At 68.6% G+C, this 57,318-nt stretch carries 50 protein-coding genes (2 of these 50 only partly in view); 34 read left to right on the top strand and 16 right to left on the bottom strand.

Translation table 11 applies throughout. The annotated features are described in order from the left end of the window. A protein-coding gene (locus AB0J62_RS15005; protein ID WP_363869705.1) for a hypothetical protein crosses the window boundary here: on the top strand, window positions 1-197 show its end. The gene continues 208 nt to the left of window position 1, outside the view; the window shows 197 of its 405 coding nt (coding positions 209-405); the start codon falls outside the window, past its left edge; its stop codon occupies window positions 195-197. Here the strand turns inward: AB0J62_RS15005 and AB0J62_RS15000 are convergent. Next, the gene (locus AB0J62_RS15000; protein ID WP_363869701.1) at window positions 174-683 is read right to left on the bottom strand and encodes a helix-turn-helix domain-containing protein; all 510 of its coding nucleotides are present in this window, start codon (window positions 681-683) and stop codon (window positions 174-176) included. The two genes, AB0J62_RS15005 and AB0J62_RS15000, sit on opposite strands and share 24 nt — an antisense overlap. Before the next feature lie 53 nt (window positions 684-736). Between AB0J62_RS15000 and AB0J62_RS14995 the strand changes: the two genes are divergently transcribed. The 4 genes from AB0J62_RS14995 to AB0J62_RS14980 all read left to right on the top strand — a co-directional run bounded on the left by AB0J62_RS14995 (window position 737) and on the right by AB0J62_RS14980 (window position 5,988). Then, complete coding sequence (locus AB0J62_RS14995; RefSeq protein ID WP_363869698.1) at window positions 737-1,195, top strand: nuclear transport factor 2 family protein; 459 nt, start codon at window positions 737-739, stop codon at window positions 1,193-1,195. A gap of 85 nt (window positions 1,196-1,280) precedes the next feature. Then, a complete protein-coding gene (locus AB0J62_RS14990) occupies window positions 1,281-2,333 on the top strand; it encodes a M4 family metallopeptidase (protein ID WP_363869695.1) in 1,053 nt (350 codons plus the stop codon). A 126-nt stretch (window positions 2,334-2,459) separates the two neighbouring features. Then, window positions 2,460-4,211, top strand: a complete 1,752-nt coding sequence (locus AB0J62_RS14985; RefSeq protein ID WP_363869692.1) for an ABC transporter ATP-binding protein — start codon at window positions 2,460-2,462, stop codon at window positions 4,209-4,211. After that, window positions 4,204-5,988 carry an ABC transporter ATP-binding protein gene (locus AB0J62_RS14980; protein WP_363869689.1) on the top strand — a complete coding sequence of 595 codons (1,785 nt, stop codon included), beginning with the start codon at window positions 4,204-4,206 and terminating at the stop codon, window positions 5,986-5,988. The genes AB0J62_RS14985 and AB0J62_RS14980 overlap by 8 nt, the downstream gene beginning before the upstream one ends. On the opposite strand, the gene AB0J62_RS14975 is transcribed toward AB0J62_RS14980, so the two are convergent. Further along, window positions 5,985-6,398, bottom strand: coding sequence for a cupin domain-containing protein (locus tag AB0J62_RS14975; RefSeq protein WP_363869686.1), 414 nt, complete (start codon window positions 6,396-6,398; stop codon window positions 5,985-5,987). The two genes, AB0J62_RS14980 and AB0J62_RS14975, sit on opposite strands and share 4 nt — an antisense overlap. A gap of 104 nt (window positions 6,399-6,502) precedes the next feature. On the opposite strand from AB0J62_RS14975, the gene AB0J62_RS14970 reads away from it, so the two are divergent. From AB0J62_RS14970 to AB0J62_RS14925, 10 genes are all read left to right on the top strand, one after another. Next, complete coding sequence (locus AB0J62_RS14970; protein ID WP_363869683.1) at window positions 6,503-7,519, top strand: ferritin-like protein; 1,017 nt, start codon at window positions 6,503-6,505, stop codon at window positions 7,517-7,519. A gap of 124 nt (window positions 7,520-7,643) precedes the next feature. Further along, complete coding sequence (locus AB0J62_RS14965; RefSeq protein ID WP_363869680.1) at window positions 7,644-8,594, top strand: ABC transporter ATP-binding protein; 951 nt, start codon at window positions 7,644-7,646, stop codon at window positions 8,592-8,594. Beyond that, on the top strand, window positions 8,594-9,949 hold the full coding sequence (locus AB0J62_RS14960) for an ABC transporter permease (protein WP_363869676.1): 1,356 nt from the start codon (window positions 8,594-8,596) through the stop codon (window positions 9,947-9,949). The genes AB0J62_RS14965 and AB0J62_RS14960 overlap by 1 nt, the downstream gene beginning before the upstream one ends. A 270-nt stretch (window positions 9,950-10,219) precedes the next feature. After that, entirely contained in the window at window positions 10,220-12,712 is a 2,493-nt protein-coding gene (locus tag AB0J62_RS14955) for an alkaline phosphatase family protein (RefSeq protein ID WP_363869672.1), read from the top strand. Between the two features lie 148 nt (window positions 12,713-12,860). Continuing rightward, window positions 12,861-14,882 (top strand): AAA family ATPase, encoded by a 2,022-nt coding sequence (locus AB0J62_RS14950; protein WP_363869669.1) that lies wholly within the window; start codon window positions 12,861-12,863, stop codon window positions 14,880-14,882. Between the two features lie 26 nt (window positions 14,883-14,908). Continuing rightward, entirely contained in the window at window positions 14,909-16,183 is a 1,275-nt protein-coding gene (locus tag AB0J62_RS14945) for a hypothetical protein (protein ID WP_363869666.1), read from the top strand. A gap of 66 nt (window positions 16,184-16,249) precedes the next feature. Further along, complete coding sequence (locus AB0J62_RS14940; protein WP_363869663.1) at window positions 16,250-17,683, top strand: glucose-6-phosphate dehydrogenase; 1,434 nt, start codon at window positions 16,250-16,252, stop codon at window positions 17,681-17,683. A gap of 90 nt (window positions 17,684-17,773) precedes the next feature. Continuing rightward, window positions 17,774-20,269, top strand: a complete 2,496-nt coding sequence (locus AB0J62_RS14935) for a X2-like carbohydrate binding domain-containing protein (protein ID WP_363869660.1) — start codon at window positions 17,774-17,776, stop codon at window positions 20,267-20,269. A 196-nt stretch (window positions 20,270-20,465) separates the two neighbouring features. Beyond that, entirely contained in the window at window positions 20,466-21,401 is a 936-nt protein-coding gene (locus AB0J62_RS14930) for a GTP-binding protein LepA (RefSeq protein WP_363869657.1), read from the top strand. Between the two features lie 10 nt (window positions 21,402-21,411). Then, window positions 21,412-22,005 (top strand): helix-turn-helix domain-containing protein, encoded by a 594-nt coding sequence (locus AB0J62_RS14925; protein ID WP_363869654.1) that lies wholly within the window; start codon window positions 21,412-21,414, stop codon window positions 22,003-22,005. Window positions 22,006-22,021: 16 nt separating this feature from the next. Here AB0J62_RS14925 and AB0J62_RS14920 read toward each other — a convergent pair whose 3' ends face one another. After that, entirely contained in the window at window positions 22,022-22,798 is a 777-nt protein-coding gene (locus tag AB0J62_RS14920; protein WP_363869651.1) for an NPP1 family protein, read from the bottom strand. Window positions 22,799-23,021: 223 nt separating this feature from the next. Here AB0J62_RS14920 and AB0J62_RS14915 point away from each other — a divergent pair, with 223 nt between their 5' ends. The 3 genes from AB0J62_RS14915 (at window position 23,022) to AB0J62_RS14905 (ending at window position 25,414) form a co-directional block, all read left to right on the top strand. After that, complete coding sequence (locus tag AB0J62_RS14915) at window positions 23,022-23,285, top strand: hypothetical protein (protein WP_363869648.1); 264 nt, start codon at window positions 23,022-23,024, stop codon at window positions 23,283-23,285. A 93-nt stretch (window positions 23,286-23,378) separates the two neighbouring features. Then, window positions 23,379-24,149, top strand: coding sequence for an SDR family NAD(P)-dependent oxidoreductase (locus AB0J62_RS14910; protein ID WP_363869645.1), 771 nt, complete (start codon window positions 23,379-23,381; stop codon window positions 24,147-24,149). Next, window positions 24,146-25,414 carry a wax ester/triacylglycerol synthase domain-containing protein gene (locus tag AB0J62_RS14905; RefSeq protein WP_363869641.1) on the top strand — a complete coding sequence of 423 codons (1,269 nt, stop codon included), beginning with the start codon at window positions 24,146-24,148 and terminating at the stop codon, window positions 25,412-25,414. Before AB0J62_RS14910 ends, AB0J62_RS14905 begins: the two co-directional genes overlap by 4 nt. Here AB0J62_RS14905 and AB0J62_RS14900 read toward each other — a convergent pair. Continuing rightward, window positions 25,370-26,560 (bottom strand): helix-turn-helix domain-containing protein, encoded by a 1,191-nt coding sequence (locus tag AB0J62_RS14900; RefSeq protein ID WP_363869638.1) that lies wholly within the window; start codon window positions 26,558-26,560, stop codon window positions 25,370-25,372. The two genes, AB0J62_RS14905 and AB0J62_RS14900, sit on opposite strands and share 45 nt — an antisense overlap. Window positions 26,561-26,678: 118 nt before the next feature. Between AB0J62_RS14900 and hpnC the strand changes: the two genes are divergently transcribed. Genes hpnC through hpnH form a run of 7 tightly spaced genes read left to right on the top strand, consistent with a single transcriptional unit; the run spans window position 26,679 to window position 35,192 of the window. After that, window positions 26,679-27,524: a squalene synthase HpnC gene (gene hpnC / locus AB0J62_RS14895; RefSeq protein ID WP_363869635.1), complete on the top strand. Its 846-nt coding sequence runs from the start codon at window positions 26,679-26,681 to the stop codon at window positions 27,522-27,524. Continuing rightward, window positions 27,521-28,399 (top strand): squalene/phytoene synthase family protein, encoded by an 879-nt coding sequence (locus AB0J62_RS14890; RefSeq protein ID WP_363869632.1) that lies wholly within the window; start codon window positions 27,521-27,523, stop codon window positions 28,397-28,399. Before hpnC ends, AB0J62_RS14890 begins: the two co-directional genes overlap by 4 nt. Continuing rightward, complete coding sequence (gene hpnE / locus AB0J62_RS14885; RefSeq protein WP_363869629.1) at window positions 28,396-29,757, top strand: hydroxysqualene dehydroxylase HpnE; 1,362 nt, start codon at window positions 28,396-28,398, stop codon at window positions 29,755-29,757. Before AB0J62_RS14890 ends, hpnE begins: the two co-directional genes overlap by 4 nt. Further along, window positions 29,754-30,794 carry a polyprenyl synthetase family protein gene (locus AB0J62_RS14880; protein ID WP_363869626.1) on the top strand — a complete coding sequence of 347 codons (1,041 nt, stop codon included), beginning with the start codon at window positions 29,754-29,756 and terminating at the stop codon, window positions 30,792-30,794. The genes hpnE and AB0J62_RS14880 overlap by 4 nt, the downstream gene beginning before the upstream one ends. Then, on the top strand, window positions 30,791-32,695 hold the full coding sequence (shc, locus tag AB0J62_RS14875; protein ID WP_363869622.1) for a squalene--hopene cyclase: 1,905 nt from the start codon (window positions 30,791-30,793) through the stop codon (window positions 32,693-32,695). Before AB0J62_RS14880 ends, shc begins: the two co-directional genes overlap by 4 nt. Continuing rightward, entirely contained in the window at window positions 32,692-34,194 is a 1,503-nt protein-coding gene (gene ispH / locus AB0J62_RS14870; protein WP_363869619.1) for a 4-hydroxy-3-methylbut-2-enyl diphosphate reductase, read from the top strand. The genes shc and ispH overlap by 4 nt, the downstream gene beginning before the upstream one ends. Before the next feature lie 2 nt (window positions 34,195-34,196). After that, window positions 34,197-35,192: an adenosyl-hopene transferase HpnH gene (hpnH, locus tag AB0J62_RS14865; RefSeq protein ID WP_363870457.1), complete on the top strand. Its 996-nt coding sequence runs from the start codon at window positions 34,197-34,199 to the stop codon at window positions 35,190-35,192. On the opposite strand, the gene AB0J62_RS14860 is transcribed toward hpnH, so the two are convergent. Further along, a complete protein-coding gene (locus AB0J62_RS14860) occupies window positions 35,189-36,409 on the bottom strand; it encodes an MFS transporter (protein WP_363869616.1) in 1,221 nt (406 codons plus the stop codon). The genes hpnH and AB0J62_RS14860 overlap by 4 nt on opposite strands. A 94-nt stretch (window positions 36,410-36,503) precedes the next feature. Beyond that, window positions 36,504-37,832, bottom strand: coding sequence for an ADP-ribosylglycohydrolase family protein (locus AB0J62_RS14855; RefSeq protein WP_363869613.1), 1,329 nt, complete (start codon window positions 37,830-37,832; stop codon window positions 36,504-36,506). A gap of 49 nt (window positions 37,833-37,881) precedes the next feature. On the opposite strand from AB0J62_RS14855, the gene AB0J62_RS14850 reads away from it, so the two are divergent. Continuing rightward, on the top strand, window positions 37,882-38,448 hold the full coding sequence (locus AB0J62_RS14850) for a putative glycolipid-binding domain-containing protein (RefSeq protein ID WP_363869610.1): 567 nt from the start codon (window positions 37,882-37,884) through the stop codon (window positions 38,446-38,448). A 65-nt stretch (window positions 38,449-38,513) separates the two neighbouring features. On the opposite strand, the gene AB0J62_RS14845 is transcribed toward AB0J62_RS14850, so the two are convergent. Continuing rightward, on the bottom strand, window positions 38,514-39,440 hold the full coding sequence (locus AB0J62_RS14845; RefSeq protein WP_363869607.1) for a hypothetical protein: 927 nt from the start codon (window positions 39,438-39,440) through the stop codon (window positions 38,514-38,516). Window positions 39,441-39,605: 165 nt separating this feature from the next. On the opposite strand from AB0J62_RS14845, the gene AB0J62_RS14840 reads away from it, so the two are divergent. The 3 genes from AB0J62_RS14840 to AB0J62_RS14830 all read left to right on the top strand — a co-directional run bounded on the left by AB0J62_RS14840 (window position 39,606) and on the right by AB0J62_RS14830 (window position 41,183). Then, window positions 39,606-40,028: a MarR family transcriptional regulator gene (locus AB0J62_RS14840; RefSeq protein WP_363869604.1), complete on the top strand. Its 423-nt coding sequence runs from the start codon at window positions 39,606-39,608 to the stop codon at window positions 40,026-40,028. A gap of 101 nt (window positions 40,029-40,129) precedes the next feature. Continuing rightward, window positions 40,130-40,558 carry a DUF6069 family protein gene (locus AB0J62_RS14835; RefSeq protein WP_363869601.1) on the top strand — a complete coding sequence of 143 codons (429 nt, stop codon included), beginning with the start codon at window positions 40,130-40,132 and terminating at the stop codon, window positions 40,556-40,558. A 160-nt stretch (window positions 40,559-40,718) separates the two neighbouring features. Beyond that, on the top strand, window positions 40,719-41,183 hold the full coding sequence (locus tag AB0J62_RS14830; RefSeq protein ID WP_363869598.1) for a hypothetical protein: 465 nt from the start codon (window positions 40,719-40,721) through the stop codon (window positions 41,181-41,183). Here AB0J62_RS14830 and AB0J62_RS14825 read toward each other — a convergent pair. Then, window positions 41,180-42,151: a zinc-binding dehydrogenase gene (locus tag AB0J62_RS14825; RefSeq protein ID WP_363869595.1), complete on the bottom strand. Its 972-nt coding sequence runs from the start codon at window positions 42,149-42,151 to the stop codon at window positions 41,180-41,182. The two genes, AB0J62_RS14830 and AB0J62_RS14825, sit on opposite strands and share 4 nt — an antisense overlap. Before the next feature lie 73 nt (window positions 42,152-42,224). On the opposite strand from AB0J62_RS14825, the gene AB0J62_RS14820 reads away from it, so the two are divergent. Further along, window positions 42,225-42,803 carry a helix-turn-helix domain-containing protein gene (locus tag AB0J62_RS14820; protein ID WP_363869592.1) on the top strand — a complete coding sequence of 193 codons (579 nt, stop codon included), beginning with the start codon at window positions 42,225-42,227 and terminating at the stop codon, window positions 42,801-42,803. A gap of 21 nt (window positions 42,804-42,824) precedes the next feature. Here AB0J62_RS14820 and AB0J62_RS14815 read toward each other — a convergent pair whose 3' ends face one another. The 5 genes from AB0J62_RS14815 to AB0J62_RS14795 all read right to left on the bottom strand — a co-directional run bounded on the left by AB0J62_RS14815 (window position 42,825) and on the right by AB0J62_RS14795 (window position 48,724). Next, window positions 42,825-43,427, bottom strand: coding sequence for a sigma-70 family RNA polymerase sigma factor (locus AB0J62_RS14815; RefSeq protein WP_363869589.1), 603 nt, complete (start codon window positions 43,425-43,427; stop codon window positions 42,825-42,827). A 156-nt stretch (window positions 43,428-43,583) separates the two neighbouring features. After that, the gene (locus tag AB0J62_RS14810; protein ID WP_363869586.1) at window positions 43,584-44,756 is read right to left on the bottom strand and encodes an acyl-CoA dehydrogenase family protein; all 1,173 of its coding nucleotides are present in this window, start codon (window positions 44,754-44,756) and stop codon (window positions 43,584-43,586) included. Then, window positions 44,753-45,538 (bottom strand): poly(3-hydroxyalkanoate) depolymerase, encoded by a 786-nt coding sequence (gene phaZ, locus AB0J62_RS14805; protein ID WP_363870454.1) that lies wholly within the window; start codon window positions 45,536-45,538, stop codon window positions 44,753-44,755. The genes AB0J62_RS14810 and phaZ overlap by 4 nt, the downstream gene beginning before the upstream one ends. A 7-nt stretch (window positions 45,539-45,545) precedes the next feature. Next, window positions 45,546-47,225: an alpha/beta fold hydrolase gene (locus tag AB0J62_RS14800; RefSeq protein WP_363869583.1), complete on the bottom strand. Its 1,680-nt coding sequence runs from the start codon at window positions 47,223-47,225 to the stop codon at window positions 45,546-45,548. After that, a complete protein-coding gene (locus AB0J62_RS14795; protein WP_363869580.1) occupies window positions 47,222-48,724 on the bottom strand; it encodes a long-chain fatty acid--CoA ligase in 1,503 nt (500 codons plus the stop codon). The genes AB0J62_RS14800 and AB0J62_RS14795 overlap by 4 nt, the downstream gene beginning before the upstream one ends. A gap of 127 nt (window positions 48,725-48,851) precedes the next feature. Between AB0J62_RS14795 and AB0J62_RS14790 the strand changes: the two genes are divergently transcribed. Beyond that, window positions 48,852-50,027: a helix-turn-helix domain-containing protein gene (locus AB0J62_RS14790; protein ID WP_363869577.1), complete on the top strand. Its 1,176-nt coding sequence runs from the start codon at window positions 48,852-48,854 to the stop codon at window positions 50,025-50,027. 4 nt (window positions 50,028-50,031) lie between these two features. Here the strand turns inward: AB0J62_RS14790 and AB0J62_RS14785 are convergent, their stop codons facing one another. From AB0J62_RS14785 to AB0J62_RS14775, 3 genes are read right to left on the bottom strand one after another with little or no spacing between them, the layout of a single operon-like run. Next, complete coding sequence (locus AB0J62_RS14785; protein ID WP_363869574.1) at window positions 50,032-51,609, bottom strand: DUF4139 domain-containing protein; 1,578 nt, start codon at window positions 51,607-51,609, stop codon at window positions 50,032-50,034. Between the two features lie 27 nt (window positions 51,610-51,636). Continuing rightward, window positions 51,637-52,470: a helix-turn-helix domain-containing protein gene (locus AB0J62_RS14780; protein ID WP_363869571.1), complete on the bottom strand. Its 834-nt coding sequence runs from the start codon at window positions 52,468-52,470 to the stop codon at window positions 51,637-51,639. A gap of 9 nt (window positions 52,471-52,479) precedes the next feature. Continuing rightward, window positions 52,480-53,280, bottom strand: coding sequence for an alpha/beta hydrolase (locus tag AB0J62_RS14775; protein ID WP_363869568.1), 801 nt, complete (start codon window positions 53,278-53,280; stop codon window positions 52,480-52,482). Between the two features lie 81 nt (window positions 53,281-53,361). Between AB0J62_RS14775 and AB0J62_RS14770 the strand changes: the two genes are divergently transcribed. The 3 genes from AB0J62_RS14770 to AB0J62_RS14760 form a co-directional block, all read left to right on the top strand. Further along, entirely contained in the window at window positions 53,362-53,862 is a 501-nt protein-coding gene (locus AB0J62_RS14770; RefSeq protein ID WP_363869565.1) for a hypothetical protein, read from the top strand. A 25-nt stretch (window positions 53,863-53,887) separates the two neighbouring features. Then, on the top strand, window positions 53,888-54,730 hold the full coding sequence (locus AB0J62_RS14765) for a c-type cytochrome (RefSeq protein WP_363869562.1): 843 nt from the start codon (window positions 53,888-53,890) through the stop codon (window positions 54,728-54,730). Between the two features lie 162 nt (window positions 54,731-54,892). Further along, window positions 54,893-57,318, top strand: partial view of a LuxR C-terminal-related transcriptional regulator gene (locus AB0J62_RS14760; protein WP_363869559.1) — the 5' portion only. The gene runs 196 nt beyond the window's last position; the window shows 2,426 of its 2,622 coding nt (coding positions 1-2,426); the start codon lies at window positions 54,893-54,895; its stop codon lies off the right edge, out of view.

Raw genomic sequence — 57,318 nt, 5'->3', positions numbered from 1 at the left:
ACCTGCGCCGCAACCGCTCGCTCGCCGTGGATGTCGAGGGCAACTTCTACATCCTCGGCGTGCCCGCGAGCCTCAAGGCTCGCGTTGCCGGCGTACGAGTCGTGCCGTCCGACCCGCCGCTGATCGTCGGCCAGGGCGCCCGCGACGGCGAGTCGCTGCCCCTCGCCGAGCTGCTACGGCTTCGGCTCGAGTCCTGACAGCACGCTCTCGATCAACGCCGTGCCGGGCGCTGTCCGGCCGCCCGGTCCAGGCGATGGCATGACGTCGTCCATCTCCAATGCCTCGCCACACTCCGAGCAGCACACCGTTGCCGTCGTCACCTTGCCGCACGTCGTGTGCGTGAACCGGAGCGGCTGGCCGGCCGGGGGAGTCGCCCACCGATCGCCCCAGGCGGTCAGCGCGATCAGGATCGGCACGAGCTCCTGTCCCGCCTCGGTCAGCTCGTAGCTGTACCGGACCGGGTTCTGCTGGTACGGCGTACGTCGTACCAGGCCGCCGTCGACGAGGGTCGTGAGCCGGTCGGTGAGGAGATTGCGCGAGATTCCGAGGTCCGTGACGAACTGGTCGAACCGGTTCAGACCGAGGTAGAGATCGCGCAGCACCAGCGGCGTCCACCAGTCCCCGATCAGCTCCAGGGACTGGGCGAGCGAGCAGTGCATCGAGGCGAAGCTGGTGTTCCGCATGCCCCGAGTCTAGTCAGTTGCGTCATTGAACTCACTCGCCCTAGGGTGATCGCATGGGCCTTTACCACCGGATCGTGGCGCGGCAGGTGCGGAACGCGTTCGCGCAGATCAGCGCGGGCAACTGGGAGGCGATGGTGGCGGGGATGGCGCCGTCGTTCACGTACCGGTTCTACGGGGACCATGCGCTCGGCGGCGAACGCCGTACCCATCAAGCGCTGCGCAGTTGGTGGGAGCGATGCTTCCGGCTGCTGCCGAACACCCGGTTCGAGGTGCGGGACGTGCTCGTCAACGGCTGGCCGTGGAACACCCGGGTCGCGACAGCAGTCACCGTCCACGTGGGCGTAGTGGACGGTTCGACGTACGAGAATGTCGTTCATCAGTTCCTGCGGATCCGATGGGGCAAGATCACCGAGGTACGAACGCTCGAGGACACCGCCGTGCTGGAGAAGACCCTCGACCGCCTGGCAGCAGCGGGGTACCCCGAGGCGCACGCCGCGCAGATCACCGGTTGAGGCCCGCCGGCGACATCTTCCGCCGGCGGGGAGCGCGATCTACCGTGTGGGAGCAACTTTCCTGCGAGTCGATCCGGAGCGGGCCATGTCGTCGAAGACCTGGAGTTCATGCGTTGCCTTGACCTCGGCAGCCGTGCTGACGCTGGTTGCCGGGGTGGCCGCGCCGGCCGCCGACGCGAAGCCGCCGACCGGCGGCACCACCGCGAAGGCACTGGTGTTCATCCCGAACCCGGTGCAGTCCAGCGGCGACGAATCGCTCACGGACCAGAAGGACTCCGCGACCGCGGTCCCACGCGGGGACTACTACGAGGTGACGCTGACTGACCTGGACGGGTCGGGCTACCTGCGCGGCACGTGGGCGAACGTCCGCAGTGCCACCGGCACTCCGGCGTACACGACCACTGGCACGTACTTCTACAACCGGCACGACGATCAGTTCGAGCAGGTGATGGCCTACTTCTGGGGAACCCAGGCGCAGAAGTACCTGCAGTCGCTCGGCTTCGGGCGGGACCTGCCGCCGGTGAACGCCGAAAGCCAGGACTACAAGGTGGACCAGTTCGGGCAGGACAACTCGTTCTCCCGCGACGATCACGACACCATCACCCTGGGCAAGGGCGGTGTGGACGACGCCGAGGACGGCGAGGTGATCGTGCACGAGACCGGTCACGCCGTGCACGACGCACAGGTCCCGGGCTTCGGGACGACCCTGGAGGCCGGCTCGATCGGTGAGGCGTTCGGCGACTACTTCGCGGTCACCGTCGGCGACTGGGTCGCCAAGCAGTACGGCGTACCGGTCAAGGAGCCGCTGGCGTGCGTCGCCGACTGGGACTCGGTGTCGTACACGTCGACCGTCCCGCACTGCCTGCGCCGCCTCGATGCCGGCAAGCACTACCCGCAGGATGTGGTCGGCGAGGTGCACGCCGACGGCGAGATCTGGTCCCAGGCGCTGTTCCAGATCCGGACGGCTCTCGGCCCGGCGGTGGGCGACCGGATCATCATCGACGCGCAGTTCGGGTTCGCGCCGGATACCAGCTTCGCGGCGGCGGCCCGCCAGACGGTCGCGACCGCACGCTCACTGTACGGCGCATCGCAGTCGGCCGTCGTCCAGAAGGCGTTCGCGGACCGCGGCATCCTCTGACCCCTTCGATTGCGGGCCCGGCCGGAAACCCGGATGCTTTTGTCGGTCGGGGCGGTTACGGTCGGTCGGGTGCTGACTCTGTTTCGCTACGGCGTTCGTGTTGCACCTGGAAGCACCCTTCTGACGATGGGTCTGGCTGTCCTCGGTTCGCTGCTGGGGATGGCGGTCACGTTGCTGACCGGGCGGGTCGTCGGGGCGGTTCCGGGTGTGATCGACGGACGCCCCGGTGCGATGTCGCTCGAAGAGTTCAGCTGGCTGCTCGGCGGGCTGCTGGCGGTCTTCGTCATCGACAGCCTGACGCCGGCGCTGCAACAGGTCGCCTCGCTGACGATGGATGCCGGGATGGTCCGCGCGATCGGCACCGGCATCACCGAGCCGCTGCTCCGCCCGCGTCGCGTGCAGCATCTCGAGGACGCCGAGGTCCTGGACGTGCAGGAGCGTGCAAAGGGTAAAGGCGGATTCCACCTCGCCCAGGGCATGAGCCAGTTGCCGTACCTGCTCGCCAGCCGGATCACGTTGATCGGCTCCGCGGTGATCGTCGGTGCGATGTTCGCCTGGTGGGTCGCGGCCATGCTGGTCGCGATGTCACTGATCCTGGAGTGGTACGGCGGACGTCTCGTCGAGCGTGAGATCGACACCTGGTGGGGAAACACCGAGGAGCAACGCCGCGCGAGCTACCTGTTCAACCTCGGCATGCGCGACGCCCCGAAGGAGCTGCGGGTCTTCGGCCTGCACAACTGGCTGGTCGAGCGGTATGTCCGTGACTGGACGGCCGGCTACCGCCCGGTCTGGGCCCGCCGCCGCAAGAACGTGAAGTTCTCGATCCTGATCGGCGGCGTGCACCTGATCGCCAACGGCATCGCGATCGTCGCCGTCGGCCGCGCGGCGCTGAACGGTTCGCTGCCGCTCACCCAGGTCGCGACCACCCTGCCCGCGATCCTCGCGATCGGGCAGTCCAACAACGGGTACGGCGTGGTGCAGGTCCGCCGCGGGCTCTCGGCGTACCGCGCGATGCGTGACCTGCCGCAGACGATCGCCGAGCGGCACCCGGAGCCGGTCGCGGAGCTCAAGCACCGCATCGAGACGATGCCGGCCCGCGAGATCCGTTTCGAGAACGTCAGCTTCCGCTATCCCGGGTCGGAGGTCGACGTACTGCGTGGTCTCGACCTCACGCTCCACGCGCACGAGGCTCTCGCGCTCGTCGGCATCAACGGCGCAGGCAAGTCCACCTTGGTGAAGCTGCTCGGCGGCGCGTACAAGCCGACGAGTGGGCGGATCCTGGTTGACGGTGTCGATCTCGCGGAGCTCGATCTGGCGGCTTGGCAGCGGCGGGTCGCGGCGATCGTGCAGGACTTCCTCCGGTTCCCGCTGTCGGTCACGGACAACGTCGTGTTCGGTGCGGTCGAGCGCGCGGGGGACGAGCTGACGCTGGCCAGGGTCGCTCGCGAGTCCGGGATCGACGCTGTCGTGCGGGGTCTGCCGAAGGGCTGGGACACCGTGCTGGACAAGACGTTCGACGGTGGCGTCGACCTGTCCGGTGGGGAGTGGCAGCGGGTCGCGCTGGCCCGGGCATTGTTCGCGGTCCATGCCGGCGCGGGCGTGCTGGTGCTGGACGAGCCGGCCGCTGCCCTCGACGTACGGGCCGAGGCCGAGTTGGTCGAGCGGTATCTCGAGCTGACCTCCGGCGTTGCGTCGTTGATCATCTCGCACCGGTTCTCGGTCGTGCGCAACGCGAACCGGATCTGCGTGCTCTCGGGTGGACGCATCGTCGAGGACGGAACGCACGAGGAGCTGCTGGCCGAGAACGGCGAGTACGCCGCGATGTTCCGCCTGCAAGCCGAGCGCTACGTGACCGGACCGGAGGCCGTCGATGCCTAAGACGTTGCGCATCCTCGGCCTCTGGCTGAGTACGTCGTTCCGCGCGGCGCCCTGGCTGATGACGATCTCGGCCGTCCTCGTCGCGGGCCGGGCCATCACCGCACCGACCCAGACGTACGGCGTGAGCCGGCTCGTCGACGGGATCGCGTCGGACCAGTCGAGCACGATCGCTCTGGGCATCGCGATCATCGTCGGTGGCCTCGCGGTCTCGTTCGTCGCCGACGGACTGGGATGGCCGTTGCAGGACACCGCGCAGGAGCGGATGGCCGGTCGCGTGCACGCGGACCTGCTGGACGTGACGGCCGGGATCCCAGGGCTGTCGCATCACGAGCGGCCGGATGTCGCGGACCGGCTCGAGCTGGTGCGCGAACGTGCCTGGCGGATGGGCGTCGGCGCGGAGGTTCTGCTGTGGGCGTTCGCCACGGTGACTAACACCGTGACGGTCCTCGCGCTGCTCGGGTCGGTGCATCCGCTGCTGCTGATTCTCCCGTTGCTCGGTGGCGCGCGCATCTGGTCGGCGTACCTGAGCAGCACGCGGCAGCAGAAGGCCTGGGAGGACTCGCTGCCGCAAGAGCGCCTGGTCGACCGGCTGATCGAGGTGGCGAAGGATCCGCGGACCGGTCTCGAGCTGCGGGTGTTCGGACTCGGGAAGGTCTTGCTCGACAGGATCTTCAGGCTGCAGACCGAGCGGTTCGAGCGCCGCGTCGCCGCGGCACGCTGGGGTGGCAAGGTCGACGGCTCGGTGCGGCTCGTGTTCGGCCTCGCGTACGCCGCCGCGATCGTCTGGGTGATCGCGCGAGCCCGGAACGGGCAGGCCACCGCGGGCGACGTCGTACTGGTGCTGCTGCTCGCGCCGCAGGTCGATCAGATGACCGGCGGTATCGCCCAGAACGTGTACTGGGTCGGCGAGGTCGTGCGCAGCTTCAGCCGCTACGACTGGCTGCGCGAGTACGCGAAGCAGAACTCGTGGCGCTCCAGCGCGACCCCGGCGCCGAAGCGTCTGACCTCGGGGATCGAGCTGCGAGACGTCGGATTCTCCTATCCTGGTTCGGAATCCGCGGTCCTCACCGGCATCAGGCTCACACTGCCGGCCGGTGCCGCGGTCGCGCTGGTGGGGGAGAACGGCGCCGGGAAGACAACCCTGGTCAAGCTGCTTGCGCGGATGTACGACCCGACGACCGGAAGCATCCGGATCGACGGCGTGGACCTCGCGACGATCCAGCCGGACGAGTGGCGGTCGCAGCTGTCGGCCGGGTTCCAGGACTTCGTGAAGTTCGAGTTGACCGCGCGCGAGGTCGTCGCCATCGGTGATGTGGCGCGGGCCGGCGACGAGGACGCCGTACTCACCGCGATCGCGCGCGGAGATGCGGAGTCCGTGATCGCAGGCTTGCCGCACGGGCTAGACTCTCAACTGGGCAAGAAGTTCACCGACGGCGTCGAGCTGTCCGGCGGCCAGTGGCAGCGGCTCGCGCTGGCCCGGGCGTTCATGCGCGAACGCCCACTGCTGTTGCTGCTGGATGAGCCGACGGCAGCGCTCGATCCGGAGGCCGAACACCGGCTCTACGAGCAGTACGCCGAGGCGGCGAAAGTCGCCGCGGCCGAAACCGGTGGGATCACGGTCCTGGTCTCACACCGGTTCTCGACCGTCCGGATGGCCGACCTGATCGTCGTCATGCACGACGGCCGCGTCGAAGAGTTCGGCACCCACCCCGACCTGCTCGCAGCCGGTGGCCGGTACGCCGAACTCTTCGAACTCCAGGCCCGCGCCTACCGCTAGGCCCGCACGCGCCGATCCGCACGCTCGGCCAGCTCGTCCTCACCGACCAGCGTGATCATCTGCCCGTCCGGCGCGCACAACATCGTCACGGTGAACTTCAGCGCGATGTCGGACCGGTTGTTGCCGTCGCTGTAGTGGATCACGTCGCCACCCGGCTCCCAGAACGCCTCACCGGCCTTGATCACCCGCGGCGCCTCACCCTCGAGCTCGAACAACATCTCGCCTTCGACGACGTACCCGAACGCCGGACCGGAGTGCCGGTGCGGCGGCGCACCCGGATCGCCTGCGGCGTAGTCGATCACCACCGTCATGGCGTGAAAGCCCTCGGGGACGAACGGCGGCTCGATCTCCTGCAACATCGTGAACGCGTTCTGCCAGGTCGTGGACCGCTGTTCGGTCGTGTCGGTCATCGAAGGTCACCTTCCAGTCAGTGTTGGATCTCTCCAAACAAAGACCGGTCAGCTCGGTCGTGTGTGACGGTCACACTGCGGGAGGCTGCGCTGTCTTAACCGGTATGAGCCAGCGCATCGAGACCATTGACGACCTTCACCAGCACCTGCAGTGGGCGATCGAGCTAGAGCACGCCACCCTCCCGCCGTACCTGTGTGCGCTGTACTCCCTGGATCCGTCGCGCAACCCGGATGCGGTCGAGCTGGTGGGCAGCGTGTTCGTCGAGGAGATGATCCACCTCTCGTTGACGGCCAATCTGATGAACGCCGTCGGCGGCGAACCGCGGCTGGACTATCCGGGCATGCTGCCCGGGTACCCGCGCAAGCTCCCGCACGGTCAGGTCGAGCTGTCGCTGTTGCCGTTCGGGCCGGAGGCGCTGGAGATGTTCCTGCGGCTGGAGAAGCCCGAGGCGCCGGGCTCAGCGGCCGAGAGCGATCACTACGAGACGATCGGCCAGTTCTACGACGCGATCGAAGAAGGTCTGCGGTACCTGAGCGAGACGCTCGGCGAGGAGAAGGTGTTCTCCGGCGACCCGGCGCGCCAGGTGACGGTGGGACCGTTCCATCACACCGGCGGCACAGTGCGACCCGTCACCGACCTGGCGTCGGCGCTGGCCGCGCTGGACGAGATCGTCGAGCAGGGAGAGGGCACCTCGCGTGGCGAGGTCTGGGACGGCGACCACGACATCTTCCACCCGGACCGCGACGAGGTAGCGCACTACTTCCGCTTCAAAGAGCTCGAGCTCGGCCGGCGCTACCGGCGCGGCGACACCCCGCAGTCCGGTCCGACCGGCGAGCCGGTCGCGCTGGACCTCGCCGGAGTCTCGCCGATGCAGCCGAATCCGCATCGGTCGGACAACGCGCAGATCCGCGCCGCGCAGGAGGAGTTCGACGACTCCTACTGCACGCTTCTCTACGTCCTCGAGCAGGCGTTCACCGGCGAGCCGACGCTGATCCGCGATTCGGTCCGGGCGATGTACGGCCTGCGGGCCGGGGCGCTCAAGCTCATGCAGCTCAGCGAGGACGACAAGACGGTGGCCGGCCCGACGTTCCTCTACATTGATCCGGAGCGTCGACGCTAAGAGGGCCGCTGAGCGGCCAACTGAGAGGCCGCTGAGACGTTCGGCCGAAAGAGCCGCTTCCAGTTCGCCATTTGTTAACGCTCGGTCTTCACCTGGCCGTACATCGGTTACTAATGTATTCACCATGGACACACCGCCCGCTGTCCGTGCCCGCGGAATCACCAAGTACTTCGGTGAGGTCGTCGCGCTCGACGGCGTCGACCTCGACGTCGCACCAGGCCAGATCCACGGCATCGTCGGACCGAACGGCGCCGGCAAGACCACGCTCCTCGGCCTGCTGCTCGGACTCGCCGTCGCCGACCGCGGCACGCTCGAAATCCTCGGTACGCCGGTCGGCCGCGCCCTCGCCGTACCGGTAGGGGTCGCCGGCTTCGTCGACGGTCCCGGCCTGTACCCGTCGATGACCGCCAGACAGAACCTCGCCGCCCTGGCCGCGCTCCGCGGTGACGAGACGCAGACGATGAACATCGACGAGGCCATCGCCCAGGTCGGCCTCACCGATGTGGCCGACGACCGCGTGCGCGGCTTCTCGCTCGGCATGCGCCAGCGCCTCGGCCTGGCCGCCGCACTGCTCACCAAGCCCCGGCTGCTGATCCTCGACGAGCCGTCCAACGGCCTCGACCCTGCCGGCAAGAAGCACGTGTACGGCGTACTCACCCGCCTGGCCGCCGACGGTACGGCGGTGATGCTCTCGAGTCACCGGATGGACGACGTCGAGCAGCTCTGCTCCGAGGTGACGATCCTGTCGGCCGGACGAGTCGCGTTCTCGGGACCGATCAGCAAACTGGCCTCGGACGACAGCGAGCTCGACTACCGGGTTCTCACCTCGAACCCGGCGGCCGCCCGCCGGATCGCCCGCCAGACGAACGGGATCCGGCTGCGCGATGACGACACCGATGTCGACACCGTCAAGGACGGCGTCGAGTTGCTGGTGATTTCGGCGACGATCCCCGCGCTGGACGAATTCGTGAAGCGGCTCGTCGAGGAAGACATCGCCGTCCGCGAACTCGCGCCGGTGGTCTCGCCCCTCGAAGCAGCCTTCCTCGCCCTCACCGAGCAGCAGGAGAACAACTGATGACGGCTACCGCCGCCACCGACGCCCCTGCCGGCACGCCCGTGGTCCGCAAGGTCCCGGTCGCCCGCGGGTATCGCTTCGAGCTCGTCAAACTGCTCTCGCAGTGGCGCGTCCGCGTCCTGATCATCGCGTGCTGGCTCGCCCCCGCGGCCTTCGTCGCGATCATCAGCGAGCAGGCCTCGCTCCCGGTCGACACTCTGTTCGGCCGGATGATGCATGCGACCGGCTGGGCCGGTCCACTGGTCCTGCTCGGCTTCTCCGGATCGTGGGCGCTGCCGCTGCTCACGTCGCTGGTCGCCGGCGACGTGTTCGCGTCCGAGGACCGTCTCGGCACCTGGCGGCACCTGCTGGTCGCGGTGCGCTCGCCGCGCCGGATCTTCGTCTCGAAGGCACTGGGCAGTCTGACCGTGATTCTGGTGCTGGTGATCGGCCTGGTCGTCTCCAGCACGGTCAGCGGCCTGCTGGTCGTCGGCAACCGCGAGCTGATCGGACTGGACGGGCACCTGCTCTCGCCGGGCCACGCGGCCGGGGCGGTCCTGCTCGCGTGGCTGTGTGCACTCGCTCCGACCTTGGCCCTGGCGGCTATCGGCCTGCTCGGCTCGGTCGCACTCGGTCGGTCGCCGATGGGTCTGCTGCTCCCGGCGGTGGTCGCGCTGGCGATGCAGATCGTGCAGCAACTGCCGGTCCCGGTCGCGTTCCGCCTGGCTCTTCCCGGCTACGCCTTCATCAGCTGGAACGGCCTCTTCACCAGCCCGGCACAGCGCGGGCCGTTGCTGATCGGTGTCGCGGTCAGCCTGGTCTGGACGATCGTCGCAACCGGCCTGGCGTACTTCCTCTTCGTACGCCGGGACTTCACGAACCCGACGAACGACGGGTCCGGCCGCCGGGCGTTGACGGCCGGCCTGCTGCCCCTCGTCGGACTGCTCGTGATCAGCACCGCGGTCATCGCTCCGGTGAGCGGCTTCGGTTCGGGCATCGACCAGGACAAGGTGCAGAAAGCCGTCGCGACCGAGTTCGCGCATCTCTACCGTCTGCAGACCAAGCAGCTCAATCGGGCCGATGTCACCGAGGAGCAACTGCAGAGCGCCGCCGAATGCACCAAGGGCGGTGACCAGGTTGCCGCGAAGGGGCCTGGCAACGACTGGCGGTGCGTCATCAGCTGGCACATCCCAGGGGTGGAGGTCGCCGGCTCGGCGATCTACCAGCTCGACATCAACCCACTCGGTCGGTACGTGTCCGACGGGGACGGACCGAAAGAAGTGAATGGCTTCTTCCTGGTCCGGACCCCGTCCGGGGACGAACCGAACCCACTGTGGCAGTTCGACGGCAACATCGAACTGCTACCTGCCAAGTAAGGCCAACCCGAAGGGATCAATCCCATGCAGGTAACACGCCGCCGCAGGCGTGACGAAAAGGGTCCGTCCAGCCCCTTGCGACGCAGAGTACCACTGGTGACAGTCGGTACTACTGCGATCGCGGTGGCACTGGCCGGGACCGCGGTCGCCTCGACGACCGGCTTCGGTCACGACCAGGTCGGCCAGGTCACGGACTAGGGTCAGGTCGTTTCGTCCGACCAGTACATCAAGCCGATCGGCGACCGTCTCGTCCTCCAGAAGGGCAAGATCATGTCGTCCAGCACGAGTCCGGACGGCAGCCACCTGGCCGCCGGCGTGACCGACGGCGGGATGGCGCTGGCGATCGTCGACCTGAAGAACTGGAAGGTCCAGCAGTACGTCGGCAACAACGCCGCCGCGGACCTGAAGATCCCGGGCAACGACATCGGCCAGGAAGGCCCGACGTACTCGCCCGACGGCAAGCAGCTGTGGCTCGGCCAGACAGACGGCTACCGGCGGTTCGACGTGAACGCGGACGGCTCGCTCGCGAACCCGACGTTCGTCACGATCGCCGCCGACGGTGCCAAGCACGCGCTCGCCAGTGAGGTCGTCTTCTCGGCCGACTCAAAGACGGCGTACGCCGCGGTGAACGGCCAGAACCGGGTCGTCGCGATCAACACCGCCACCGGCACGATCACGCAGAGCTGGGCGACCGGCAACGCGCCGCGCGACATGGTGATGGTCGGCAACAAGCTGTACGTGACCAACGAGGGCGGCCGGACCGCGCAGCCCGGCGACTCGACGCTCGACTCGTACGGCACGCCGGTCGTCGCGAACCAGAACTCGATCACCACGACCGGTACGGTCAGCGTGATCGACACGAAGAACCCGGCCGCCGCGGTCGGCAGCATCCCGGTCGGTCTGCACCCGACCGCGGTGTACGCCAAGAACGGCGCCGTGTTCGTCGCGAACACCTCCAGCAACACGGTCTCGGTGATCAACACCAAGTGGGACAAGGTCGCCCAGACCATCACCACCCAGCCGTGGGCCGAGGCCAAGGTCGGCTACGAGCCCGACGGCATCACGCTGACCGACGACGGGCACCTGCTGGTGTCGCTCGGCCGCGCGAACGCGATCGCGGTCTACAAGTTCCGGAACCCGCTGGAGCCGGTCAGCTACGTGGGTCTGCTGCCGACCGACTACTTCCCGGCCGAGCTCGCCCAGGTCGGCACGGACATCGTCGTCTCCAACACCCGCGGTATCGACGCCCGTCGCGACACCACGGCCGCCGGCCATGGTACCCACGACACCACGTCGAGCCTGACCAAGTTCAAGCTGCCGGACGACCACGCGATCTCGAAGTACACCGCGACGGTCTTCCAGCAGAACGGCTGGACCAAGGACTCGGCCCAGCTGGCCACCGACAAGGGGCACCGCGCCCCGGTCGCGGTCCCGGCCAAGCTCGGTGACCCCTCGACGATCAAGCACGTGTTCCTGCTCGTCAAGGAGAACCGCACCTACGACCAGGTGTACGGCGACATCCCGACCGGCAACGGCGACCCGTCGCTCACGCAGTACGGCGAGAACGTGACGCCGAACCAGCACGCGCTGGCCAAGCAGTTCGGGCTGTACGACAACACCTACGACGTCGGCACGAACTCCGCCGAGGGTCACAACTGGCTGATGCAGGCCGACAACCCGGAGTACACCGAGTCCTCGGCCGGTGAGTACCTGCGCAGCTACGACACCGAGAACGATGCCCTCGGCCACCAGGCCAGCGGCTTCATCTGGACCGGCGCCCAGGCGGCCGGCAAGACCGTCAAGGACTACGGCGAGTTCCTGTCGATCGAGAAGAAGCCGGCCGGTGCGAGCTGGCAGAACCTGTACTGCGACACCAAGCAGATGCAGGGCGGTGCCGACACGAAGTACCCGATCCAGGTCGGCTCGGCGATCCCGTCGCTGAACAACGTCGCGGTCCAGGGCTTCCCGCAGTTCGACACCACGGTGCCGGACATCTACAAGGAACAGGTCTGGGAGAAGGACTTCAAGAAGAACGGTCCGGCGAACCTGAACATGTTCTGGTACTCCAACGACCACACCGGCGGGACCGCGAACGGCCCGGCGCAGGTGGCCGACAACGACCTGGCCGTCGGCCGGACCGTTGACGCGATCACGCACAGCAAGTACTGGAAGGACTCGGCGATCTTCATCGTCGAGGACGACTCGCAGGCCGGGCTCGACCACGTCGACGGGCACCGGGCGCCGATCCAGATCATCAGCCCGTACGCGCAGCACGGCGTCACGGACAGCCACTACTACACGCAGATCATGATGATGCGGACCATCGAGCAGATCCTCGGGATCCACCCGATGAACCAGAAGGACACCGCGGCCACCCCGATGTTCGGCGCGTTCACCAACAAGCCGAACTACACCCCGTTCACCGCGGTCCCGAACCGGACCTCGCTGACCGGCGGCGTGAGCCCGCTGCCGAGCTGTGGCGCGGACGTTCCCGCGGCGCAGAACCCGAACGTCGCGCCGGCACCCACGGCCGCCGTTCCGGCGAACATGACCGCGATGGCCGCGACCTGGTCGGCGTGGAAGGACCAGCAGCGGACCACCGGCCCGAACGCCAAGGCCGACTTCGCGAACCCGTCGCAGATGAACCACTACGACTGGTACGAGGCGCACAACTGGGCCACGCCGTACCCCGGCGAGACCAAGATCGTGGCGCCGAACGACGTACCGGGCGCGATCATCCCGGCCAGCGAGAACGACGGCTGACCGGCTGACCGCTTGGTGAGGCAGTAATTGGGTGGCAGGCCCGCGACGTCGCTGGTAGCGTCGCGGGTCTGTCTTTTTCGGGATCGAATCGAACCGGATGGATCAGCTCCGCGGCGGGACCCATGCTCACGATTCGAGGCACTCTGCCATGGCCGAACTCGAGGCCGAACGGGCCTTCCTGACCACTGCCCAGACCGCGCTCCACCGCATGTACGCCGAGGTCGTCGACCGCGACGTCCCGGTGATCGGTGGCGAGGACAACGACGAACGCTTCACCAACGAGGCCAACCAGCGGGCCAAGGAGATGCGCACCCACGCGCTGCTCGACCTGCCCGACGTGCCACTGTTCTTCGGCCGGCTCGACTACGAGCACGGCACGATCCCGGACCTCGACCAGATCTACATCGGCCGCCGGCATGTGCACGACGGCAGCGGCGTACCGCTGGTGATCGACTGGCGCGCGCCGGTGTCGGTGCCGTTCTACCGGGCGACCCGGAGCGACCGGCAGCGGGTGCTGATGCGTCGCCGCTACGGGTTCTCGGACCATGCCGAGCTGACCGGGTTCGAGGACGAGCCGCTGACCGGCATCGTCGAGACGGATCAGGCCGATGCCTTCCTGCGGGCCGAGATCGAGCGTCCGCGCACCGGTCCGATGCGCGACATCGTGGCCACGATCCAGCCCGAGCAGGACGACCTGGTCCGCGCTCCGCTGCACCCGAGCGTCTGCGTGCAGGGCGCGCCCGGCACGGGCAAGACCGCCGTCGGTCTGCACCGGGTCGCGTATCTGCTTTACACCGAACGCGAACGCCTCGGCCGCGGCGGCGTCGTGATCGTCGGCCCGAACCGCTCGTTCCTGTCGTACATCCGCAAGGTCCTGCCCGCGCTCGGCGAGGTCGACGTACGGCAGATCACCATCGACGAGCTCCTCACCCGGCCGACCGGGGCGATCGACGACACCGAGGCCGAGCGGCTGAAGGGCGATGGCCGGATGGCCGACGTACTACGGCGCGCGCTGTGGTCGTACGTCGGTACGCCGACCGAGGGAGTCCTTTACAGCAAGGGATCCCGGCGCTATCGGGTGCACGACTACGAGGTCGTCGACATCGTGTCGGACCTGCGCGAGTCGACCCGGTACGCGCCCGGCCGGAACGCGCTCGCACAGCGGATCGCACACGTCGTCCTGGTCCGGATGGAGGAGCGAGCGGAGTCACCGGACGACCGCGTGCAGAACGCGGTCGCGCGCTCGAAGCCGGTGAAGGATGTGCTCGACTCGGTCTGGCCGCGCGTCGCACCCGAGCAGATCCTGCATCGCCTGTTCTCCAACGCGGACTTCCTGGCCCAGGCCGCGCCGACGCTGACCGACGAGGAACGTACGGCGTTGCTGTGGAGCAAGCCCGCGCGATCCTGGAAGTCGGCGAAGTGGTCGTTCGCGGACTCGGTCCTGCTCGACGAGCTCGAGGACTTGATCGAACGGCGTACCGGATCGCTCGGTCACCTCGTCCTGGACGAGGCGCAGGACCTGTCGGCGATGCAACTGCGCGCACTGGGTCGACGATGCCGGACCGGTTCGGCCACGGTGCTGGGCGATCTGGCCCAGGCGACGACGCCGTGGGCCGCAGGTTCATGGGACCGCGTCCTCGGTCATCTCGACAAGAGCGACGGGGTCGTGGCGGAGCTCGACCGAGGGTTCCGCGTGCCCGAGCAGATCATCCGCTTCGCGGCGAAGCTGCTGCCCGAGATCGCTCCGACGCTGAGTACGCCAAGCGGCGTCCGGACCGTCGCCGACGCGCTGAGCGTCGTACCGGCCAGTGAGTCGACGCTCGCGGACGAGGTCGTCGCGGCGTGCAAGTCCGCGCTGGCCGGTGAAGGTTCGGTCGCCCTCATCGCCGCGGACGATCAGGTCGCGGCGCTCAGGGATGCGATCGCCGCCTCAGGCCTCGAGGTCGCGCTGATCGGGGAGACCGAGGACGAGATCGACACGGTCCGGCTCGTCTGCGTACCGGCGACGCTCGCGAAGGGCCTCGAGTTCGACGCCGTCATCGTCGCCGAGCCCGCCCACATCGTCGCGGCCGAGCCCCGCGGCCTGCACCGCCTGTACGTCGTCCTCACCCGCGCCGTCAGCCGCCTCCAGATCATCCACGCCGAGCCGCTTCCGAGTGCCCTCGGCTGATCCCCTCGCGCAGCTATCGTGGCGCGATGAAGCTCTTCGTGGTGGTCGTGATCGTGCTGTTCGCGGCCGGACTCACCTGGGGCATCGTCGCGCTCGTACGCCGGCAGCGGTACATCGACTCGCTCCGGCAGCGTGGCTGGAACTTCGTCAACAGCCCGACGTTCGACGCCGTCGCCCGGCTCGGCAATCCGCCGTTCGGCCTCGGTTTCGTCCGCAAGCCCGATGACCAGATCACCGGCCTGACCGCTCAGGGTCGTCCGTTCCAGGTGATCGAGTACAGCACCTCGCACTGGTCGGGCTGGGTCGGCATGGTCACGTTGTCGCGCCGCCTCCCCGAGTTGTGGATCACCGGCGGCGACACCCGGCCGCGGTACGGCGTCCGCGCGCACGCCGTACCCGCTCCGCCGCAGCTCGGGCCGGGCTGGCAGGTCGGTGCGCTCGAGCCGGACTTCGCCGCGGAGCTGATGAATCCGCAGGTGTGTTCGCAGCTGAGTGCGATGGCCATGTCAAACTCAGGCCCGCCGGGGTTGAACGTGGGCATCGACAGCGATCAGCTCGTGGTGCTGGATCCGCCGCGGGAGAAGCCCGAGCTGCTCGCCGCCTGGCTGGAGCAGCTGGGCGCCGTCGCGGCGGCGATCGACGCGACGCCGCTCGACCGCTGGATCCAGCCGGAGCCGCAGGCGCGACTGACCTTCTATCACCACCCGGACTGGTACTGGGTCGGCGTCGACGACAGCCTGCTGGAGTTCACGCCGGTGAACCGTGGCGGGCATGCCCACAGCACCAGCGAGGTGATCCGCGGCCGGGACGGCGACGGCCCGCCGTTCGTCGCGTTCACCCACCACTGGAAGACGACGCGGACCGAGTCGTACACCGACAGCGAGGGCCGCACGCAGACCCGGACGGTGACCGAGAACCACAGCGAGCCGATTCTCGGGTTCCAGCTGCCGATCCGGATGCCGCGGCTGGAGGTCGGCCCGAAAGGGTTCGGAAGCGGTGGGATCAGCTTCGAGAGCGAGGCGTTCAACCGGCAGTTCGCGGTGCACTCGCAGGACACGAAGTTCGCGTACGACGTGATCCACCCGCGCCAGATGCAGTACCTGATGGCAAACCCGCCGGCCTCGTTCCGGATCGAGGAGGAGTGGGCTTGGTTCTCGCCCGGCGAGCACAGCCAGCCTGCGATCGCGCACAGTTCGGAGTTCCTCCGCGGGTTCCTGGCCCGCGTCCCGCGGTTCGTCTGGCGGAATCTCGGCCTCCCGGATTCCCCCTACCCAGCCCCTGAGATAACCCACGCGCGGTAGGGGGAATGCGATTACCCTCGGCGCGGTTGCGTCTTTGGGTGTGGCTCCACGGATGAGCCACGAGTCTTGGGAGGCATCATCACAACGCATGCGGCCCTGCTACCGGGCGAGCGAACCCCGTCGGGTACGGGTCAACATACCGACCAACGAACCCTGGTCATCTTCGGCGCCAGCGGCGACCTGAGCTCGCGGTTGCTGCTGCCGGGTCTGGGCAGTCTGCTCGCCGGACCGCGGGCGACCAGTGTGCGCATCATCGGGACCGGGCGCTCTCCGCTCGCGCCGGACGAGTGGACGGACCGGGTCCGGTCCGCCTTCGAGTCCCGCGGCGAGATCAGTTCGGCGGCAGCGGACACGCTGGCAACGACGGAGTACGTCGCCGGTGACCCGACCGATGTCGAGCACCTCCGGGCGCTCCTCGAGCTCGCGGGCCTCGCGCCGGTCCTGTACTTCTCGCTGCCGCCGGCGGTGACGACGGCGATCGTCGAGAAGCTCCGCGAGGTCGAGCTGCCGGAAGGCACCGAGCTCGCCTTCGAGAAGCCGTTCGGCACCGACGCCGAGTCCGCCGCCGCGCTCAACCAGCTCGTCGGCTCGCTCGTGCCCGAGGAGAACGTGCACCGCGTCGACCACTTCCTCGGTCGCACCGCGGTCCTGAATCTGATCGGCCTGCGGTTCGCGAACCGCCTGTTCGAGCCGGTCTGGAACGCCGAGCACATCGAGAGCGTCGAGATCGTGTACGACGAGACGCTCGGCCTCGAGGGACGCGCGCAGTACTACGACAACGCGGGCGCACTGGTCGACATGATCCAGAGCCACCTGCTGCTCGTTCTCGCACTGCTCGCGATGGACGCACCGGCGACGATGGACGCCGTCGAGGTGCGCAGTGAGATGGCGCGTGCGCTGCGCAGTACGCATCTCTACCGTGGCTCCGCGATTGAGGCGGGTCGGCGGGCGCGGTATGCGGCGGGCATCGCGGACGATCGCGTGGTTCCGTCGTACGCCGACGAGGACGGCGTCGACGCGGAGCGGGGGACCGAGACGCTGGCCGAGGTCACGGTCGAGGTCGACACGAACCGCTGGGCCGGTGTGCCGTTCACGTTGCGCTCGGGCAAGGCGCTCGGGGTCGCGCGCAAGGAGATCGTGGTCAAGTTCAAGCCGCTGCGGCACCTGCCCTCCGGTCTGAACGGCGGGCGCGACGGCGAGACGCTCCGCATCGGGCTGAACCCGGGCGAGCTGTCCCTGTCCGTCCCCGCGCTCGGTGTCGACGGCCCGTACACGATGGGCCAGGTCTTCCTCGACGCGACGCTCCCGTCCTCCTCTGTCCTCCCGTACGGCGAGGTGCTCAGCGGCATCCTGCGTGGCGACCCGCTCCTCTCGGTGCGCGGTGACGTGGCCGAACGGTGCTGGGAGATCGTCGAGCCTGTCCTCGCCGCGTGGCGCGCCGGCGAAGTACCCCTCGACGAGTACGACGCAGGCTCGAACGGGCCGGCGACCTGGAAGTAATCCGAGCCGATATCGCACAGAATCTTGACACGGTTAAGTAAATAGAACCAATATCCTATCCGATTCGGTTCTCTCAGAGAGGTCACCGCCATGACCAGATCCGTTCGGAGCAGGAAGGTGCGGACCGTGCTTACCGGTCTCGTCGCCGCCGTACTGCTGCCGGCAGGTTTGACGGCTACAACGTCCGCAGCAGCACCCCCGACGACGCCTCCGATCGCGCCCAAGACGGCTGCTCCGCAGCAGGCCGTGCGGGCTCCGGCGGTGGAGACCACAAACGTCGAGTCCGGCGGCCCGGCCGGCGATATCGCGCTGCACCCGTACATGGGGTGGAGCAGCTACAGCATGCAGGTGTACGACGGCGCCGGGAACTGGATCTCCGCGGACCAGTTGATCAAGCAGTCCGACGCGATGCACGCGAAGCTGCAGCCGTACGGGTACAAGAACATCAACATCGACGCTGGCTGGAACGACGGTATCGACGCGTACGGCCGGCCGGTGCCGAGCAAGAAGCTCTACCCGAACGGGCTGCAGGCGGTGATCGACCACATCCACGCCAACGGCCAGAAGGTCGGCCTGTATGCGATCCCGGGTATCGGCAAGGAGGTCATCGACGCCAACCTCCCGGTGTACGGCGCTCCCGAGTGCGAGACCGGTGACTTGGCGGTGCAGCCGCTGCAGAAGGCGGACTACTGGGGCATCGGCTACCGGATCGACTTCTCCAAGCCCTGCGCGCAGAAGTACATCGACTCGATCGCCGACCTGTTCGGCTCCTGGGGCCTGGACTTCCTGAAGTTCGACAGCGTCACGCCCGGCTCGGGGATCAGCGACCTGTCGGTCGACGCCCGTGACGACGTCAAGGCCTGGTCGTCGGCGCTGGCCCGGCACAAGATCTGGCTCGAGCTGTCCTGGGCGCTCGACATCAACTACGCCGACACCTGGAAGCAGTACGCGAACGGGTGGCGGATCGAGTGGGACGTCGAGTGCTACTGCCCGGGCGTCGCGCTGACGCAGTGGCAGAACATCAACCGGCTGTTCCCGAAGCTGGCGGACTGGTGGCGCCACGCAGGACCGGGCGGCTGGAACGACCTCGACTCGCTCGACGTCGGCAACGGCCAGATGGACGGTCTGACGAAGGACGAACGTCGTACGGCGGCCACCCTGTGGGCAGTCTCGGCGGCGCCGATGTACATCGGCAACGACATGACCCGGTTGGACGACTACGGGCTGAGCCTGCTGACGAACCCCGAAGTGATCGCGGTCAACCAGGCCGGACGGCCCGCGCAGCCGCTGTCGACGAAGACCAACCGGCAGGTGTGGTTCGCGCTGAACCCGGACAGCAGCTACACCGTTGCCTTGTTCAACCTTGGTCAGACCGACGCCGACATGACCGTCAACTGGGCCGACCTCGGCCTGGACGGTACGGCGAAGGTCCGGGACCTGTGGGCGAAGAAGGATCTCGGTCAGTTCGCGACCGGGTTCACCGCGAAGGACGTGCCGGTCCACGGCGTGCGGCTGCTGAAGGTCACGCCGCAGAAGGCGTCCTCGATCCGCGTGAACGACGACGACCTGCGGGTCGCGTACGACGGCGCGTGGCAGCGCAACAACAACTACGAAGTACCCGCGGTGTCCGAGCCGCTGACCGTGACGGTCACCGACTCACAGGCGAAGACCGCGGACGTCGGATCGCGGACGCTCGAGGTCAACAACGACGACTCGCAGATCACCTATACCGGCAACTGGCACCAGAGCACGGGTCGAGGGCTCGGTGACTACAAGGACGACGTGGCGTGGACCGAGACCGATGGCGACTCGTTCTCGTACAGCTTCGTCGGCACCGGCGTCGACTACGTGACGGAGACAGATCCCGGACAGGGTGACGTCGACATCTACGTGGACGGTCAGTTCAAGCAGACGGTGAGCACGTACCTGGATCCGTCGCAGGGACACAACAAGCCGCAGCAGGTCGTCTACAGCATCTCGGATCTGCCGAACGGCTCGCACACGATCCGCGCGGTGAAGAAGTCCGGCCAGTTCATGCTGCTCGACAAGCTGAACATCCGGCAGGAGAGCCTGCTGAACCCGGACTCGGCGACGTTCGACAAGAGCGCCCCGGCCGACGTCAGCGTCGAGCTCGGCCGCGATCCCGGTGAGCTGGCCGGCATCTCGAAGGCCGGCCAGGACCTGGTCGCGGGCACCGACTACACGGTGGCCGGCAAGGTCGTGACGATCAAGGCGGCGTACCTCGCGACGCTGGCGGCGGGCACCGTGCCGCTGGACTTCCGGTTCCGGGGTGACTACCGCGACGACATCCACGCCACTACGGCGGACGGCGCGGCGGTCAACTTCGCCTTCACCGGCACGGGTGTCGCGTGGAGCACGGAGGTCGCTCCGGACCAGGGGAACGCCGACGTCTTCGTCGACGGCAAGCTCGTACGCCGGGTGAACCTGCACGGCGATGCCCGCCTGACCAACCAGGAGGTGTTCACAGCGACCGGCCTGAAGAACGGGCCGCACACGCTGCGCATCGTCAAGGTCGACGGCGACGTACTGCGGAACGACACGGTCAGCTACACGATCGCCAAGTAGAAGCCAATATCCCTGACCCCCTGAGATGGGTGGTGGCCGCGCCCCTGCGGTCACCACCCATCTGCCGTTGGATGGGCCTCGAACTCTTTGTGCCAGCCCTCACAGGAAATCTGACTGACTGATCAGTCAGGTACTTGTTACGATCAAGCCGGGGGATCGAGCTGGCATCCCTGTCGATCGAGCGAGGTGCCGCCTTATGTCGTTGAGCGATATCACCGTCCCGCGCCGGCGCAGCCGTCGGAGGCGGGAAGACTCCAAGCTGGCCGACCATGTCGACCGTCTCGGCGAGGAGCATCCGCCAATTCCGCTCGAGAGCGTCGACTACACGATCAAGCGCCCGCGGCTGCTGGCCGAGCGCTTCGGGTCGGTGCTGGCCTACATGACCCGGGTCGAGCTCGAGGTCGAGCGGAACGTGCTGGAGCTGAACATCCTGCTGCCGGACCCGCCCGAGGTCGACCGGCGGTTCTACGCGGACGTGTGGATGCCGCAGGAGACGCGGCACGGCTTGATCCTGGACCAGATGCAGGAGCTGGCCGGGATCGAGGCACACGAACCGAACCTGACCGACGTCGACTTCAAGCTCAAGCTGCTCGGCGCGCTCGGCAAGGTGCCCGGCGTGCAGGACATCAGCCGGATGCTGTACTACCTGACCGGACTGGCGACCGAGCGCTCCGCGGTGCTTGCCTACAACAAGCTTCATGCCGGCCTGCTCGAGCTCGGTGAGCGAGCGATCGCGTCCACCGTTGTCGCGCCGATCAAGCGGCAGGAGCCGGGGCACTTCGCCTACTACCAGATGGCCGCGCAAGAGCTCTGGGGGCAACTCTCCGGATGGCAGCGGTGGCTGACACGCGGACTGCGGAAGCGTACGTTCGATGTTGTGGGTGCCTACAACAAGCTCCAGCGGACCCAGTTCGGTGACGTGATGCATGCACTGGACATCAGCAGGGGCGGCGAGGACGACCTGCGGGAGTACGCGCAGAAGGTCGGGCGCGCCGAGTACGAGCTGATGTTCGCGCACCGGCGCGGGCTGCGGGTGCCGGACTACGTCTTCAAGGCCCTGCGGCGATCCGCCGAGCTGGCCGCCGAGCGGAAGGGCGAGGCCTGGCCAGCCGCTGAACCGGCCCCATCATGAGGGTCACAGCATGACTGCTCACGCGCACGCGCGGCACACCAAGCGGCAGGTCATCATCGAGACCGCCGAGCGGCTGTTCGCCGAGCACGGGTACGACGCGACCTCGACGGCACGGATCGCGCACGAGGCCGGCGTACCGTCCGGTTTGGTGTTCTACCACTTCGCGACCAAGCTCGACCTGCTGCTCGCGATCGTGCAGGAGCGCCCGTCCCCGAGCGAGGTACTGCGTTCCGCTGCCCGCGGCCGGACCGTACGGCGGCGGTTGCAGGCGATCGTGGCGACGATGGCGGAGGAGTTGGAGCACGACCGGGCCGCCCGGATCATCGTGTTCCGGGAGGCGCAGGGCAGGCCGGAGATCGCCGAGCGGGCCGCCGAGTTGTTCGCGGAGGCGACCGAGACGGTGGCCGACGTACTGCGTGGTGCCGACGACGTGGTCGCCGGGCCGGACCGCGTGCAGGCGGCCGCGGAGTTGGTGGTCAGCCGGGTCTTCCTCGACACGGTCGCGCTCGGTCAGGCCGATACGGCGGCGGAGCGGCACGAGGCGATGATCGAGCTGGTTGCGGATTCGCTGACCAGCCCCGGCGGGCGCGCCCAGCAGGACTGAGCGCGCCGCTCTCGGGTCAGGCCCAGGGATCGAACGGGATCCCGGCCGGCTTGGACGCGTTCAGCAGGTTGCGGAAGCGGTCGTCCTTGTCGGTGATCTTGATCGTGGCCGAGCCGAAGTCGGCGTTCATCAGGATGTCGCGCAGCGACGTGCTCGGGTAGCCGTTCCAGCCGACCAGCGGCGGGTACCGCCAGTCGTGGTAGTGGTTCTCCGGCGGCTCGTCGTTGCTGTTGGCGAGGCGGAAGAAGTGCGTGCTCGCGCCGTCCTTGTGGTAGACGACCTTCGGGTGCGATCCGTCGAAGCGGACCTGCGAGCGCGGGTAGGTGACCTGGCTCGAGTGCTGCGTCGTGGTCACGTACTCGACCTGGTTCGAGGCCTGGTTGATCCAGGAGATGACGTGCTCCCAGTCGTGCCGGTGGCCGCCGAGGCTGCTTCCGGGCAACGCCTGGTCCTTCTCGAAGTAGCTGGCGTACACGACCGCGCACCAGCCGTTGTTGCACTTCTCGCGGGAGTAGGTCTGTGAGTTGTCGAGGTCGGACTGGTCGCGGCAGTTGCCGTTCAGGGCGCCGGTCGGGTTGAGGCCGGGGTTGAGCGTGCCGTCGGCTCCGATGGCGGGGGTGGCGTAGCACCCGTCGGTGTCGTAGTCGTACGCCGGCGAGAACGACTGCTCGTACCCATCGGCGTTCTGCGGGAGGTGCGGCGGCGGGGCGGCGAACGCGAACGCGGCCGAGGTGACGATCAGGGCGGCGGTTCCGAGGACCACGCCGAGCGTGCGGCGGGCGGACACTTTCATCGAATGCTCCTTCAGAACTTAGTTCAGGGCGGAAAGGAACGGGACGAGGATGCCAGCCGCGATGCACCGGCGCATATACGTCACGTGCCTACAGGTTGACGGTCCGTGAACACCGGAATTCGTGGGATGCCAGGTCTCGTATTGGTGGTGCAGAGTGGGTCCTGAGACCTGCCGGCTGGGGATGCTGAGGAGCGACGGCGGGTAGTTCCTGGGGAGGAACAGCGTGCCTTTTGAGGAGAAGGCGGCGCCGCCGCCTGCGTTGCCAGACGGTTCGATCCCGACGTACGGCGGTCACGGGCTGCCAGGAATCGCCAACGGCGAGCCACCGCTGTCGCCGTTCGGCTGGGGTCCGAGCCTGACCTACTTCGACAACAAGAGCATCCGCACCCGCGCACCAGTGGGCAGCGTGCTCCCGTTCATCGTCCTGCTCGTCCTGTACGGCGGAATCGTCTCCGCGCTGCTCACCGCACTAGCCGTCCGCGCCTGATCCCTCTGATCCCCCTGATCTTCCGGCGCGCCCATGAGCCCGCAACTGGCCGAGTAGTTGCTGTTGGCATCATGCTGGTGACCGGGAGGTGTGATGCGGCTGGACGGGAAGGTTGTGCTGGTCACCGGTGCATCGGCGGGGATCGGTGCGGCGGTTGCCGAACGGCTCGCGGTGGCCGGCGCGCGGGTGGTGGTGCACGGGCGCGATGCGGAGCGCACCGCCGAGGTCGCCACGCGAGTAGGCGGAGCACCGGTCCTGGGCGATCTCGCGCTGCCGGGTGTCGCTGCTGAGGTCTCGGATGCCGCGCTCGCTGTTCATGGGCGGATCGACATCCTGGTCGCGAACGCGGGGCTGGGCTGGTCCGGGCCGTTCGTGCAGATGCGGGCCGAGGAGATCGACCATCTGGTCGCGCTGGATCTGCTCGCGCCGTTGCAGCTGGTCCGGTGCTTGCTTCCGTCGATGGTCGAGCGGCGCTCCGGGCACGTCGCGCTGGTCGGCTCGATCGCGGGTCGTACGGCGGTTGCCGGTGAGGCCGTGTACGCCGCCACGAAGGCCGCCCTCGACATCTTCGCCGAGAGCCTTCGCCTGGAGATTCGTGGTAGTGGTGTATTCGTGAGCCTGACCGTCCCGGGCGTCGTCGACACCGGCTTCTTCGGCGCTCGCGGCCGGCCGTACGACCGCAAGCGCCCCCGTCCGGTGCCCGCCGCCGACGTCGCGCGGGCGCTGGTTGATGGCATCGCCAACGACCGCGCCGAGATCTGGATTCCTCGTTGGCTGCGGGTCGCACCCGCCGTACGCGCGCTGGCGCCGGGACTGTACCGGCAGCTGTCGGCGCGGTTCGGCGAGCAGGTGATGCCACGGTGAGAGGCATCGTCGTACCGTCGGCCGACGCGTTCTTCCTGCATATCGAGCGGACCGGCGCACCGCAGCACGTCGGCGGCATCGTCGTCCTCGAACCGTCCGGCCGGCGGCCGACGATCGACGAGGTCCGCAAGATCGTCGCCGACGGCTTCGCGCAGTTGCCGCGGATGCACCAGCGGCTCGGACCGGCGTCCCGCTGGCGTCGGCCGCGCTGGATCGAGGCCGGCGAAGTCGACCTGGACTGGCACGTCGTCGAGCACCGGTCCACTGAGGGGTACGCCGGCCTGCTGCGCTACGTCGGCGACCTCGCCGAGCAGCCCATGCCCAGGGACCGTCCGATGTGGCGGATCGCGATCGTCCGCGACATCGGTCCGGGCGGTGCCGACGGGCTGGTGGTGCTGGTCCACCATTCGATTGCCGACGGCATCGGAACGGTCCTGCAAACCTTCAGCCTGTTCGAGCCGCCGACCAAGATCGAGCTGCCGTCCGGCGCCGGTCCCGGCCGGCTGACCCGCGCCGTGGCTACAGCCGTCGGCCTCGCCCAACTCGCAACCGACGGTACGGCGGCCAAGCTGCCGCCGAGCTCGCTGCGTCGCGAGTTCGACACCGCGGCGATCGAGCTTGACGTCGTACGACGCGCCGCGTCCGCCCGCGGCGTACGCGTCACCGATCTGCTGATCGCCCTGCTCGCCGACAGCGTGCACGCCGTCGCGCCCGGACTCGCCGAAGCGGTGAACGGGCAGCTGCGCTTCTCGGTGACGACGATGGTTCGAACGCCGGACAGCGCGGCTGAGGGCAATGCGACAGCCGCGGTCATGGTCGAGGTGCCGGTCGACGGGCGGCCGTTCGACGAGTTGCTGACCGAGGTCTCGGCGCGAACCAGGCGGCTGCAGCGGCCGACGCGGGCGCTGGCTTCCCGGTTCGTGCTGGCGACTGGATTGCGGCTCGTGCCGGAGCCGTTCGCGCGCTGGTTCGCGCCGACCGTGTACGGGCAGCGGTTCCTGCACGCTGTCGTCTCGAACATGCCCGGCACGACCGAACAGCTGTCGTTCGCGGGCGTGCCCCACGATCGGGTGTATCCGATCCTGCCGCTGGTGCCGGGAACTCCGCTCGCCGTCGGTGCGCTGAGCTGGACAGGCGTCCTGGGGATCGGCCTCGCGACCGATCCGCAGCTGATCGACGGCCCGGCGCTGGCCGCTCGGCTCAACCAGGCGTTGGCGGGGTTAAGGACCGGGCCACTCGAGGGCGAGGAACAGGCGAGCGCGTGATTCGGGGTCGTCCAGGCGATCGCCGTACAAGGCCCTGAGCCGGGCCATGCGGTAGCGGACGGTCTGCGGGTGGATGCTCAGCTCGTGCGCGATCGCCTGCCGGTCGCCGAAGTGCTTCAGCCAGCTGGCCAGCGTTTCCGCGAGGCGTTCGCGGGCGGCGTCGGTCTCACCGGCGAGCGGCGCGAGCATCTCCTCGCGTAATGCGGCCACCAGGGCCTCGTCCCGCCAGACGATCAGGGCGTCGAGATGCTCGTCCGCGAACACCGGGTCGTCCGTGAGTACGCCGGTGTTGCGCAACCGGACCGCGATCCGGGCGATCTCCAGGCTGCGCGGGAGCTGAGCCAGAGCGACCGAATTGCCGACCACCGCGCCCATCCCGGCGAGCTCGCGGCTCAACTGCAGGCGGCGACCCGGACCGGATGGCTCCGGAATGATCGCGCCGACCAGGACCGCATTGCGACGAATCGGTAGCGCACCGGGCTCGAGCCGCGCGACGAGCGTCCCGGCCGGCTCCTGGTTGCCGTCGCTGTAGATGACGACCGCTGCGGTCTCAGGGATCCGCCAGGCAGCCTGCTGCGCGGCAGTCCGGATCGCCTCTGTGCCGGCCCGTCCGGAGAGCAGGAGGTTGGCGAGGTCTTCGCGGCGTCGTTCGCGCGCCATCGCGTCCTCGATCTGCTCCTGCAGGTAGCCGTTGGCCGCGGAGAACGACAGCTGGTTGACGAACACGAACACCGAGTCGGCCAGCGCGGCGAGGTTGTCCGGCGCGAAGTCCAAGCGGAGGGCGGTCGCGGCGACATGCCGCCAGGCCACCCGGGCGCCGAGCTGAAAAGCTGTCAGTAATCGGGTGAGGTCGTTGCCCTCCTGCAGCTGGCGCCGGCCGATCTCCTCGAAGACCCGCCGGACTGTCTCGTCGGCGCGGTCGAGGGTGGTCTGCTCCGGGTTGGCCAGGTTGGCGATCGACATGTCCAGCAAACGGTGCACGAACAGCTCGGCGGGCTTCACGACCGCGGCCCGGTCGGTGTCGAGGAAGGCGGCGTAGTCCGGCCAGTGCTCGACCAGCCGGTCCCGCACTTCGGCCACCAGGTCAGGTAGTCCGTCGAGCAAGGCGTCCTCGAGCCGTGCCCGGTCGAAGGTTGCGATGGTCATTGAAGACTCCTCGGGGGGAACCCATCGAGGCCAACTGTAATCCTGTGACAAATTCTGGCTCGCCGAATGTTCGTCAACGGGGCAGAGTTGGCACGAAACCGCTTCCCATCATGGAACTGTGCATCCAGACGGACTGCAGAACGTCGCCCCCCTCCGGCAACTGGTCAGAAAGGAACGCACCGAGAACTTTCCTGTCGCACTGAAGCTCCTGCCCGCCTCCCACCGGGAGTCGCTGCACGCTGTCTACGGTTACGCGCGGACCGTCGACGAACTCGGCGACAGCTACGCCGGTGACCGTACGGCGGCGCTGCGCGCGTTCACGGTGGATCTCGACCACATCTGGGCCGGCGAAGAGCCCGAGCATCCGGTACTGCGCAGACTGCGCCCGATCGTCCGGCAGCACGATCTGCCGGCCGATCCCTTCCACCGCTTGATCCAGGCCAACCTGCAGGATCAGACGGTCAAGCGCTACCGGACTTTCGAGGATCTGGTCGGGTACTGCCGGCTCTCTGCCGATCCGGTCGGTCGTATGGTGCTCGGCGTCTTCGAGGTACACGATGCCGAGACCGAGCGCCTGTCGGATCTGGTGTGTACGGCGCTGCAGCTGGTCGAGCACTGGCAGGACGTCGCCGAGGATCGCCGCGCGGGCCGGATCTACCTGCCGCAAGCCGACCTCACGACGTACGGCGTGGCCGAGACCGATCTCGATCGACCTCGGGCGACACAGCAACTGGGCGAGTTGATGACTTTCGAGACTGCGAGGGCCGCGAAGATGCTCGACGAAGGTGCAGCGATCGTCGGCCGGTTGCACGGCTGGGCGCGGATAGCGGTGGCCGGGTTCGTGGCCGGCGGCCAGGCGACGGTTCGGGCGTTGCGTCGTACCGGGGGCGATGTGCTGGCTCAGCGGGCCAGGCCCTCCAAGCTCGATACCGTCCGCTTGCTGGTCAAGGCGGTCGCTCGATGAGCCAGCCGAGCGAGACGGTCGCGGACGCGTACGCCGCCTGCCTGGACATCACCCGGACCGAGGCACGCAACTTCTATTACGGCATCCGCCTGCTGCCACCGCCGAAACGCAACGCCCTGTCGGCGCTGTACGCGTTGGCTCGGCGCATCGACGACATCGGCGACGGTGACCTGCCGCTGGAGGAGAAGCGCGCCGCGCTGGCCGGAGTACGCAAGGATCTCGGTCGGCTCGGGGATATCGGCGAGCCCGTGTACGTCGCCGTCGCCGACGCAGCGCGCCGGTACCCGGTGCCGCTCGGCGCCTTCGAGGAGCTGGTCGCGGGGGTGGAGACCGACCTGGCCGACGTACGCATCGGTGATTTCGACGAGCTGGTCGTGTACTGCCGACGCGTCGCGGGCTCGGTGGGGCGGCTGTGCCTGTCGATCTTCGGTCCGACGGGCTCGGCGGACCTCGAAACGCTCGCCCTGTACGCCGACCAGCTCGGTATCGCGTTGCAGCAGACGAACATCCTCCGCGACATCCGCGAGGACCTGACAAATAACCGGATCTACCTGCCGGCCGACGAACTCGAACGCTTCGACGTCCGGATCGAACTCGATGAGCACGGCAACCTCGACGATCCGCAGGGCCGGCTGGCCGGCTACATCCGCTACGCCGCCGGCCGCGCGCAGGACTGGTACTCGCTCGGCTGGCGTCTCCTGCCGTACCTCGACTGGCGCAGCGGCGCGTCCTGCCGGGCGATGTCGGGCATCTACCACCATCTGCTCCGCCGGATCGGAGCCAATCCGGTGTTGGTGTACGACCAGCGCTTGTCGTTGTCGGCGGGGGAGAAGGCACAGGTCGCGATCGCGTCGCTTGCGGGAGCCCGCTCATGAGGAGGGTCGCCGTCGTCGGAGGTGGCCTCGCAGGGATCACCGCGGCGCTGCAGCTGGCCGATGCCGGCTGTGAGGTGGTCCTGTTGGAGGGGCGGCCGAAGCTGGGCGGCCTGACCCATTCGTTCGAGCGGGACGGGCGGTGGATCGACAACGGGCAGCACGTGTTCCTTCGCTGCTGTACGTCGTACCTCGGGTTGCTCGAGCGGCTCGGAGTGCGGGACCAGGTCCAGCTGCAGTCGCGGCTCGACGTACCGGTGCGGAGTGGACAGCGTCGCGGCGTCGGGCGGATCCGGCGGAACGGGATGCCGGCGCCGCTGCATCTCGGGCCGGCGCTGGCGACGTACCGCTGGCTGAGCCTGGCCGAGCGGGTTGCTGCGGTGCGTGGCGCGTTGGCGATGGGTCGGGTGGATCGGACTGCTCCGGAGACCGATGCGCAGTCGTTCGGCAGTTGGCTGGCGGCGCATGGGCAGGACGCTCGGGCGGTGGAGGCGCTGTGGGAGTTGATCGGGATCGCGACACTGAACGCGCGCGCTGACGACGCGTCTCTTGGTGTCGCGGCAACGGTGTTCCAGGTCGGTCTGCTGGAACGGAGTGATGCTGCGGATATCGGGTGGTCGATGGTGCCGTTGCAGCAGCTCCACGGCGAGGCTGCTGCGCGTGCGTTGACGACTGCCGGTGTTGCTGTCCGGCTGCGGGCGCGGGTTCGGGCTCTGGACGCGGTGGATGGTGCGTGGGCGATCGAGGGGGAGCGGTACGACGACGTCGTGCTGGCGGTGCCGCCCTCGGAGGCCGCGAGCCTGTTGCCGGACGATGCGGTGGACTTGCCGGCCGGGTGGGCGGAGGCACTCGGCAGCTCTCCGATCGTCAACGCGCACGTGGTGTTCGACCGCGTGGTGCTCGACGAGCCGTTCGTTGCCGGCGTCGACAGTCCACTGCAATGGGTCTTCGACCGCACCGTCCAGAGTGGAAGCCATCCGGCCGAGCAGTACATCGCCGTCTCGCTGTCGGCGGCCGATGAGCTGATCGACACCCCGGTGACCGAACTGCGCGACGTGCTGGTGCCTGCCCTCCGGCGGCTGCTCCCCGCGGCCGCCGACGCGCGTGTGAAGGAGTTCTTCGTGACCCGAGAGCGACATGCCACCTTCCGGCCGGCGCCAGGCACCGGCCGTTTCCGCCCCGACGCGACCACCACCCGCCCCGGCCTGCACCTGGCAGGCGCCTGGACCGCCACCGGCTGGCCCGCCACCATGGAAGGCGCCGTCCGCAGCGGCGAAGCCGCCGCATCCTCCGTCCTGAGCCGCTCCGTGCACTCCGCGGGGTCCGCGGTGGAGCCGCCGGTCGGGGGTGTGGTCTCGTGACCGCCGTGGAGAGGATGCCTTCGGCAACCACTGTGCCGGATCTGCTGGCCCGTGGGCGGGAGTTGGTCGATCCGCAGCTCCGACACGCATTGGAGCGACTCGACGAGCACAGCCGGTTGGTCGCGACGTACCACTTCGGTTGGTGTGACGAGGACGGGCATCCGACCGGGGCGAACTCCGGGAAGGCGATCCGGCCGGGGCTGACCCTGCTCGTCGCCGAGGCTGTGTGCGGATCGCCCGAGCCCGCGGTGCCCGGTGGTGTAGCGGTCGAGCTGATCCACAACTTCTCGCTGATCCACGACGACCTGATGGATCGCGATACGCAACGCCGCCACCGCCGTACCGTCTGGGCGATCTGGGGCGATGCGACCGCGGTGCTGGTCGGCGACGCGCTCGCATGCCTCGCGGACGAAGTGCTTGCCGAGTGCAACTCGCCGTACGCCGTTCATGCCGGGCACGCACTCGCCGTCGCCACCCGTGAGCTGATCCGCGGCCAGGTCCTCGACGTGGCGTTCGAACGCCGCGACTCGGTCAGCCTGACCGAGTGTGTGGACATGGCGGCGGGCAAGACCAGCTCGCTACTCGGTGCATCGGCGGAGCTCGGAGCGATCCTGGCGGGTGCGGACGCCGCGACGTGCGAGGCGTTCCGGACGTACGGCTGGGAGCTGGGGCTGGCCTTCCAGATCGTCGACGACCTACTGGGCATCTGGGGAGCGCCGGAGAAGACCGGCAAGCCCGTGTTCTCCGACCTGCGCGCGCACAAGAAGACGTTGCCCGTGGTGTGGTCCCTCGAGTACGGCGGTGTGCACGGGCGGGAGTTGGCCGCATGGTTCGCCGAGACAAGCGCTCCGAGCGAGGACGACGTACGACGGGCCGCCGTACTCGTCGAGGATGCGGGCGGTCGGGAGTGGGCGCTGGCAGAGGCCGAGGAGCGGGTGCGTAAGGCCGGGAAGGCGCTCGACGCCGCGGGCATCGCCCCGGCCAATCGGGATCAGCTCGATCAGTTGGCCCAATTCATCGCGGAGCGGCAGCTGTGACGGCCGAACAGGTGGCCGATGCCGACCTGCGCGTCGAGGAGTGCCTCGACGCGGCGGTGGCCTATCTGCGTTCGTTGCAGCATGACGACGGCTGGTGGAAGGGCGACCTGGCAACCAACGTGACGATGGACGCCGAGGACCTGATGCTGCGGCACTTCCTCGGTGTGGCGACTGCGCAGACCGACGCGGAGACAGCGCGGTGGATCCGGTCGCAGCAGCGCGAGGACGGGACGTGGGCGACGTTCCCCGGTGGGCCGGGTGACCTGTCGACGACGGTCGAGTCGTGGGTCGCGTTGCGGATGGCGGGCGATGATCCGACGGCCGAGCACATGGCTCGGGCCGCGTCGTTCATCCGCTCTGCGGGCGGGGTCGAGAAGACCCGAGTGTTCACGCACATCTGGTTGGCGTTGTTCGGTTTGTGGAAGTGGGACGACTGTCCCGATCTGCCGCCGGAGTTGATCTTCCTGCCGAGTCGGGTGCCGTTGAATGTCTACAACTGGGCATGCTGGGCGCGGCAGACGATCGTGCCGCTGACGATCGTGAGCGCGCATCGTCCGGTGCGTCCGGTCGCCTTCACCGTGGCGGAGTTGAGGGCCGGTACGCCGGTTGTGCCGCGTCGTGCGCCGTGGACGCTGGAAGGGGCGTTCCAGCGGCTGGACGTCGTACTGAATGCGTACTCGCGGTGGGGACCGCGTGGGCCGGCGAAGGGCCTGCGGCGGTTGGCGATGCGGCGGGCGGTGGAGTGGATCGTTGCTCGGCAGGAGGCCGATGGCGGGTGGGGTGGTATCCAGCCGCCGTGGGTGTACTCGCTGATCGCGCTGGATCTGATGGGGTATGCCATCGATCATCCGGTGATGGCGGCGGGGTTGCGCGGGCTCGAGGGTTTCACTGTGCACGCGGAGACTGCTGAAGGGCCGGCGCGGTGGTTGGAGGCCTGTCAGTCGCCGGTGTGGGACACCGGGCTGGCCGTCGGGGCGTTGCTCGACGCGGGTGTCGAGCCGGACGACAAAACGGTGCTCAAGGCAACTGATTGGTTGCTGGCGGAGCAGATCGACGCGCCGGGGGACTGGCAGGTACGGCGGCCTGGGTTGGTGTCCGGCGGGTGGGCGTTCGAGTTCGCGAACGACGGCTATCCGGATACCGATGACACGGCGGAGATCGTGCTGGCGTTGCGGCGGGTCGACCATCCTGAGCCCGACCGGTTGCGGAAGGCGTTGGACGACGCGGTCGAGTGGACGGCCGGGATGCAGTCCGCTGATGGCGGGTGGGGTGCGTTCGATGCGGACAACACGGATACAACCCCGTTGAAGCTGCCGTTCTGCGACTTCGGCGCGGTCATCGATCCGCCGTCGGCCGATGTGACTGCGCACGTGGTGGAGATGCTGGCGGCTGAAGGGCGGACCGAATCTGCCGAGTGTCAGCGCGGGGTGCGGTGGTTGCTCGACTCGCAGGAGAAGGACGGATCGTGGTTCGGGCGCTGGGGGACGAACCACGTGTACGGCACGGGTGCCGTCGTACCTGCATTGATCGCTGTCGGCATGTCGCCGCGCGATCCCGTCATCCAGCGGGCGGTGCGGTGGGTGGAGGAGCACCAGAACGCCGACGGCGGATGGGGCGAGGACCTGCGTTCGTATGTCGATCCGTCGTGGATCGGCCGCGGCGACTCGACCCCGTCGCAGACCGCGTGGGCGCTGCTCACCCTGCTCGCCGCCGGCGAACGAGGTGACGCCGTACGCCGGGGGATCGGCTACCTGGTCGACACTCAGCGCGCGGACGGCGGCTGGGACGAACATCGCTACACCGGCACCGGTTTCCCGGGCGACTTCTACATCGGCTACCACCTGTACCGCCTGGTCTTCCCGATCTGGGCCCTGGGCCGCTACCTCGGGAGAAACCGATGAGCCCCGTCGTCTACACCCCCTTGTTTGCCGAGTACTTCGCCCTCCGCGACAAACTGACCACCCCCGTCCTCCGCACCGGCCGCTCCCGCGGAAGACCAACCCAAGGCCCCACCCTCATCGCCGGAGTCGCCGGCGCCCTCACCGACGACATCGCCCCAGGCGACGTAATCGTCGCGAGCGAGATTCGCCGGGGCGGGGAGCCCGGGCCGGCGTTGGGCGCCGGACCCGGCGAGGCCGGTCGGGTCGTACCGAGCTATTCGGCTGAGTTGGTCGCGGGGGAGTTGCGCCGGTTGGGGATGACCGTGCACACCGGGCCGGTTGTGACGACGGACCAGGTGATCGACGCGGTTGGTGAGCGTGCCGCGTTGGCGGCCACCGGGGCGATTGCTGTCGACACCGAGTCTGCGCTGTTGGCGGGAGCTGACGGGCAGACGGTGGTTGTGCGGGTGGTGGTTGACACGCCGGCGCAACCGCTGCGGCGGGTCGGGATGCCTGCTCGGGGGATCAAGGCGTTGGCTCAGCTTCGGCGTACCGCACCGGCAATCGATGCTTGGGCGAAGGCTGTAGGCGAGCGGGAAGTGCGGCTCGCGGCGCCGCGGTCGTTCTGTGCTGGGGTTGAACGCGCTATCGACACGGTGGAGCGCGCGCTGGCGCGGTTCGGGGCGCCGGTGTATGTACGTCGTCAGATCGTTCACAACAGGCACGTCGTCAGTGACCTCGAACGCCGCGGAGCCGTCTTCGTCGAAGAACTGGATGCCGTCCCCGAAGGCAGCCTCGTCGTACTCGCCGCCCACGGTGTCGCCCCAGCCGTACGACAGCAGGCGGACGAGCGTCGTCTCCAAGTCATCGACGCCACCTGCCCCCTCGTCGCCAAGGTGCACCACGAGGTGCGCCGGTATGCGGCCCGCGACACCACCGTCGTACTCATCGGACACCCCGACCACGAGGAAGTGATCGGCACGATGGGCGAGGCACCCGAGCACGTGATCGTCGTCGCGTCCCCGGCGGAAGCCGAGACGGTCGACATACCCGACCCGGCAAAGGTCGGCTACGCGATGCAGACCACTCTCGCCGTCGAAGAAGCCGCCGAGACAGCCGCGGTACTACGGCGCCGCTTTCCCCAGCTGATCGAACCAAGAACAGACGACATCTGCTACGCGACCAGCAACCGCCAGGCCGGCGTCCGCGAGATCGCCGCACAGTCCGACCTGGTCATCGTGCTCGGATCCCAGAACTCGTCCAACTCGCAACGCCTCGCCGAAGTCGCCGAGGCGGCCGGCACCCGCGCAGTACTCGTCGACGACGCCGGCGAGCTCGACCTGGAACTCCTGGCCGGCGCCGAGCGGATCGGCATCACCGCGGGAGCGTCGGCCCCGCCGGAGCTCGTCGACCAGTTGATCCGCTGTTTGTCCGGGCTGGGCCCGGTGTCCGTCACCGAGAACGGGACGCTGACCGAGGACGTCCGCTTCGCGCTACCGAAAGAGGTGAGTCAGCCGTGAGCATGCCACTACGGCAGTCCATCCGCCTGGGCGGATACCTGATGAAGCAGAAGCTCCGGCGCCGGGAGAAGTTCCCGATCCTGCTCGAGCTCGAGCCGCTGTACGCGTGCAACCTGAAGTGCGCCGGCTGCGGCAAGATCCAGCAGACCCACGACTGGCTGAAGAAGCGGATGTCGGTCGAGCAGGCCGTCGCCGCGGTCGAGGAGTGCGGTGCGCCGATGGTGTCGATCGCGGGTGGCGAACCCCTGATGCACAAGGAGATCGACGAGATCGTCCGGCAGTTGCTTGCCCGGGGCAAGATCGTGTTCCTGTGCACGAACGCCGTCCTGATGCCGAAGCATCTGCACAAGTTCACGCCGCACAAGAACTTCGCGTGGATGGTGCACATCGACGGCCTGCGCGAGCGGCACGACCAGTCGGTCTGCAAGGACGGCGTGTTCGACCAGGCCGTGGACGCGATCAAGCAGGCGCAGGCGGCCGGCTTCCGGGTGATGACCAACACCACGTTCTTCGACACCGACAGCCCGCAGGACGTCATCGACGTACTCGATTATCTGAACGACGAGCTGAAGATCGACAACATGCAGATCTCGCCGGGGTTCGCGTACGAGAAGGCGCCGGACCAGGAGCACTGGCTCGGCCCGGAGGAGACCCGGCAGCTGTTCCGCAAGGCGTTCGGCGACGGCCGGCGGAAGAAGTGGCGGCTGAACCACTCGCCGCTGTTCCTCGACTTCCTCGAAGGCAAGGTCGACTTCAGCTGTACGGCGTGGGCGATCCCGCTGTACTCGCTGAAGGGCTGGCAACGCCCGTGCTACCTGATGGACGACGGGTACGTCGGGACGTACCAGGAGCTCATCGACGACACCGACTGGGACAGCTACGGCCGAGGCAAGGACCCGCGCTGCGCGAACTGCATGGCCCACTGCGGCTACGAACCGACCGCAGTCGTCGCGACCCTCGGCTCACTGCGCGAATCGATCCGGGCGGCCGTCAGCTAGGCCTTCTCGCGGACTCCGAGGATCACGAAGCCGACGATCGCCACGGCCGTCAGACAGCTCGGGATGAAGAAGACGTGGGGCAGACCGATCGCGGCCACTCCGAGTCCGCCGATCACGCCGCCGATCGCCGAGCCGAGCGGGATCGCGCCGAGGAAGACGCCGGACGCGGTGCCGGCGCCTTCGGGGTACAGGCGTTGAGCGATCGTGACGCCGAGCCCGCCCACACACGCCCACAGGCCGGCGTTCAATGCCTGGCCGACGAACAGGCCGACGACCGAGGTGCTCAGCGCGTAGGCGAGGTTGCCGGCCAGGCCGAGTACGGCACCGGCCGTCATCGCACGGATCCCTCCGAACCGGTCGGCCAGCAGCGCGGCGACCGGCAGCAGGGCGAGCTCGAGCAGCGGCTGGATGCCGATCACGGCGCCGCGGATCGTGTCGGAGACGTGGAGCTGATCGGCCATGTAGATCGGAAGGTAGCCGAACTTGATCGTGTCGCCGGTCATCGCCAGCACGCAGACCGCGGTGAAGACGAGCAGCGGCATCATGTGGTCGATCCGCCGTCGACCTGACCGCTCGGCCGGCTCGGCCGGGTTGGCCGAGTCGTAGGCCGGCGGAGCGACGTACCGCTCGACCCGCTGACGACCCAGCGGGATCATCTGGGCGACTACGCAGACAGCAGTCCCCACCAGCAGGGCTCGCAGCCCGAACAGGCCGCCGAACCAGCTGCCGGCCACCGGACCGAGGATCCAGCCGACCGTGAACGCCATCCGGATGGTTGCGACGATCCGGTTCTCCACGCGCGTCGGATGGCGGCTCAGCTCGTCCCGGCACGCGGCGAAGAGCGTCGCCATCGATCCGCCGGCGATACTGAGCGCCAGCGCGCTGATCACGAACGGCAGCCAGACCGCATCGGACGCGGCCATCGCCAGCCAGCCGGCGCCGCCGACGACCGAGCAGATCCGGAACCACACCAGCCGGTCCCGGCTCCGGTCCGACCACCGCCCGACCAGGAATCCGGCGAGCGGTGCCGCCAGGTTGGTGACCGAGTACAACCCGGCGACCGGCAACGGCGTACCGAGGTCGCGGACCAGGAACAGCGTCAGCTGCGGAGTGGCCGCCGACATCCCGATGCCGGCGATCAGCAGCGCGAGGAACGCCGAGCGGTAGAACCGCGACCGGAGCACAACGCCCAGCGCCGACTCCGACCGGTCCAGCATCCACCCCTCCAACGGAAAGCGCCTGCCTCGAACGATAGGCGTTATGCCGCGATCTTGCTTAACTGTGTCAGTCCTCGAACAACAGACCGTCCAGCTAGAGCCGACCGGCCAGCCGGACCGTCCGGTCGGCAAGGTCGGAGATCACCGAGTTGTCGAAGCCGAAGAGCGCGGAGCGGGTCCGGTTCTCGAGCGGCGCGATGAGGTGCTCCGGCAGGTTCCGGGTGCCGCTCAAGATCCCGAGGACCGAGCCCACGGTCGCGCCGTTCGAGTCGGTGTCCCAGCCGCTCATCACCACCCGCCCGACACCGGTCAGGTAGTCGCCCTCCGACCACAGCAGCGCCGCCGCGACGATCGCCGCGTTGTTGATCGTGTGAATCCACGAGTAGTGCCCGTACCGCTCCTGGATCACCCGGAGCGCGTCCTCCCACGAGCCCTCGAACTCGAGCACGTCCCGGATCGCCTCGGCCAGCCGCGACTGCGGTGGTACGACGGCCAGTGCCCGCTCGACCACCTCGCGCGGTGAAGACGCCGTGAACGCCGCCGCAATGAGCGCCGCGGCCCACATCTCGCCGTAGATCCCGTTCCCGACATGCGACAACGCGGCGTCCTGGTAGGAGAGCCGTGCGGCCGCCCACGGGTCGCCGGCGTGCACGTACCCGAAGACGTCTCCACGGATCTGGGCGCCGATCCACTCCCGGTACGGGTTCCGTCGCCGCGCCACCTCGGGCACCGTGAACCCGTCGACGAGATTCACGTACGCCGCACGCTCCGCCGTGAACACCTGCCCGACCGGGAACAGCCGGAGCCACGCCGCGCCGACGTCCTCGGGCCGCAACCGGCTGCCATGTGTCTCGAGCAGGTGCAGCGCCAGGATCGGGTAGTCGATGTCGTCGTCGCGCGCCGAACCTTTCACGTTTCCACGCGTAGTCTCCGGCCAGCACGACGTCAGCTCGAACCCGTCCGGCATCGGATCGAGCGCTGGCACGTAGTCCCGCAGCGGGTAGGCGCCCGCGAGCGTCAGGTAGTCGCGGATCCGGGCCGACGTCCAGTAATCACCCGACTCGACCGGCTTCCCAACGTTGCACCCGGCGATCCGGCCGAGCCACGCGGCGTGGATCTTGTCGGCGAGGTCAGCCACCTCAACCGGCGCAGCCGCCTCCGGGAGCGGGCCGAGCGTCTCCTCGATGTCCTCGAGCTCATCCGGTTCGACGTACTTCCAGCCCGGCAGCCTGGCCGCCAACGACATCCGGTCGACGAGGTCGAGCACCGCGGCCCGGTCCGCCGGGTCGGTCCGGTTGGCTTCGCGGACCACCTCGTCGACGTCGTACCCCGTCTCCCGCCGTTGCCGCACCTCGGCGTACAGCAGATCCGCCGGCCGCATCGCGTCGTAGTGTCCACTCGAATACCCGGGCCCCAGCTCCACAGCGCCTCCTCGTGCCGTTTCTGTCCGTCGCTGTGGCTAGGGTCTCAGCATGGAGCTGAAATCGATGCCCCGGGCCGCGTCGTGGTTACACCTCGAGGTGCGGGTCGGGTTCGAAGTGCTCTTCGTGGACGGTCACCGGCTGCGCGGCCGGACGTCGGCCCGCGAGGGGGAGTCGACGTGGTACGTCGGGTACGAGATCGATGTCGACGCCGACTGGCGGACGAGGACCGTGCATGCGGTCAACTCGACCGTGTCCGGTGATCGCGAGGTCGTGCTCGAACGGAGTACCGACGGTTGGACGGTCGACGGGGTGGCTCGGCCGGACCTGGATGGCTGTCTGGACGTGGACTTCGAGTCGTCGGCGGTCACGAACACGCTCCCGATCCACCGACTGCCGTTCACGGTCGGTGAGGGGTACGACGTGCCGGCCGCGTTCGTGCAGGCCGACGACCTGGGCGTGATCCGGCTCGAACAGCGCTACACCCTGGCGAGGTCCGATGAGCACCAGCACGTCTTCCGCTACGAGTCCGCGACGTTCGACTTCGGGTGCGAGCTGACGTACGACGCCTCGGGACTGGTCCTGGATTACCCGGGCATCGCTATCCGCGACCGCTAGAAGCAGACTGTGCCCGCCCTCCGGGGAGGGCCGGCACAGGGCTGGTACGACGGTTGGGCTGGTGGTCAGCCGCCGTTGAGGGTGTCGAAGTTCGGGGCGATGCGGAAGTACTGCGGGTCCGAGAAGGTCAGCGGGACCTTGCCCAGGCTCTTGATCACGGTGCTCGTACCGTTGGCGTGGCCAACGGCGTACAGGTAACCGGACTTGGTGTCGCGGTCGATCGCCAGCAGCAGCGTGCCGCTCGTGCCGCACTTGGTCGCGATCAGCTGCTCGAAGCCCTGCCAGGTCGCGGTGCGAACAGTCTTGCCGACCGTCGCGGAGTTGTTCTTGGTCGGCCAGGTGACCGTCAGCAGCGTGCCGGCCCGGGTGTTGGCGATGAAGGTCTCGGTGGTGTCGGTGCGGCCGATCAGCGCCATCGACTTCACCGTGCTGAGGCCGCCGACCCCGCCGGTCGAGCGCCAGCCGGAGCCCTCGGCAACCCAACGGTCCAGCTGTCCGTTGGTGCGCTGGGCATACAGCGTCGTTCTCGTCGGGGACCCGACCTTCTGGTGGATGGACTGGTCGATCCAGCGATAGCCGGCCCAGCCGCCGCCGATGCGCAGGTTGTTGTGCGGGTAGTGCGGGTCGATCTGGCTCTCCGTGTCGACGGTGAACGTGCTCGAGTACAGCGCGCCGCCCATCACGGTCAGCCCCGACCTGGTCTCGCCGCCGGCGCCGAGCAGCGTGCCGGTGACGGTGCTGATGTGCTGGACCTGGTTCGCGCCGAACACTCCGGCCGTCCCGCGGACACCCCCGACAGTGATCGGCGCCGTGGCGTTGATCATCCGGCTGGTGAACGCCCCGTTGGCCGTCACCGATCCGAGCCGGAGTGCGCATGCGGCGGTCGTGCTGGACTCTGCGGCCGGCTTCGCCTGCGCCGACGACGCTGCGGCCGCGCCGAGCCCCAGTGCGAGCACCGCGGCCGAAGCCAGACTTGCGGTCTTGCGAAACATGTGGATCGTCCTCCCCTGGTGCGGAGGCGTCCGCGCCCCCGTCGTACCGCGTTGGATTCCGGCCGCCGCCGAAAAGTTCACGGCCGTGTTGCGGGAAATCCCGGCGTCCGGCCGGACTAGGGTTGGGGTGATTCGGGGGACTAGCGGGGAAGGGAAGGGGAGGGCATGGCGGCGAAGAGCTTGCCGGCGGGGCCGGCGTTGATCCGGGCGGCCACCGCCGTCACCGAGCACTACGAGCGGATCAGCTCGGACCTCGGTCTGACCATGCAGCAGGCGCGATTGCTGTTCATCCTGCACCGCCGACCGACCAACATGCTCGGTCTCGGGTCCGCGCTGCGGCTGACCAAGTCGACGATGACCGGCGTCGTCGCCCGGATGGAGTCGGCCGGTCTGGTCGAGCGCGTCCCGGACGCCGCCGACCGGCGGAACTTCGTCGTCACACCCACCGATCACGGCATCGAGGTCGCCGAGGAGTTCGAGCGGCAGTTGCGGACCGAGGTACGGCGGATGCTGCAGGTGCTCGACCCGTCCGAGCGGGACACGCTCGGCGTGCTGCTGACCGCGGTGATCGCCGGCCAGGAAAGCTGACAGTACGAGTTCCGGACTATTTTGGCCGATCCCTGGCGCTGGGGCAGCCGTTCGGGCTAGCTTCATTAGTACGAGCTTCGTACCGTTGATGGAGGTGTCCGATGACGTCGATCGATGTGCGGCAACCGGCGACCGGCGACAGGGCCGGCCGCCGATGGCTGATGCTGTTGCCAGTCGCGGCGGTCGTCGCGGTCGGGCTGAACTATCTCGTCGCGCGAGGCGCGACCGCCCTCGGCGCGGACGAGTCCTTCCGTCCCTTGACCCCGGCTGTCTTCGTCCCGTTCACGCTGATCGGGATCGCGGCCGGGTTCGCCGGCTGGCGAGCCGTCGTACGGCGGGTTGCCCGGCCGCACGCCGTCCTCCGCGTCCTGGTCCCGGTGGTGCTCGTGCTCTCGATGATCCCGGACTTGTTGCTGCTGGCAACCGGATTCATCCCGCACACCTCCGGGATCGCGGTTGCCGGTCTGATGCTGATGCACGTCGTCGTCACGGCGGTCGCCGTCCCGGCCTACGCGCTGTCAAGAGGTTGAAGGCTGGGTGGTTGAGAGCGACATCGAAGTGACCCTGTGACATACACGACTCGGCCGGCGTTCGCCGGTGGTTCAACGGGGCGTGTGAAAGCTGCCGTGTGACCGGGCTACCTGGTAGACACAAGACTCGGCACGGGCGGCGGACAGGGAAACGGCTTCGATGGTGATGGTGTGGCGGTTCGGCGCCGTGAGCGTCGATGCTGTCATGGCGGTGATCCGTGACCCGGCGACGTTCGCGGACTGGATGGTCGCCGTGCCGTCCTCGCTCCGGGCCGGGCCGAGCTGGCCGGAGACCGGGTGTGTCGTGCAACGCGACACCGGACGGGAGATGCGCGGCCGCCACATGCAGAACCGCAGCCTGATCGTCGCGATCGTCGATCGCTGGCGACCCGATCGGGAATTGATCGTCCGGCTGCGCAGCGGGCTGGGCGGTTGGGTCCAGATAGCCGTCTCGGTGCAGCCGCGTCCCGGCGGATCGCTGATCGAGGTAAGTGCCGAACCCCTGACCGCCTCCGCCCGCCTCCGGTACGCCGGCACCGGCCGCAACGCCGCCGAACGACGCTGCGCCCTCGTCGCTGAACGCCTGATCGCGCTGGCGACCCCGAGCCCCGTCGACGAGTACTAGGGGATCAGCACGATCCGCCCGAACACCTCGCCGGCGTCGATCTTCTGATGAGCAACTACGGCGTCGTCGAGCGTCAGCTGCTCATGCACGACCGTCGGCAGCTCACCTCGAGCGGCCGCGGCGAACTGCCCGGCTCTGACAGTACGACGCTGCTCGGCCGGCACGGTGTCGGCGCTGAAGGTGGAGAACGTCAGCGAATTGCGGAACGCCGCCATCAACGCCGTACCGAACTCGGCGGGCGGTTGGCCACCCACGACACCGACGACCACGAGCCGGCCGTTGGGCTTGAGCTTTCCGAAGTACGTCGGCAGGTCCGGACCAGCGACGACGTCGACGATGACGTCGTACGCCGGGGGACCGTCGCCCGCACCGGACCTGTCCAGAACGTGGGTCGCACCGAGCCGGCGTAGCTGTTCGCCGCGCTTGGCGGACGAGGTGGTGACGGCTACAGCGGATGCGCCCCGGCGGGCAGCCAGCTGTACTGTCAGGATGCCGATGCTGCCCGCGGCGCCGCGAACCAGGACGGACTCACCGGGCTGGAAATGCGCGTGTTCCAAGGCGAAATGGGCCACGACTCCCGAACTGCCGAGCGTCACGGCGTCGACGGCGGACAGGTCGTCGGGAAGCGGTACGACGTGGTCGATCTCCGCTGTCGCGTGATCGGCGTAACCACCACCCAGGCCGGTGAAGCCCCACACACGTCGGCCGATCCAGGACTCGTCGACCTCCCGGCCGACGGACTCCACCGTGCCCGCGACCTCGGAGCCGGGCACGAGTCCTTCGGTGAACCCCCAGCCGGCGAGGCTGCCGTTGCGGATCAGCGCGTCGACCCCGCCGACGCCGACCCCGCCGACGCCGATCGCGTCGACAGCGATCAGCACCTCGGTCGGTCCGGGCGTGGGCTTCGGCAGGTCGACGACGCTCAGCCCGTCCGGCGCGCCGAACGCCTTGATGATCACGGCCTTCACTCTCAGTTCCTCCCGATCGGTTGCGAACCGAGCCTATGTGGACGCAGGTGTCCACTTAGCTAGAGTGAGAGTGATGACCGAGCAATTGCCTCACAAGCTGCGTTCCGACGCGGAGGACAACCGCGACCGCATTCTCGAGGCGGCCCGCGTGTTGTTCGCCCGCGAGGGGCTCACTGTTCCGATGCGGGCGATTGCCCGGCATGCCGGCGTCGGGCCGGCCACGTTGTATCGGCGTTTCCCGACGAAGCAACTGCTGGCGACCGAGGCGTTCGCCGAGCAGATCCGTGCGTGTCAGGCGATTGTCGATGAAGGTCTGGCGACTCTGGATCCGTGGCAGGGGTTCTGTTCGGTGATCGAGCGGATCTGCGAGTTGCACCTGCGGAACAGGGGATTCACCGATGCGTTCCTGGCGACGTACCCGGATGCGGTCGATATCGCCGAGAGCCGGGAGCTCACGCTGAAGTCGGTCGCCACCTTGGCGCGGCGCGCGAAGGCGCGCGGCCGCCTGCGGAAGGACTTCGAGCTGCCCGATCTGATGATCATGCTGACCGCCCATCGCGGCCTGCACGTATCGGACCCGGCGACCCGCAGCACAGCGTCCCGCCGCTTCGCAACCCTCGTCGTACAGGCCTTCGCGGCTGAACACCCCTGAGGCCTTGTCGAAGCGTGTTGGTCAACGATCTTTGACCAGCTGGCGCAGGCGGTTCGTGGCTCGGAACTGGAGTTGTTTGATCGCGCCGTCGGTGCGGTCCATCGCCGCCGCGGTTTCGCTGATCGACAGGCCGGCGAAGAAGCGCAGAACAAGGCATTCGCGCTGATCGTCGGGCAGCCGGGTGAGTGCGTCGCGCACCGTGGCCGTGCTCACGGACAGCAGCGCGGCCTGCTCCGGTCCGACGGCGTCGTCGACCTGTGGAGCGACCTCGTCGGTGACGATCGCCAGCCTGCTCCAGCCGGAGCGGTGGTGGTCGATCACGACGTTCCGGGCGATGGTGACGAGCCAGGCCGCGAAGTTCAGCTGTGCCCGCGGCCGGCGGGCGATCGCGCGGAACGCTCGCAGGAACGTCTCACTGGTCAGATCCTCGGCCGCGCTGCGGGACGAGGTCTTGCTGTAGGTGTAGCGGTAGATGGACGGCAGGTACCGATCGTAGAGCCGCCCGAAAGCAGCTCCGTCACCCGCCTGCGCGAGCCGGATCAGTTCGTCCTCGTCGTCGGAATCGTCGGTGTGTCTATGATCGGCGACCCTGTGGGCAGCCGTGCTTGCACCTGCGATGGCCATGCGCTTCCCAAGCCCCGTTCTCAGTCAGCTACGCGGTGAACATCACGAAAAGGTTACCGAAAGTCGCCCACCGTGTCACTCCCCTTCCACACCGTCACGTGACCAGTGTCAACAACTTGACCGGCTGCGAGCCTGGTTGTCGGGCTTGGTCTGAGGTCAGGCGAAGGCTGAGTGGCCGGTGATCGAGCGGGCGACGATGAGGGTGTTCATCTCGCGGGTGCCTTCGTAGGAGTAGATGGCTTCGGCGTCGGCGACGTACCGTCCGACGTTGTGTTCGAGCAGGATGCCGTTGCCACCGAGGAGCTCGCGTGCGTAGCCGACGGTTTCGCGCATTCGCATCGTGCAGAACATCTTCGCGAGTGAGGCGTGTTCGTCGTACGCCGCGCCCGCGTCCTGCAGCTGGGAGAGCCGGGCGCACAGCGTGGCGGACGCGGTCGTGTTGGCGAGCATGCGGACGAGCAGATCCTGCACGAGCTGGAACGACGCGATCGGCCGACCGAACTGCTCCCGCTGCCGCGCGTACGCCAGGGCGTGCCGGTAAGCGCCACGCGCACACCCGACCGACATCCACGCGACACCCGCGCGCGTCATCAGCAACACCTTCGCTGTGTCGCGGAACGAGTTCGCACCAGCCAGCCGGTTCTCATCCGGGACGCGTACGTCGTCGAGTGTGATCAGCGCGTTCTGCACGACTCGCAACGCCATCTTGTCCTCGAGCTTCGTCGTGGTGAACCCCGGCGTGCCTTTCTCCACCACGAAGCCCTTGACCTGACCGTCTTCGACGTCCCGCGCCCAGATCACGGTGAGATCGGCGAACGTCGCGTTGCCGATCCACTTCTTCTGACCGTTCAGCACCCAGCCGTCGCCCTCGCGCCGAGCGGTCGTCTGCAGGCCGCGTGAGGCGCCCGACCCGACCTCCGGCTCGGTGAGTCCGAACGCGCCGATCTTCTCGAGGCGCGCCATCGCCGGCAGCCAGCGTTGCTTCTGCTCCTCGGATCCGCACAGGTAGATCGAGCCCATCGACAGTCCGCTGTGGACGCCGAAGAACGTCGCGATGGACGGGTCCGCCGTACTCAGCTCCATCGCGAGCAGGCCGTCGAGCAGGAAGCTTCGACCGGGGCAGCCGTAGCCGGAGTACGGCGTACCGACGATGCCGAGGTCCCGCAGCGCCGGGAGCAGCTCGAACGGGAACGTGGCGCGGCTCCAATGCTCGTTGATGATCGGCGCGACCTGCTTGTCGCCGAACTCGCGGACGGCGTGCAGGAGCTCTCGGTCCGGGTGGTCGAGCAGCAGTTCCAGGCCGTAGAAGTCGATCGGGTCGGTGCTCATGGCATCCTCCTCAAGAAGTTGGTGATGACGGGCACCAGCGCCGGTGCCTCGGTGACGAGCTCGACATGCCCGCCGCGATAGATGTGCAGCTCGGCGTCGGGGATCAGCCGAGCGAGGATGCGTCCGTTGACGACCGGGATGATCGGGTCGTCGTCCCCGGTGAGTACGAGCGTCGGCTGCCGGATCAGAGCGAGGAACGGCAGGCTGGTCCAGCACGCGCCGGCGGCCAACTGGTACACGTATCCGCGCCACGAGCCGGCTCGCACCTGCTGGCCGAAGACCGTCCGAATGGTGTCGGCGTGCTGCCGTGCACTGCCGCCGTACAGGTAGGCCGCGACGCCCGCGGCGTAACTGGGATCACCGAAGCGCCGGGGCGTGATCATCTTCAGCAAGGTGCTTGGCCGTCCCGGCACCATGAGTACGCCGGTTCCCGTGCTGACCAGCACCAGCCGGCGAACCCGCTGCCGGTGCTGCACCGCGAGCTGCTGTGCGAGCGCGCCACCCCAGGACAGCCCGAGTACGTCGACCTCCCGGTAGCCGAGCCGCGTCAGCATCCGGTCGACGATCCAAGCGAGCATCGGAATGCTCGCCGGCAACACCGGCGTCGGCGAGCCCCCGACGCCCGGTACGTCGAACCGGATCACTGTGCCGTCGAGCTCGTCGACGACCGGCTGCAGTACTTCGAGCCCGGCGCCGATCCCGCAGCACAGCAGGATCGGCGTACGACGTGCATCGCCCGGACGCACGTCGTACCGGATCCGGTGTCCGCCGATCGTCAGCATGTCCACGTCAGGACTCCCGCACGTAGCTACCGGGCGCATCCTCGAGCGGCGCGAGCCCACCGCCGCCAAGCGTCTTGGGGGCCGCCTTCATCCGCCCACTCCGCGACCCCAACCAGCCGATGTAGTCCGGCCACCAGGACCCCTGCTCCGTGGTTGCCGTCCGCAACCACTCTTCCGGATCCGCAGGATTCGAGTCGTTCACCTGGTACGTGGCCTTCGGATTCCCCGGCGGATTGACCATCGACGCGATATGGCCGGCCGTCGACAGGACGAACCGACTCTCGCCGCCCAGCAGTTGCGTACTGCGATAACACGATTGCCACGGGCAAATATGATCGGCGATCCCGGCGACCACGTACGCCGGTGTGCCGACCTTCGCCAGATCCACCGGCGTACCGAGCATCGTCGCCGCACCTGGCTCGGTGAGCGCGTTCGTCATCGCCAACTCGACGAATCCGCGATGCAGCCCCGCCGTCATCCGGGTCGTGTCGGCATTCCAGAACAGCACGTCGAACGCGGCCGGCGGCCGTCCCTGCAGGTAGTTGTTGACCCAATAGCTCCAGATCAGGTCGGTCGGGCGCAACCAGGCGAACACCTCCGCCAACGCGCGACCGTCCAGGAACCCTTTGGATGCGGAGGATGCGATCGCAGCCGCGGCCATCCGCTCGTCGAGCGCGGCCGATGCGAGCCCCGCCCGACTCTGGTCGAGAACCGACACCGCCAGCGTGAAGCCGGCGACCCGGTCGAGCTCGCCGCGATCGGCGAGCTGCCCGAGCACCATCGAGGCCAGGATCCCGCCCGAGCAGGTCGCGAACAGCTGCGTGCTGTCGGTCCGGGTGATCCGCCGGACGGAGTCCATCGCGTCGAGGATCGCCTGCCCGTAGGTGTCGAGGTCCCAGTCGCGGTGCCGGGCGTCCGGGTTCCGCCACGAGATCGTGAAGACCTGCTGACCCTGCTGGACGAAGTACTCGACCATGCTGCGGCCCGGCGCGAGATCGACGACGTAGTACTTGTTGATCACCGGCGGGACGATCAGCAGCGGGACGGTGCGGACCTTCGCCGTCTGCGGCGTGTACTGGATCAGCTCGAGGATTTCGTTGCGGAAGACAACGGCTCCGGGGGTGGCGGCAACCGTCGTGCCGATCTCGAAAGCGGTCGGTTCGACCATGCTCGGAACCCGTGGCGCGCTGGACAGATCGCGGACGAGATTGCGTGCTCCGCTCAGCGAGCTGAGGCCGGCGGTGTCGATCAACGCCTTCCAGGCGGTCGGGTTCAGCAGCGGGTTGTTGCTGGGGGCAAGTGCCTGGACGACGTTGTCGACCAGGAACGTCATGCGTTGCCGATCGCGCCAATCGAGCCCTGCATCGGCGGGTAGTGCGCCGGCGACATCGGCCGCGGCCAGGTAGGCCTGGACGACTCTGCGCAGGATCGGGTTCTGCATCCACGCCGGGTCGGCGAACCGGCGGTCGCGACGCGACGGCGTACGGTCGGAGTGGCCGATCGCGATCTGGCCGAGCTCCCCGGCCAGGTCAGTCATCCGGTGGCCGACCGTCCGCGGCCGCGCGGCCAGTCCGGTGGCCATCCGGGCCCACGCGGCGTTGGGCACGAACCGGCTCAGCGGACCGACCGCTGCGCTGGTCAGCAGCAGGTCGAGCGGCGCGGCGAGTTCGTCGGCCGCCGCGCTCATCGCAGTACTCCTTCCGGTACGACGATCTCGCGGCGCTGGATCTTGCCGGTCGGGCCTTTCGGCAGCTGGTCGACGATCCACACAGCCCGCGGGTACTTGTAGGCCGCGATCCGGGTCTTGACGAAGTCGCGCAGTTCCTGCGGCGTTGCCGTCGTACCGTCCTTGAGCGCTACGGCGGCGCCGATCTCTTCGCCGAGCGCCGGGTGGGGGATGCCGACCACGGCCGCCTCGGCGACGGCCGGATGCTCGTAGAGCACCTCCTCGACCTCGCGCGGGTAGACGTTGTAGCCGCCGCGGATCAGCAGGTCCTTCTTGCGGTCGACGATGAAGAAATAGCCGTCGCTGTCCTGCCGGGCCATGTCACCGGTGCTCAGCCAGCCCTCGCTGTCGATGGTCGCGGCGGTCTCGTCGGGCTTGTTCCAGTAGGACTTCATCACGTTGTGGCCGCCGATCTGGATCTCACCGATCTGCCCGGGCTGCACCGGCCGCCGGCTCTCGTCGACGAGCCGCATCCGCACGCCCTCGATCGGCGTACCGATCGAACCGGCCTTGCGAACGGCGTCGGGGTGGTTGAACGATGCGACCGGCGACGTCTCGGACAGCCCGTACCCCTCGAGGATGATGCAGCCGAATGCCTCCTCGAACCCGCGCAGTACCTCGACCGGAAGGGCGGCGCCGCCGGATACGCAGGTGCGCAGCGTGGACACGTCGTAGGTGTCCCGATCTGGTACGCCGAGCATCGCGGCGTACATCGTCGGCACGCCTTCGAAGACGGTGACCTTGTCGCGCTGGATGACCTCGAGGGCCTTGGCGGGGGAGAAGCGCGGGATCAGGGTGAGCGTCGCGCCGTTGGCGATCGAGGTGTTCAGACCGCAGGTCAGCCCGAAGACGTGGAACAGCGGCAGGCAGCCCATCACGACGTCGTCCGGTCCGACCTTGATCAACGTGCGCGCCGTCACGGCCTGGTTGGTGTTGAGCCCGGCATGGGTCAGCTCGGCGCCCTTCGGCCGGCCCGTGGTTCCGGAGGTGTAGAGGATCACCGCCGTGTCGCCGCCGTCGCGGCTGACGAGGTCAGCCTGCTCACGTTCACCGACGTGCGTGCGGAACTCGTGCGGCGCGACTGCGACCAGCTGTGCATCAGCGGCCTTGGCTCCGGCCTCGGCCTCTGTCGCCACCTCGTGCCAACCGAACAGCACGCGCGCCCCGGAGTCGGCGAGGTAGTACTCGACCTCCCGCCGCTTCAGCAACGGATTCATCGGTACCGCGACCCCGCCGGCCCGCAGTACACCGTAGAAGACGATGGCGAACTCGGGGACGTTCGGGAGCATCAGAGCGACGCGGTCGCCGGGCTGTACGCCGTACTCGCGGAGGAGAGTCACCATGCGCGCGGCGGCGTCGTCGAGGTCGGTGTAGCGCAGGACGTCGTCGTCCAGCCGGATCGCGGGGTGGTCCGGGTACATGGCCGCGGACTCGGACAGGTTCAGGCTGAGGTTCGTCATGGGTGGCTCCGGTTGGCTGGCGGGCTGTGGTTCCACCATCCGGGCTCACGGCGCTGCGGGCGATGGGGCGGCGGCCAATGTCGGCGCGCTGCGGATGTGGTCGCGAACAACGGCTTATGCTCCGAGGATGAACGGGCGGTCCGGCGAAGCGGAGATCGAGGACCTGATCGAGCGTTTGCGGGCTCGCGGAGACGAACTGGTCGAAGCGATGGCCGCCCGGATCGAGACCGAGATCGAGTTCTACCGCACCGGCGGGCTGGTTCCCGCGGACGCGCTGCGGGCATCGTGCGGGGCGAACGTCGAGTTCATGCTCGAGTCGCTGACCGGGACGGGTTCGGATCCGGTGTCGGCGCGCGAGACCGGACGGCTGCGGGCCGAGCAGGGCGCGCCGCTGGCTGACGTGATGGCGGCGTACCGGGTCGGGACCCGCTATCTGTGGGACGTGGTGCTGGCCGAGGCGGCGGCGACGCGGATCACCGATCAGGTCCTCGTGCTGGCATCGAGCCGGCTGTGGCAGATGCAGTCGTCGTACACCGAGGCGATGACGGATGCGTACCGCGATGTCCAGTCGCGGCGGCTGCTCGCGCAGGACCAGCAGCGCTCGGCGCTGGTCGAGGCACTGCTCGAAGGCCGGATGCCTGGCGGCGGAACGGTGTGGGAGGCCGCCGAACTGCTGCGGTTGCCCTACAAAGGACCGTTCGTGGTCGTGGCAGCGGCGGTACCCGAGGTGGGTCGGCAGGCGCTGCCCGCGGCGGAGGAACTCCTGCGATCCGTCGGTCTCGCGTCTGCATGGCGGCTGCTGCCCGACCTGCAGCTCGGCGTCGTGTCCGTGCCGCCCGGGCGTCTCGCCGTACTCGCCGATTTCCTGATCAGATCAGCGACCGGCCGGGTCGGCGTCAGCCCGCCGTACGACGAGCTGGACGCGACCGGGCAGGCCGCACGGTTCGCCCGCGTCGCACTCGCGGGATCGACGGCGGACTCCGCGGTCACGCTGTTCGACGAGTCCCCGCTGACGATGGCGGCCGTCGCCGCACCCGACGTCATGCGGTACTTCGTGCGCAATGTCCTGGGCGGACTCGACGACCTGGCACCCGACGATCGTGAGGTCCTGCTGGACACGTTGGCCGCCTGGTCCACGCACAACGGATCCGCTACCGAGACCGGCGAATTCCTGTACTGCCACCCGAACACGGTCCGCCACCGCCTGCGCCGCATCGAGGAGCGCACCGGCCGCTCCCTCAACGATCCCCGCTCGGTCGCCGAACTCCTCCTCGCTCTCGAGGCCGCCCGCACGGCCGGCTGAGCAGCTACTCGCGCCAGCCGGTCAGGTCGACGGACTTGGCGGTGTCGACCCGGAACGCGAGTCTGATCGCGGTTTCCTTGCCGGCGGGGAGGTCGAGTTTCCAGGTGATGACGCCGAGGTCGGTGGTCTCGGCCGGCTCGGGTTCGGCGCTGAGCGGCTTGACGGTGATCTCGTGGTCGCGTGCCACCGGCAACTGATCGAGCACCGTGATGCGGGCGTTGCGCGGCGTGTGGTTCTCGATCTTCGTCTCGTACTCGACCTGCCGGCGGCGCGTCGATCCGAGCGTCGCCTTGCTCGCTTCCCGGCGTACCAGCTTGCGCTCGACGCGGATGCGGTCGTCGAGGCCGAGCGCGAGTTCGACGTCCTCGCCGGGCGCCCACAACGGCAGCGCGGCCGAGCCGACGAACTCCGCTTCGTGGAAGACGGAGGCCTTGCCGGCGGGCAACGTGTGCGCCGACGAGTTCACCACCGTGGCGCGCAGATGGACGTCGGTCGATCGCACCGGTGCCGTGATGTAGTCCAGCTCGGCCTCGAGGTCGATCGAGGCGATCGTCGCGCGGTGCGTCGCTCCGTCCGCCGGTACGGCGACGGGCCGGGGCGGGGTGTAGCTCGCGGCGGTCATGCCCTGCTCCACGGTCGCCTCGACAGCAGCGAACGCCGCCTGCTCGACAACGTCCGCGGACGCTTTGCGGGACTCGAAACGGTCTCGCCCACCCGCCACTTGCATTCCGAGCGACACCGGCGCGCCGGGCGCTACCGGCATCGGCGGGTGGAAGCGGTCGAGGTACCACGGGTCGAGCTCGGGCACCTTCGCAGTGATCGTCGGCCTCGCTGTCGACAGCGTCAGGTCGCACTCCGGCCAGTCTTCGCCGGACTGCTGGGTGATCAGGCCGTACCAGCTGAGCGTCAGGCGGTCGCCGGTGAGACGGACGTCGTACGAGCTGGTCCAGTTGGCGGCGGGAACGACATACGAGAGCTCGATCTCCACCTCGGCCTCGGTCTCCAGCGCGAGCGCGATCGCAGCCGTCCGCCGGTCCGGCATGCGCTGCTGCACGATCGCGGCCAGCCGGCGATCCGCGGCGGCAAGACGCTTCTCGGCCTCGCGACGTTGCGCGGCCAGCTCCCGCCGGGTCGCGCGTACCGCGGCCAACCGGTCGGTGAGCGACTCGGTGAAACCGCCCAACTCGGCGCCCGCCTCGCCGGATGCCAGCGTGCGCGCGAAGCTGTTGCCCGCGCGGCGAGCCAACTGTGCGAGGAACGTGTCGAGCTGCGCCTGGACGTCATCGGCGTCGACCAGCTGCGTGACCTCGTCCTGTGCGTCCAGCCGCGCTTGTTCCAGGGCCGCTACGGTCTCGTCCGGAGCCTGCGGGTAGTGCTGGGTCGCGACGTCCACGCCGAGCACCGTCGCGGGTCCACGGCCGGCCACGCGGACCGAGTCCTCTTCCAGGGACAGCGGCAGCGGTTCGACGTACACGGTCTGGTCCCCAGCGGGCACGGTGATCTGTCCGCGTCGCGTCACTCGTGCGCGACCTGGGTAGACAGTGACAGCAACGATCGGCGCATCCACCACGAGTTGGTCCATGCCTCCGACAGTAGCCGCCGACCGGGACTACCTTCTCGATGTCACGGGCCAGGCGACGTCGTCGATCGCCAGCCACGGAGCAGCGGCGACGACGGCGGACGTCGTACCGGCGAATGCGCCGACTTCGCGGTGCAGGTGGGACTGGTCGACGTACCCGCTCTGGGCGGCAACGGTGGCTATCGGTTCGCCCGCTGCCAACAGGTGCGCGGCGTGGTCGAAGCGCACGAGTTGAGCGGCTCGTTTGGGGGTGATGCCGAGCTGTGAGCGGAAGCGCGCCCAGAGGCGTTTGCAGCTCCAACCGACTTCGCCCGCGAGGCTGTCGACACGGAGGCGCCCCTGGCCGGCCAAGGTTCGCTGCCAGATGTGTGCGACCTCCGCGTCGACCGACGTATTCAGCCGTCGGCCGAGGACCTCCACCACGATGGCGAACCGCTCGTCCCAGGACGCAGCCGCACGCAGCCTGCCCTCGATGCGCTCGGCTCCGCGACCCCACACCTCCGCGAACGGCGCCACAGTTCCCGTGAGCTCCGCGGCGGGACCGAAGGCGCGAGCCGCCACGACCGGCGACAACCGGACCTGCAGACATTCGCCCATGGTCCCGGCCGCGTGCACCTCGCCCGGGAGGAGCCCGACGAACGCGCTGCCCTTCTCGCTCCGGCCATCTGCGCCGTAGATCAGGCCGTCGTCGTCGCTCAGATCGACGATCAGCGTGACCGACGGATGCGCCACCATCGCGATGTCGACGAACGCCGGCGCCCGATGCCGGAACCCGGCCATGCGCACGCCGGGCAGCTCACCCGGAGTGCGTGGTACGGCGATCTCCACCTGCGCCCAGTCAGGCGGCGCCACGGTCAAGCGCATGTATCGATGCTAGGCCGTGAATTCCAGGACGAGCTTCGCCGCGAGCTCAGGTGCTTCGAGCGGAGTCACGTGCCCGATCCCCGGCAGCAGCTCGATCCGCGCGCCCGGCACGACGGCGTACTCGTTCGCCGATGCCGGATCCCAGCGCGGATCGGCGGCCCCGAAGACGACGAGGAGCGGTACGTCGAGCTTCGCGAGCCGCTCGGGGACGCTGCGCTCGCTGATGTATTCGCCGTTGCACCGCAGTACGTCGACGAAGTCGCGGTACGGCAGACCTCGAAGGTCGGCGATCAGCTCGTCCGGGATATCCACATGGACTGCGCACGTTGCACTGATGCCCTTGCGGATGAGCTTGTCCGAACGCAGTGCCCAGGTGAGCCGACCGAGCGGCGGCCCGGACAGCGCGCGAATGATCGCCGGTTGCGGGAGGAGTGCCTCGAGTCCGGGACCGGTACTGAGCAGGACCATCGACGTCACGAGGTCGGGCCGCTGCTCCGCGAGCGAGGTCGCGACGTACCCGCCGCTCGAATGTCCGACCACGGTCAGCGGCCCGAGGCCGAGCCCGTCGATCATCGCCGCCACCCGCCCTGCCTGTGCAGGAATGTCGTACGACGTGACCGGCGCCGAACTGCCCAACCCGGGCAGGTCGATCGTGACGACATGGTGGCGCTCGGCAAGCGCTGGGATCATCGGCGCCCAGCATGCGCCGGATGCCCCGGAGCCGTGGATCAGCAACAGCGGAGCGGCTTGCGGCGAGCCGTTGTGGACCGCATGCACTCCCTGCGAGTGCTCGACGGAGTTCTCACTCATGTCGATGACAATGCGCGTTCGGCGGCTTGTCGGTCTTGTACAAATGTCCGTACTCTGCGAAGGGCAGCTAAGGAGGTTCCGATGAACCAAGGCTTGCTGAACTCGTTGACGGAGGCCGAGCGTCTGCTGGTCGCGGAGACCGAGCGGGACGCGATGAAGGGCCTGGACGAAGACGAGTTGCTGGACCTGCATCAGCGGATCCGGCGCGCGCGGACGAAGTACGTGAAGAACTACCGGCGGGCGGCGAGTGCGGCGGTGGCCGACGTCGGCGGCCGCGGGATGTCGTATCCGCGGAACCAACGGGACCGCGACAAGGCCGAGCTGTTCGAATCGGTGCTGGCGAAAGTCAGTCGTGAAGTCGCCGTGGTCGCGAACCGCGCGTCGATGCAGCTGCGCAGTGAGCGACTCGAAGCGGCGCGGGCCGCGAAGGCGGCGGCACCGGCCCTGCGTGCGACCGATGGGTCGACGTCCGAAGTGGTCAGCAGGCCGAGGACGGCGAAGAAGACCACCGGCGGACTGAAGAAGGACGCCTCGACGCGGGCCATGGGTGCTCGCCGGCAGGCCAAGCGCGACTCTCGCTGAAGCTCACCCGAATCGGGGGATCACAATGCGCGTGCTACCAGGGTCTGCTGGTCCGGTGCGTCGACGGAGGTTTGCGAAGACACTCGTGATCGGCGCTGCGCTGGTCACGGTAGGCCTCGCCTACACGGTGCTGGTGCCGCGCAGCGCGACGGGTGCGGACAGTCCCCAGTCCGACCAGATCGAGGCGGGCCGGCGGCTGTTCGCGGTCGGCTGTTCGAGCTGCCACGGCATGCACGCGGAGGGTGGCACGAACGGTGAGGGCCGGGTTGCCGGGCCTTCGCTCATCGGCGTCGGCGCGGCCGCGGTCGACTTCCAGGTCAGCACCGGACGGATGCCGGCCGCCCAGACCCAGGCGCAGATCCCGCAGAAGCCGCCGGTCTACACCCAGGAGGAGATCGCGCAGCTGGCGGCGTACGTCGCCTCGCTCGCCCCCGGGCCTGCGATCCCGTCGCCCGACGAGTACGACGTGAGCAAGGTGACGCAGGCGGAGATCGTCCGCGGCGGCGAGCTGTTCCGGACCAACTGCACCGCCTGCCACAACTTCGCCGGCCGCGGCGGAGCCCTTCCGAACGGCCGCTACGCACCGTCGCTGCGGGGCACGACGCCGCGCAACATCTACCAGGCGATGCTCACCGGACCGCAGCAGATGCCGGTCTTCTCCGACAGCGTCCTGCTCCCCGACGACAAGCGCGCGATCATCGCCTACGTCGTCGCGCTGCAGCACGCCGACGACCCGGGCGGATTCGGCCTCGGCCGGCTCGGACCGGTCTCCGAGGGCCTGTGGGGCTGGTTCGTCGGTATCGGTCTGCTGGTCGTGGTCGCGGTCTGGATCGGGGCGAAGGTGCCCCGGGTCCGCCGCCGCGACTGACCGCGGAAGCTGCTGCTGTCCGCCAGGCCCGACTGCGGTCCGTCACCCTCAACCCCTGCCGCAATCGAGCCGAACCGGTTAGTCTCGATTTCCGAAGCATGTAGGAGGAGTGGGGACCAAGGATCGGACATAGCACGCCCGCCCAGGGGAGGGGTGACGCGCGTGACGAGCCCGGGGCTCGATCGGGAGCGCGACGCATTCCGGAGGTCGGCCGATGGCAAGACGCCGCGACCGCCCCTGACACTCGTGACCCGCGAGCGGCTGCATTCAGCGCTTGATCTGGGCGTCGCTTCGCCGCTGACCATGGTGATCGCACCGGCCGGCACCGGTAAGACGGTGCTGCTGTCGGACTGGGTGACGCGCCGGCGACGGGCCGGAGAGCCGGTGGTGTGGGTGCCCGGGCATACTCCCGGCTCGCTGCAGGGATTCCTGGAGCGGGTGGACGGCGCCGAGGGCTCCCAGATGCTGGACCCGATCGTCGTCGACGACGCCCATTTGTTGCCCGCCTCAACCGTCGCCGCCTTGGCCCGCGTTCTGCAGGAGGCGCCGCACGCGCTCCGGCTGTTGCTCGCCACCCGGTACGACCTGCCGCTGCCGGTCTCGGAACTCGAGGTCCGGGGGATGGCGCTGACCTTGCGCTCGCGGGACCTGCGGTTCAACGACGCCGAGGCGACCGAGCTGGTGCAGGCGCATGCCGTGCACGCGACCGCGGACGACATCACGCTGGTCCAGGAGAAGACGGCCGGCTGGGCCGCCGCGCTCGTACTCGCCGCTCGAACGCTGCAGGCGTCCGGTGATGTCGTCTGGCCGCTCGCCAACCAGCGGCCGGTGCTCGACCTGCTGCTCGGCGAGACACTGAACACGCTCGACGAACGGGTGCTGGCGATGCTCCTCAGCACCTTCGCGGCCACTTCGCTGACAGGCCAGTTGGCCGCCGTACTGAGTGGCGACAGCGAGGCCGGCTCGATGCTCGAGGATCTCGCGGGTAGCGGTCTCCTGGTCACGGCGTACGCCGACGAGGCAGCCAACGACCGCTGGAGCAGCCCGCTCTACCGCTACCACCCGCTCCTGGTCGAGCTGCTTCGCCGGCGGATCGCGACGAATGCCGAGGACCGGCAGCTCGTCGTCAGCGCGCACCACCGTTCGGCCTTGTACTACGAGAGTCACGGCGACGGCGAGGCCGCGCTACGCAGCGCCTTGGACGCCGAGGACGTCGAGCTGGTCGAGCGGATCCTGCTCGGTCACGGGCCGGCGCTCCTCGCTGCGGGCGAGGCCGACCTGGTCGAGGCCGCCTTCGACTCGCTCCCGGCCGGGTACATCGACCAGCATCATCACCTCTTCGGTGTCCGGGGACTGCTGCGCCGAGTCACGGGAGACGTGGCCGGCGCCGTACAAGATGCGGCTTTGGCTGATGAGCCGGCGACCGAGTCGACCCCAGAGGTGGAGGCGGACGCAGTACTGCTGCGGTTGTGGGAGTCGCGCTACGGCTGGCATGACGTGCACGTGGCGATCGAACGGGCCAGGTCCTTGCTGACGCGCGCGGTACTCGGGCCCGAGCGGCTGGCCTGGTTGCTGATCGAGCTCGCGGCGGCGGAGACCTGGGCCGACGAGCTGGACGCGGCGCTCAGTCATCTGGACGAGGCACTCGTGACCGCGCGGATGGCGGGCCACCGGCAGCTCATCGCAGGTGGCCTTGCCCACCGGGCGGTCGTTCAGCATGTGCGCGGCCAGGTCCGGAGCGCGGCCCAATCGGCCCAGGCCGCAATCGACGTCGGGGGAGAGCGCGGCCTTCCCCCGGAGTACGCGGTACGAGCGCAGATCGTGCTCGGATTCGCAGCGGTGAGCGAGCTGGAGGTGGACACCGCGTGCGCGTACCTCCAACAGGTCGCGGCCGCCGATGTGGCCGGATCCGACACGGTGGTCGCTGGTCTGCGGGCGATGTTGCGTGCGGTTCTCCTCGTCGAGCAAGGTCGTCTGGGGGAGGCCTTGACCGAGCTCACCGATGACCCGGTGGCCGCAGGCCCGCTGCCGACGTACCTCTCGCGGGACCTGGCGTTACTGCGGTCCTGGCTGGCGACGTTGCTCGGCGACATGACCACGGTCGACGCGCAGCTGACGGTGCTCGAGCGCACCGGCAACGCAACCGAGGCCGAGCTCATCCGGGCCATGACGTCCATGGTCCAGGAGGACGCCCCGACCGCATTGAAGCTGCTCGACGCCGGCCTCGAACACCCCGACATCTATCCCCCGCTGGCCTCGGCCGCCGCCTCGTTCCGGACCGTTCTGCTGGACCGGACCGGCGACGAGCCGGCCGCCGAGGCCGCACTGGTCGACACCCTGAACCGCGTCACGCCGCAACGCATGCTGCAAGTGCTGGCGTCGGCCGGCGACGAGCCCGCCTTCCTGGACCGGCTGCGCAGACATCTCACCGGTCCGAATCCGCACCCGTTCGCGGCCGCCGCGCTCGAGAAGCTGTCCGACTACCGGGCCGGATGGAGCCAGGCCGGCGGGATGACCCCACTGGGACGGACGAGGCCGGACGCGAACGCCCCGCCGCCGCGCCGGCTCGACGCTGTCGTGAACGGCGC

This window comes from Kribbella sp. NPDC049584 (genome assembly GCF_040675555.1).
In the GTDB taxonomy this organism is placed as follows: Bacteria; Actinomycetota; Actinomycetes; order Propionibacteriales; family Kribbellaceae; genus Kribbella.
This window is presented reverse-complemented; position numbering and strand designations above follow the sequence as displayed.

Coding starts and splice junctions, on each gene's coding strand:
- AB0J62_RS15000 (WP_363869701.1), bottom strand. CDS start 683: ATGCGGAACACCAGCTTCGCCTCGATGCACTGCTCGCTCGCCCAGTCC.
- AB0J62_RS14995 (WP_363869698.1), top strand. CDS start 737: ATGGGCCTTTACCACCGGATCGTGGCGCGGCAGGTGCGGAACGCGTTC.
- AB0J62_RS14990 (WP_363869695.1), top strand. CDS start 1,281: ATGTCGTCGAAGACCTGGAGTTCATGCGTTGCCTTGACCTCGGCAGCC.
- AB0J62_RS14985 (WP_363869692.1), top strand. CDS start 2,460: ATGGGTCTGGCTGTCCTCGGTTCGCTGCTGGGGATGGCGGTCACGTTG.
- AB0J62_RS14980 (WP_363869689.1), top strand. CDS start 4,204: ATGCCTAAGACGTTGCGCATCCTCGGCCTCTGGCTGAGTACGTCGTTC.
- AB0J62_RS14975 (WP_363869686.1), bottom strand. CDS start 6,398: ATGACCGACACGACCGAACAGCGGTCCACGACCTGGCAGAACGCGTTC.
- AB0J62_RS14970 (WP_363869683.1), top strand. CDS start 6,503: ATGAGCCAGCGCATCGAGACCATTGACGACCTTCACCAGCACCTGCAG.
- AB0J62_RS14965 (WP_363869680.1), top strand. CDS start 7,644: ATGGACACACCGCCCGCTGTCCGTGCCCGCGGAATCACCAAGTACTTC.
- AB0J62_RS14960 (WP_363869676.1), top strand. CDS start 8,594: ATGACGGCTACCGCCGCCACCGACGCCCCTGCCGGCACGCCCGTGGTC.
- AB0J62_RS14955 (WP_363869672.1), top strand. CDS start 10,220: ATGTCGTCCAGCACGAGTCCGGACGGCAGCCACCTGGCCGCCGGCGTG.
- AB0J62_RS14950 (WP_363869669.1), top strand. CDS start 12,861: ATGGCCGAACTCGAGGCCGAACGGGCCTTCCTGACCACTGCCCAGACC.
- AB0J62_RS14945 (WP_363869666.1), top strand. CDS start 14,909: ATGAAGCTCTTCGTGGTGGTCGTGATCGTGCTGTTCGCGGCCGGACTC.
- AB0J62_RS14935 (WP_363869660.1), top strand. CDS start 17,774: ATGACCAGATCCGTTCGGAGCAGGAAGGTGCGGACCGTGCTTACCGGT.
- AB0J62_RS14930 (WP_363869657.1), top strand. CDS start 20,466: ATGTCGTTGAGCGATATCACCGTCCCGCGCCGGCGCAGCCGTCGGAGG.
- AB0J62_RS14925 (WP_363869654.1), top strand. CDS start 21,412: ATGACTGCTCACGCGCACGCGCGGCACACCAAGCGGCAGGTCATCATC.
- AB0J62_RS14920 (WP_363869651.1), bottom strand. CDS start 22,798: ATGAAAGTGTCCGCCCGCCGCACGCTCGGCGTGGTCCTCGGAACCGCC.
- AB0J62_RS14910 (WP_363869645.1), top strand. CDS start 23,379: ATGCGGCTGGACGGGAAGGTTGTGCTGGTCACCGGTGCATCGGCGGGG.
- AB0J62_RS14900 (WP_363869638.1), bottom strand. CDS start 26,560: ATGACCATCGCAACCTTCGACCGGGCACGGCTCGAGGACGCCTTGCTC.
- AB0J62_RS14890 (WP_363869632.1), top strand. CDS start 27,521: ATGAGCCAGCCGAGCGAGACGGTCGCGGACGCGTACGCCGCCTGCCTG.
- hpnE (WP_363869629.1), top strand. CDS start 28,396: ATGAGGAGGGTCGCCGTCGTCGGAGGTGGCCTCGCAGGGATCACCGCG.
- ispH (WP_363869619.1), top strand. CDS start 32,692: ATGAGCCCCGTCGTCTACACCCCCTTGTTTGCCGAGTACTTCGCCCTC.
- hpnH (WP_363870457.1), top strand. CDS start 34,197: ATGCCACTACGGCAGTCCATCCGCCTGGGCGGATACCTGATGAAGCAG.
- AB0J62_RS14860 (WP_363869616.1), bottom strand. CDS start 36,409: ATGCTGGACCGGTCGGAGTCGGCGCTGGGCGTTGTGCTCCGGTCGCGG.
- AB0J62_RS14850 (WP_363869610.1), top strand. CDS start 37,882: ATGGAGCTGAAATCGATGCCCCGGGCCGCGTCGTGGTTACACCTCGAG.
- AB0J62_RS14845 (WP_363869607.1), bottom strand. CDS start 39,440: ATGTTTCGCAAGACCGCAAGTCTGGCTTCGGCCGCGGTGCTCGCACTG.
- AB0J62_RS14840 (WP_363869604.1), top strand. CDS start 39,606: ATGGCGGCGAAGAGCTTGCCGGCGGGGCCGGCGTTGATCCGGGCGGCC.
- AB0J62_RS14835 (WP_363869601.1), top strand. CDS start 40,130: ATGACGTCGATCGATGTGCGGCAACCGGCGACCGGCGACAGGGCCGGC.
- AB0J62_RS14830 (WP_363869598.1), top strand. CDS start 40,719: ATGGTGATGGTGTGGCGGTTCGGCGCCGTGAGCGTCGATGCTGTCATG.
- AB0J62_RS14820 (WP_363869592.1), top strand. CDS start 42,225: ATGACCGAGCAATTGCCTCACAAGCTGCGTTCCGACGCGGAGGACAAC.
- AB0J62_RS14815 (WP_363869589.1), bottom strand. CDS start 43,427: ATGGCCATCGCAGGTGCAAGCACGGCTGCCCACAGGGTCGCCGATCAT.
- AB0J62_RS14810 (WP_363869586.1), bottom strand. CDS start 44,756: ATGAGCACCGACCCGATCGACTTCTACGGCCTGGAACTGCTGCTCGAC.
- phaZ (WP_363870454.1), bottom strand. CDS start 45,538: ATGCTGACGATCGGCGGACACCGGATCCGGTACGACGTGCGTCCGGGC.
- AB0J62_RS14800 (WP_363869583.1), bottom strand. CDS start 47,225: ATGAGCGCGGCGGCCGACGAACTCGCCGCGCCGCTCGACCTGCTGCTG.
- AB0J62_RS14795 (WP_363869580.1), bottom strand. CDS start 48,724: ATGACGAACCTCAGCCTGAACCTGTCCGAGTCCGCGGCCATGTACCCG.
- AB0J62_RS14790 (WP_363869577.1), top strand. CDS start 48,852: ATGAACGGGCGGTCCGGCGAAGCGGAGATCGAGGACCTGATCGAGCGT.
- AB0J62_RS14785 (WP_363869574.1), bottom strand. CDS start 51,609: ATGGACCAACTCGTGGTGGATGCGCCGATCGTTGCTGTCACTGTCTAC.
- AB0J62_RS14780 (WP_363869571.1), bottom strand. CDS start 52,470: ATGCGCTTGACCGTGGCGCCGCCTGACTGGGCGCAGGTGGAGATCGCC.
- AB0J62_RS14775 (WP_363869568.1), bottom strand. CDS start 53,280: ATGAGTGAGAACTCCGTCGAGCACTCGCAGGGAGTGCATGCGGTCCAC.
- AB0J62_RS14770 (WP_363869565.1), top strand. CDS start 53,362: ATGAACCAAGGCTTGCTGAACTCGTTGACGGAGGCCGAGCGTCTGCTG.
- AB0J62_RS14765 (WP_363869562.1), top strand. CDS start 53,888: ATGCGCGTGCTACCAGGGTCTGCTGGTCCGGTGCGTCGACGGAGGTTT.